We start from the raw sequence: 56,012 nt of genomic DNA, 5'->3' as shown, positions 1-56,012 counted from the left end.
CTGCGGAAGGACTCGGCCTGGCGGGCTGACCGCCAGGGAGGGCGATTTTCGTTTCGACGGGATGCTCCGTTAGACTCACCAACGCCGAAAGGCACGCCGCCTTAGCTCAGTCGGTAGAGCATTTCACTCGTAATGAAAAGGTCAAGAGTTCGATTCTCTTAGGCGGCTCCACCAGCAGGCCCCTGACATGCATCAGCGTGTCGGGGGCCTTTCTGTTGTTCGGTCCAGCTGTGAATCGACCTGTTCGCCGCGTCGGTCCTGCAAGATCAGTTCATGCGAAACAGCAGCACCCGCGGTGAACTGATGACAGCGATCGTCACCACCGGCACCGGTGGATACGACAAGCTCGTCGTGTCCGAGGTGCCCAGACCAGTGCCGGGTCCGGGTGAGGTGCTCGTTCGGGTGTTGGCGGCAGGGATGAACAACACCGAAATCAACACGCGCGTGGGCTGGTACCCCGACGGCGGGTGGAACGACACAACGCCGTTTCCGCTGATTCAGGGCACGGACTGCTGCGGGCTCGTGTGTGCGAGTCCAGGTATCGACGAATCCATCGTCGGTCGCCGGGTCCTGGTGCGATCGTGCATGCGCGTCGACGGCTTCTCGTCGAACGAGACGCGCTGGTTGGGTTCGGACATGGACGGCGCGTTCGCTCAGTTCGTCGTCGTTCCGGCGAGCGAGGTCTTCGTTGTCGATTGTGACTGGACCGACGCAGAGCTGGCGACGATCCCGTGTGCGTACGGCACGGCAGAGAACATGGTCGCTCGCGCGGGAGTGAGTCGAGGGTCGACGGTTCTCATCACCGGTGCCTCGGGTGGAGTCGGTTCTGCCGCAGTGCAACTCGCCGTTCGACGCGGCGCGCGCGTGATCGGCGTCGCGAGCCGAGCCAAACACGATCAGCTCCGCGAACTCGGCGTCGACGAGATCTACGGGCGCGACGCAGATCTGGTGGTCACCCTCGGCAAACACAGCGTCGATGTGGTGATCGACAACGTCGCAGGCGACGGTTTCGGTCCCCTGCTCGACCTCCTCGTTCGTGGAGGGACTTACGTGTCCTCGGGTGCAATCGCGGGACCCGTCGTCGAGCTGGACCTTCGCACGATGTACCTGAACGATCTGACGCTCCTCGGGTGCACGGCGTGGGACGAGGACGTGTTTCCGAACCTCGTGTCGTACATCGAGGCCGGTGAGATTCGTCCGTTGCTGGCCGAATCGTTTCCCCTCGAGCAGATCGCTGCGGCGCAGCAGCGCTTCCTGGAGAAGAACCACGTCGGAAAGTTCGTGCTCGTTCCGCCGGTCATCGTCGACCAGGTCTGACTGGCAGCCCGCGCGAAAGCGTCCGGTACCGACTCACCGACCGAGTTCGTTCTGCAAGCGGCGAGCGGCCGATTCGAGAGCCGGAACTCGACCACGCCGCGGCGCGCGTCGCGCGAACAGAACGAACGCCGAGGTGGCCCGGGCGGTGGGGACTGCGATCGCAGCGATGTCCGGATCGGCGAGTCCGTCGCTGCGGGCCAATCGATCTCGACGAATAGTCGGGAGCTCTCGCTGAAACTGCGCGGCTCCCTCCGGGTCGTCTCCACGTAGTCCGCTCAGGATCCTCTCCCGCACGGGCTCGTCGGCGCGGGCGAGCAGGAGACGTCCCGCAGCGGTACGCAAGGTGGGGCGGGGGCGGTGGTCGTCGGCCACTATCTGGATGTGGTCGGGTGCGCGCGGCCCTGCGTGGTCGAGGTAGTAGATCTCGTGCCCCACGAGAGCGGCGATACCGATCGGTGCCCTGGCCACCTCACTGAGGCGGACGAGCTCGGCATGATCGACCCACGATGCCGTCGCCGATCCGGCGATCATTCCGAGCATGTGCGGGCGGAGGCCGAGGGCATACCGCTTGCCGGTCATCGTCAGGTACCCGAGGACACACAATTCGCGGACGAGGTCCTGCGTCGAACTCACCGGTGCATCGATCGAACGCGCGAGCGCCGACAGGGTGGGTGGTTCGTCGCAGCGCGCGACGTAGTCGAGAATCCGGTCCGTGCGCATCAAGGTCCGATGCCCCTCACTACTCATTCGCCACATCTTACGGATATACGTACACATTCGACGAGGTCCTCGGTGTCGTTCATCGTGGAGTCATGACCCCATCGATTCCGGGCACGAGAACGATGGCGCGTCAACGACACTCGCCACTGAACCGCAACTTCGAGAGGGATGTCGAGCGATGACGAACACGAAAGACAATGCGAAAACCGGCCTCCTCGAAGGAATTCGAGTCGTCGAGTTCGCGAGCGTGATCATGGCACCGTACGCCGGACAACAACTGGGCGATCTCGGAGCCGACGTGATCAAGGTCGAACCGCCGGGCGGAGACATGACCCGATCGATGGGTTCCGCTCGCCACACCGGTATGGCCGGAGCGACTCTCAATCTCAACCGAAACAAGCGAAGCGTCGTCGTCGACGCCAAAGCCACTGGTGGCCGAGAGGCCATGCTGGCTTTGGTCGCCACCGCCGATGTGTTCATCACGAACGTCCGCCCGGACGCCATCGGCCGTCTCGGACTCACCTACGACGACCTTCGTGCCGTCAACCCGAGACTGATCTACGCACGCGGGCAGGGCTTTCGGAGTGACAGCAAGTACGGGAACCACGCAGCCTACGACGACATCGTGCAAGCCGCGTCCGGCCTGGTGGCCCTGAACGAGCAGGTCACGGGACAGCCCTACTTCGTTCCGACCGTGCTGGTCGACAAGATCTGCGGCATGCAGATCGTCTCGTCGGTGTTGGCGGCGTTGGTTTTTCGCGATCGCACCGGAGTGGGGCAGAACATCGAGATCCCGATGGCGGACACGATGCTGGCCTTCAACCTCGTCGAGCACCTCGCCGCAGCGACGTTGGATCCCGAAGCACCGTACGGCTACCGGCGTGCACTCAGTTCGTCCCGCCGGGCACAACGCACAGCCGACGGATCGATGTGCATCCTGCCCTATAACGACCGAAACTGGCGAGACTTCTTCACCTTCGTCGGCCGGACCGATCTCGTCGACGACCCCCGCTTCACTTCGATGTCCCGGCGCGCCGAGAACGCAGACGACCTGTACCGACTGGTCTCGGAACTGACACCGTCGCGAACCTCCGCCGAATGGCAGGAGTTCTGTGACCACGCCAGCATCCCCGCCGCACCGGTCCTCGACCTGAAATCGGCAAGCGAGAGCAACTACGCCGTCGCCGGCGGACTCGTGGTCGATGCCGAGCACCCCACCGAGGGAACCTATCGCCAGGTTGCCGTCCCCGTTCGGTACTCGGCGTACCCCGAGCCGACCATTCGGCCCTGCCCCACGATCGGCGAACACACCGACGAAGTATTCGCCGAAATCGGCTACCGACCACAGCATTCCGGCAGCACACCGGATCTCACCACCACGGGAGCGACATCATGACCACCACCATCGACCGCGAGCGAGACCTCGCGGTGGACGAGCTCGTCCGATTCCCCGACGTCGATCTGCCCGATTCCGCGGTCGACCTACGTCGCCAGGTCCGAGTATTCCTCGACGAGGAACGACGACGCGGAACGGTGATGGGCCGCCCCGACTCGTGGCTGTCGGGTTGGGACCGCGGCTTCAGCGAGCGGCTCGCGGGGCGAGGCTGGGTGGGCATGGCTCTACCCACGCGCTACGGCGGCAGTGGGGCCGGGCCGATCGCACGGTACGTCGTCATCGAGGAGCTGTTGGCGGCAGGCGCACCCGTCTCCGCCCACTGGGTGTCCGATCGTCAGGCGGGTATCTCGATCCTCGGCCACGGCACCGACGAACAGCGGGAGACCTTCCTCCCCGCCATCGCAGCGGGTAGATGCTTCTTCTCGATCGGAATGAGCGAAAGCGAGAGCGGGTCCGACCTCGCGTCGGTACAGACCCGAGCCGACGAAGTGGACGGCGGTTGGAAGATGAACGGCACCAAGATGTGGACCGGTGGTGCTCACCTCAACGATTACGCCATAGTTCTGGCCCGCACCTCCGACCACGAGAACCGGCACGACGGACTCACGCAGTTCCTGGTCGACCTGCGCGCTCCGGGAGTTCGAGTCGAGGGCATCGAGTTGCTGACCGGTGAGCACCGCTTCAATGCCGTGCACCTCGAGGACGTCTTCGTCCCCGACAACCGCGTCCTGGGCAACGAAGGAGACGGTTGGAAACAGGTGACCGGCGAGCTTGCGTTCGAGCGCAGCGGACCCGAACGATTCCTCTCGACCTTGCCGGTATTGGAATCACTGCTCGGTGTTCTTGCCGCGCAGTCCAACACGGATCACCAGCTGGCGGTGGTCGGAACTCTCACGGCTCGTCTGGTCGCATTGCGCGCACTCTCGCTCGGCGTCGCGTCGGCGTTGCAGGCGGGTGAGTCTCCGGACGTGCAAGCGGCGATGGTCAAAGACCTCGGCACCCGCTTCGAAGGCGATCTCGTCGAGCAGGTTCGCGAGATCTCCCCGGTGGCTCCTGCCATCTCGGCGACGATCGGTACCCACCCCGAACTGCTCGCCTTCGCCCTCCTCCACACACCCGGATACACCCTGCGCGGTGGAACGAACGAGATTCTGCGCGGGATCATCACGAAAGAGGTCACCGCACGATGAGCGCCACGACAATCATTGGAGACCGTGTTCGCAATGCCACCGAACCCCGTGCGCGAGACGTCGACGTAGTGTTCGCGGCCGGTTATTCCGCGACTGCCGCACCGATCGGTGAATCCGTCCTCGTGGTCGGACCGCTACTGCGCTCGGCCGGTCATGCAGTCGTAGAGGTTAATTCGACGATTGCTGTCGCAGATTCGACGTCCCTCGTGGTGCGTTACACCCATGCGAACGCCGAATCGACGGTAGGACCTCTCGGTGCGGAGGGCGTCGGCTCCGCGATCACCGTGACCGGCACGGTCGCCCGAGTTTCGTTCGCGAGCACCGCAGATGCGGTGGTGGTCCTGGTCGACACCCCGAGCGGTCCCGCCGTCTTCGTTGCTCCAGACGAGGTCCGCATACTCGACACCGAAACCGACCTGGCCGGAAATCCGTTGTCCACCCTCGTGTTCGACGGCGTGGAGATCGCGTCTCCGGTTCCGGTCTCGCGCGAGTTGGCCACCGACGTCCGGCTTCGTCTGGCGCTGGTGCACGCCGCGCTGATCGCCGGGGCGGCGCAACGGTGCGCGGAGATGACGGTGGCCCACACGTCGACCCGTAAGCAGTTCGGCCGCACGCTCGATCACTTCCAGGCAGTCAAGCAGAACGAAGCTCTCCTCCTTCAGGAGGTGGCATTGGTGCGTGGGGTGGTTCGAGTCGCCCTGCGGCATCTCGATGCTGCCGGGTCCGGGCCGTTGTCGGCGGCGGGCCGGACAGCCGTCACCGCCGCGGTGGTTCAAGCCGCTGTGTCGGCCGGAGAGATAGCCCGACTGTCGCATCAACTGCACGGCGCAATCGGGTTCACCGAGTTGAGCGACCTACATCTGTACACAACGCGGCTGTGGGCGTCACGCGACGCCATCGGCAGGGGTTGGGCTTCTCGACTGGGCACCTCGGCGATAGCCGCGGGTGCCGACGGTGTGTGGAACCTCGTCACCGCATCCACCGAAGGACTGAACCGATGAGTATCGACGGGATCCGGATCGGCACACGCGACCACGTTGGCTGGATCGAGCTCGATCGACCAGCGAAGAAGAACGCGTTCACTCCGGAGATGCTGCGCGAGTGGGGATCTGCATATCGCAGGTTCGAGGCCGACCCCGACGTCAGGGTCGTTGCCGTGACCGGAACCGGTGACGCGTTCTGCTCCGGAGCGGACCTGGGATCGCTGGCCCGGGGTACGTCGTCGCCTCTGGAAAGTCGGCGCATGATGACCGAGTACGTCCAGCCTGTGGCGCTGGCCGCCGACGATCTGACCAAGCCGCTGATCATCGGCCTCAACGGTGTTGCTGTCGGTGCCGGCCTCGACATGGCGCTGGCCGGTGACTACCGTTTGGCCGCCGACACCGCTCGGTTCTCCGAGGGCTACATTCGCGTCGGGTTGGTACCCGGTGACGGTGGGTGCCACTACCTCCCTCCGATCATCGGACGGTCGCGCGCGCTGCACATGCTGTGGACCGGCGAATTCATCGATGCTGCAACGGCTTCGAGTTGGGGCCTCGTGGACGAAGTGCATCCGTTCGAGAATCTACGGTCGGCCCTGGAGGCGACGGTGGCGCGGCTCGCCGCGCAGCCACCGGTGGCCGTTCAACTCATCAAACGCGCAGTACGCGCCGGCGCTCACGGCGACCTGCGCCTGTCGCTCGACCTGATCGCATCTCACCAGGCCGTCGTGCAGTCCACGAAGGATTCGGCCGAAGCGATGGCCGCGTTCACCGAGCATCGGAAGCCGCACTTCGAAGGTCGGTGAACGGCACGGTGTCCTGCCGCTAGCTCACGACCTGGAAGGTCGCGCGACCGTAACTCACACCGTTGATCTGGAGCTCGATCGCGTGTGGGCCGGGGTAGTACTTGCGTGTGGTCAATGTCCTGAAGGAATGTCGCCGACGAACGTCGAGGCTGGCACTGGGCGCGATCGTTGTCGTCTTCAGTTTGAACGTCTTTCCTTTCACCCCACCGTTGGCCTTCGTGTGGTGAACGATGTAGTCGATCACCACCTTTGCGGGTTCGAGGCCGAGGTTGCGGATCGATGCGCTGAATTCCACGCTGTCGCCTACGTGCACCTCCGCGACGTCGAGGGCCGGGCCTGTCACGTCCAGATCGGCCGGAGCGAACCCCAGGAGAGCAAGCGCTTCGGTGTTTCCGTTCTTGATCACCGTTCGCAACGCATGTCGTACGAGCCGGTCGGTGTTCGCATCCGGGGCTTCGAGCCACCGCGCAGCGGTTTGGACGACTATGTTCGGGACGTCCCGGCTGAAGTCGTTGAGGTGGTTGGCAACCGAACGCCGAACGTAGTCACTGTCGTCTCGGTAGAGCCGGTCCAGAATCGCCACCGTGACTCCTGGCCGCTCGAGAATCTCGGGGACTCGCACCGCCCACGGCAGGTACGGGCGGGTGCCTTCCGACGCCAGGCGTCGCACGTGTTCGTCCGATGACTGCGTCCATTCGAGCGCGATGGCGAGAGAGCGATCCAGATCGGCTCGGAGGAAAGTGCGGATGGCGAATTCCGAGCTGAGCCGGCCGGTGAGTTCGGCGAGCAACGACATCCCGTCGTCGAACGCGCCCTTGGTCTTCGCCTCGACGGCCTTCGATGCAACAGCACTCGTGACGGGCCAGATCAACCATCCTCGGAAGTCCGGATCCGGGGCTGCCCGTCGGATGGTGCGGGCGAACTCGACGTAGGTGCCCGGCAATCCCGTCAGAAGCGCATCGCACAGTAGATCGGCGCGCGCTCGAAGCGCGAGTGGCCCCAAGAGACCTGCCGCGGCATCGAGTAACGAGAGATCAGCGCTCGGTGCGGCGGTGCGAACGGTCCGAAACAGCGCGCGAGCGGTGTCCGGTCCGATGAGTTCGTCGGCAAAGGGCATGAGGAGTTCTTACCCGACACCCCTCGTCTCGACATCGCTGCCCTGATCAGCGAGTTGCCGATGCGCGTCGGGCCAGCAGTGTCACTCCTGTCAGGAGTATGAGCACGATGGCCGCAAGTCCGGTCATGGCCGTGGTGGCGGACATCGAGAGGGTGGCGATTCCGATTCCCACGGCTGGGATGCCGAGTCCCAGGTAGGAGATCAGGAACAGTCCGGCCAGGGCTGCGCTTCGTTCGGCCGGCGCTGCCATCCCGGCGACTGCTCCCACTGCGGCCTTGAACAGCACACCGGCACCGATTCCGGCAATCACTCCGCCGATCAGGAATGTCGGCAGGCTCAGCGTGTACATGCCGGTGACCAGTGCGATGAGGCCGAGGGCCTCGGCCGCGATGCCCAGCGCGAGCTTGGTCGAACCCGACATGCGGCTGGTCAGGGTCTGCGCCACGGCTGCTGTTCCGAACACCGCGAAGACGGTCGCACCGCTGAGTAGGCGAGACGGGTGATCGAGGGTCCCTGCAACGAATCCCGGTGCTACCGAAGTGAATACGCCGAACACCGCGAACGATGCGAAGCCCGCGGCAGCCGCGGCGAAGTAGCCCGCGCGTTCACCGTGATCGGCGCTGATCCTCTGTGGACGGTAAGCGGGCCGTGCCGTCGATTCGGCCACTGTCTCCGGGACCAGTGTGACTCCGACCACGGCGATGACGAGCAGGACCGCGAACACGGCGTACGAGGTGTGCAGCGGAGCAGCCACGAACTGGGCCAGGAACCCGGATACCAACGGCCCTACCCCGAGCCCGCCGATGTTCGCTGCTGTGGAGACCTTCTCGAACCGCTGGCCGGAGGCAGTCGGCCGGTGCGTCGAATGCAGCTCGTGCAGGTAGGCCGTGGCGGTCGCTGTGAGTGCTCCGACGCCGAGTCCGGTGATGAGCCGCGCAACGAGTAGTAAGGGGAGTGCTGTCCCGCTGAGGAACATCACAGCCGCCACCAGTTCGAGCAGCAACGCTGCGATCAGAACCTTCTTTCGGCCGACCCAATCCGAGACATGTCCGGCCAGAATCAAACTGACGATCACGCCGACGGCATAGGCAGCGAACACGATGGTGACCATGAATGTCGAGAAGCCGTCGCGCAGCTGATAGAGCGGATACAGCGGACTGGGCACGGTGGAGAAAGCCATGGCCGTGAGGAATGCCGCCGCAACCACCCAGAAACCGATGCCGTGGCGACGAGCCGAGGTTGCATCCGAGGTCTGCGTCTGCGGTGTGAGAGTCAGGGTGCCGTGGGACATGTCGTTCTCCGATGTCGGTGGTGATCGTTCGGATACGACTTTCCTCGGAACCTACGATCACGTCCAACGAGAAAAACAGCTCACAACTATCTGTATATGCGATTATCGACCGATGGAGCTCAGGCACCTCGAGTACTTCGTCGCGGTCAGCGAAGAGCAGAACTTCACGCGCGCGGCTGCACGCCTGCACATCGTGCAATCGGCAGTATCGGCGGCGATCAAATCGCTCGAACGTGAGCTGGGTGCCTCGCTCCTGGATCGCAACTCCAAACGGGTACTGCTCACCGAGGCCGGGCGCGCTCTGCTGCCACGCGCGCGGGTGGTTCTCGATGCCGCGCGAGATGCCCGTGATGTGGTCGACGAAGTGCGAGGAGGATTGCGCGGAACGGTGCGAATCGGGACGCTGACGGCTATCGGCCTGATCGATCTTCCTGGCCTGCTGGGGGAGTATCACCGCCGATTCCCCCACGTTCAATTGTTCACCGGCGCAGCATCATCGGGGACGCAAGGTCTGGTAGAATCCGTCGCCGACGGTCGGCTCGACCTTGCGTTCGTTTCCGATTCGGGCCGCAGTCCGGTGGGGGTCGACGTGCGCGAGCTCGCCTCGTCCGTCTTGGATCTCGCCCTTCCCCTCGATCATCCGTTGGCACGACGAAAGTCGTTGACGCTGGACGACATCGCCGAGTTCGACTTCATCGACTCGCCGGTGGGCTTCGGTAATCGGGCGGTGGCGGACCGCGCTTTCGCCGCAGCAGGCCTGCGACGCAGGGTGGCCATCGAGATCACCGATATTTCCACCGGCGTCGACTACGTGCGTAACGGGTTGGGAATCGCGCTCCTGCCCAGTTTCGTCCTCACCGGCACCGGCACCGGCACCGGCACCGGCACCGGCAGTGTGCGCGTGAAGACCATCGTGGGAGCCGACCTGAAGTGGCCCCTCGCCGTTGCCACTCCGACGGGCCGGACGCACAGTGCTGCGGTGCGAGCTCTGCTGGGTGTGATCGACGAATATTTGCTCTGAGCTGCGGTGATCGGGAAGGTTCTGGGGTCCCCTGACGTTGATACCAGTAATGAACGATCTTCTGTCTGCCCCCACCCGACTCTGGACGCCCTCTCGCGTCCTGGTCACGCGATCCGCGTCGGAACTTCCCCACACCGCGGAAATTCTTCGGCGATGCGAAGCGGCCGGAGTGACCGAGATCGACGTTCTGCCGGGGGATCGCCTGACCGGCCTGCGCGGTGAGACCGAACGCGAGACCTACGCACGAGCCAAGACGACGATGGCAGTGGTGGTAGCACCGCCGAGTGTGCTGAAGCCGCAACCGATTCCGCCGAGCGCCGATTGGCGGATCGATCTGGCCAAAGGGTGCCCGGCGCATTGTCAGTACTGCTATCTGGCAGGGTCGCTGTCCGGGCCACCGATCACTCGGGTGTTCGCCAACATCGACGACGTCCTGGCCGGTATCGGCACTCACGCCGGCCGCGGCACCATCACCTCGGGAACCGAGGAGCGTGGACACGAGGGCACCACTTTCGAACTGTCCTGCTACACAGATCCTCTGGGGATCGAGCATGTGACGGGATCGCTCGCCGAGGCCGTCCGCAGGGTGGGTGCAGGAACCTACGGCGATAATGTGTCGCTGCGTTTCACCACCAAGTTCGACGACGTCACCGAGTTGGTCACGATCGATCACCGGCGTCGCACCCGGGTTCGCTTATCGGTCAACGCCGATGACATTGCCCATCGATTCGAGGGCGGGACCGCGCGGATGCCTGCACGCATACAGGCGTTGCGGCAATTGGCGCTCGCCGGCTATCGAGTCGGTCTCACCATCGCACCGATCATGCCCATTCCGGACTGGCGCGAACAATATGGTCGACTGCTTGCGAACGTCGCCGACGCGGTGCGCGACGTCCCCGATCTCGACCTCACTGCCGAGATCATCACCCATCGATTCACGCCGTCCAGCAAGGACGTGCTGTTGAGCTGGTATCCGGGGACGAAACTCGAGATGGACGAAAGTGCCCGCACGGCAAAGAGAAACAAGTTCGGCGGGGTGAAGTATGTCTACCCCAAGGACGTCATGTCGGAGATGCGGACATGGTTCGTGGAAGAACTCGAGTCCGTGCTCCCTGACGCGCAGCTTCTCTACTGGACGTGAAGATGCCCGGCCTCCACCGTCGTGCGGTAGAGGTCGGGCTGCGAAAGGGGAAGATTTACTTCATCTTTCCGAACGTGGCGTCGATGTCTGCCATCTCCATTTCGGCGGTCTGCTGAATCAGCTTCATGAGGTCGGTATCGAGTCCGGGAGCGAACTCCTCGAGCCGTTCCGGTGAAATTTCCATCGGAACACCTTCGGGTGCCTGTTCGCTCGCATCGAGATCGGTGCCGTCCTTCGACGGGGACATGCCCTGGAAGATACGGCCGGCCTCGGATGCGCCGGTCAGATCGAAGCTGTACTGCTTGCTCTGCAACCCGAGTTCGACCAACTTCTGAACCTCCGGAAACTTCTCGGCGTTGGTCTTGGGGATCGGCAGCGTCTTCTTCCAGTCGACACCCAGCGTCTCGAGGGCCTTCGCGTAGCCGTTCTCGTGTGCCTGGTCGCGCACGATCAGATACGAAATGGTCGATCGCGCAGCCTTGTTGGCCGTCATCTCGTACATGCGGCACTTCTGCAGGCGGCCGGTCGACTCGAGCATCAGGTTGTACATCAGGTCGAGGACCAGGTTGCCGGAGTTGTAGACGTAGCTACCGCTCCACGGGTTGCCGACCGAGTCCACGGGTAGCGCGCCCTGAGCACCGACGAGGTAGTGGTGGATATTGCCCTGCGACAGTGCGAGATTCAGCGGGGTTGCTCCGCCGGCGCCGGGTGTGTCGAGAGGGTCGCTCAGCTTCCCCTGGTACTCCGGCGAGCCGTCGAGCAGACGAGAGATGGTGGTGCCGATGAGTTCGACGTGGCTGATCTCCTCGGTTCCGATTCCCTGGATGAGGTCCCGATACGGTTTCGCGGCCGCGCCGCGGAAGTTCATGGCCTGAAACAGATACTGCATCATCGTTCGCATCTCGCCGAACTGTCCTCCGAGCCCTTCCTGGAGGGCGTTCGCGGCGGCGGGATCGGGCTCGTCGGTGGCGATATCGTGAATGAGTGACTGAACGTGCAGGTACATAAGAACCTCCGAATCGCGACCAGCAGAGTTGCTGCGCTCACGTAGTGGGTGCCCTGTATGTCTGCACTCGAACCCTGGGCCCCCCTCTGCATAGCCGTCGACCAGGCGATCTACCGCTTGCTTCGGGCCCGGTACATCGAACCGACGGTCGGCCGGCGAGGTGTGGGACTGCAGCGCAGCACAATGCTGAGGCATTCACTCCGGGTGCCATCGTTCGTCGTCTCTGTCGTATTCGGTTGCATCATCGATGATGTGAACGGCATCGGGGTTCAGCCAATAGGTCTCGTCCGGACTCCAGCCGGCCAGCACCGAGGCGCTCTCGATGTGCCGAACCCGTACCGGTAGGGCCATTCCCGATGTTGTGAGGTATCCGATCACGCTCAGGTGCGCAGCGTCGTAGTCCTCGCCCACTGCGGACCAGTCCGGCATGTGCCAGTGACCGGCGCGCCCGGTCGTGCTGAACCAGTCATGCCTTTTCGATGCGCTGACGTCGAGCGGGTACTGCTCGACGAGTCGGGTCCAGTCCGCAGGTGAGTGGATTTCGTAGATGCGCGTGTGCGGTCTCGGCTGCGCTTGCCGCACACGCGCTCGCGTCGAACCGAGCGAGTCCTCGCGGAGGTCGAGTTCGACGGCCGGCAATTCGGCGACCATCCGGGTGGTGCTCGCGCACCCACTGTTCGCCGGACTCGACCACCAGCGACCGGTCACTGCGGCCGCTGGGTCGGCCGGGCGATCCCTCAGTGCACGGTGTTCTTCGGCGATCATCTGTCGACGCCACGACGGCCATATCGACGTCCCTCGATCGCCGAATCTTGCGTCCCAACCTCCGAGTGTTCCGTGATACCACTGAACGGCTCTCTGCGTGAGGAGTTCGGTAGCGCTCATCCACCAGGTGGCGTGTGGTGAATCCATGACTGCCCGTGCGATGCGTTCGAGCGTGTCGTCGAGTGCTGGTGCCCTGAGCGCTTCGTCGACCTCGTCGGGCGGTTGCCAGTAGCGCGCGCTGTTCACTGTTTGTTCGAGCGCGATCAGTAAGTCGGCGTGCGTCAGTGATACGAGCTTGGAGGAAGGGATCGCGTTCACGACGTGGATGAGCAGAGCGCGTTCTGCATGAACGTCTTTCGAGAAAGAGGCCGCCGTCATCAGCGCGTTCCATACCGAATCCGTCGCGTCGGCACACAGAGCGACCTCGGCGCAGAATCGTCTACCCCGTGGTGCCGCGACGAGACGAGCTGCGAGATCCATGTCCTTCACAGTGCCACGGACTCGCGCGAGAGCAACTTATTTTCTCCACTGGATCGGCAGCCATCGGTGCCGTCATAGGGCATCGAATCGAGCTCGTGCGCTGTCGATTTCGTCCATGTGTGCGGTTGCCCAGGCCAGCAGCACATCGACGGGATCTCGAAGCGTCTTGCCCAGCGGTGTAATTCGGTACTCCACCGCCACCGGGCGGGTGCTCAGAACCGTGCGTTCGATGATTCCGTTGCGTTCGAGTTTTCTCAGTGTTGCGGTCAGTGATTTCTGCGTCACCGTCGGAATCGAGCGGCGGAGGTCGTTGAACCGGCAGGGGCGCTCGCACAGTTCGTTCAGTACTTGCAGCGACCATTTGTCGAGCACCTGGTCCAGCAGCTCCCGATGTGGGGCAGCGATACTCGGTTCTGCATTGCCCTCGGCGGTATCGGTCATGAAACCTGGTTCCCTTGAAGTGTCCTCTGTGTACCAAGTATCAAGGTTATACCTGCAAATTGACCACGACGAAGGGACCTTCATGAGCGTCACTCGATTCACCCCGGCCGGATTGATGCAACCGACCCCGTATCACCACGTAGCGGTGGGGCAGGGATCCAGGCATATCCACGTCAGCGGTCAGATCGGACGCCACGAGGACGGATCGGCGATTGCGGCGAACGACCTCGCCGGACAGGTCGCCCAGGCGCTCCGCAATACCGCTATCGGATTGACCGGTGCCGGCGCGACATTCGATGACGTACTGCGGTTGACGTTCTATGTCACGCACTGGGCTCCCGAGCGGATCGGTGAGTTCATGGACGGCGTCACCCGCGTCGCCGACGAGATCGGGCTGCCCACACCGATGCCACCCGCATCGCTGATCGGCGTGGACTACTTGTTCGAACCCGACGTCCTCGTCGAGGTCGAGGCAACGGCCATTCTGGACTGAAACCGCGGATAGGCCGGTGACTTCTCGGCGGTGCAGAGGTCGACGTCGGTCGCAGTAGAGCCACCGGACTTGACGGAATCTCGGATCAGTTGTTCGGTGCGATCCTCTGAACCGGCAGGCACTGCCACCCCTTCCGGATTCCTCGACGTAGCGTTCGCTGCACCTGCGTCCACGTGAACTCACCTCCCGTGGTTCGCGAAAACGCACAACGGTTGGCGACCGTTGCGACTGATTGCTGATACGATACGGCACGTGCCGTATCGAAAGTCTCTCGACAACCACGAGGTCCCGGAGGGCCGCTCCGGTCGTCCGCGGGACGATCGGCGTGAGTCCGAAATCCTCCGGGTCGTCAACGCCCTACTGGGCGAGGTGGGGTACGACGGGGTCACTTTCGAGGGCGTGGCGCGCCGGGCAGGAGCCTCGAAATCGACGCTGTACCGACGCTGGAAAACCAAGCGGGAGATGGTGATTGCGGCTATCAAGGCTGGACCCGCCTCCCGCGGAGCTTCGGATGTCGTTGATACCGGCACTCTGCGCGGTGATGTGCTCGTTCTCTGCAGGCGTCTGGTGCGGACCATGGCGGACGCCGACGGGTCGATGCCTCTCCTGCTGTTGCAAGCAGGACTGGAGGATCCCGAACTGTGCGATGAGATCGAGAGGTCCGTGGGTCCGACCGGTGCCCGTCTTCCCGATGCTGTCATCGCAGCCGCCGTCGAGCGCGGCGAACTCCTCGAAGGAACCGATCCGTTCCCCTTCGACGAGGTCGTCGGTTCCGTCATCTTGCTTCGTCGGCTCAATGGATTGGACCTCGACGACTGCTATCTCGAAGCGCTGGTCGATTCGGTCGTCCTTCCGGCTCTGCGCGCAAGTGCCGTTCACACCGACGAACTACCGCCGGGGATATTCTCCGGACACCCAGACCGCTCGTCAGACCTCCCGGAAGTGAAGGAGCCACAATGAATTCGCTGACCATGGACGATTTCCGGTACCGGATGGTCCCGGTGGACGAGAACGTGGAGTTGAGCGTGGCTGTTGCCGGGGCCGGGCCGGCTCTGGTTCTGCTGCACGGCTTTCCGCAGACCCACTACATGTGGCGACACGTAGCGCGCGAGCTCGTGTCGCGGCACACCGTCATCGTGCCGGATCTCCGCGGGTACGGTGCGAGTGCGAAGCCGGCCGAACTTGATTCGGCAACGTACTCGAAGCGGACGATGGCGCGGGATATCGTGCGGGTTGCGGAGTCGCTCGGATTCGATCGTTTCGGGCTGGTGGGACATGATCGCGGTGCGCTCGTCGGAGTCCGAGCAGGACTCGATCATCCGTCTGCAGTGCTGTATCTCGGCATCCTGGATGTTCTCCCCACCGCAGACAGTTGGGATGTGCTGCGAGGGGTCGATGCAAAGGTGGCTTGGCACATGTACCTCATGGCTCAACCCTCGGGATTGCCGGAGAAGATGATCAAGGCTGTCGCTCCCGAGTTCTTCGGTTCGTTCCTCGACGCGTGGGACCCCAATGGTTCGACCTTTGCGCCTGCTGTTCGGCAGCACTACATCGAGAGCTCGGTCGACGCAGTGGATTCCATCGTCGCCGATTACAGGGCCACTGCGGGAACCGATCTCGCCATGGATCTACAGGACCGCGCCGACGGATCGCGACTGACCATGCCGGTGGGAGTGATCTCGCAGGACTGGGGTTCGCAACTGGGCTTCGACGCGGCGTCGCTGTGGGGTGCCTGGGCGTCGGATCTGACATACGAACCGATCGACGCCGGCCATTTCATGGCAGAGGAGAAGCCGACAGAGATCGCGGGCTTCGTCTCCCGATTGGCCGAGCGCGCCGGGGTTTCGTCGGCACAGCCGTAGCGCGCCGACCGGTACCGTAACGATGGCAATCTTGAACCGAACATCCCCGACATCGGGTCCGTCCGATGAATTACGCACTCCGGTCAGGTCGATACATACGACCGACTGACACAAGGAGTGACATGGCCATTCTGACCTACAACATGCACGTTTCTCTCGACGGCTTCATCGAGAATGCCGCAGGCAGTCTCGACTTCTCGATGCCCGACGAAGAGTCTCATCGATTCTCGAACCGGCAGACGGAGGCCACTGCTGCCTTTCTCTTCGGGCGTCGGCTGTACGACGCCATGGAGGAGTACTGGACCGACCCGGCACGCGCCGACGGCGACGAAGTGGAGGCCGAGTTCGCCGAGCTGTACAAGGCCACGCCGCGGATAGTTTTCTCCGATACGCTCGACTCCGTGGCCGATGGGTGTCGGCTGGTGCGCAGTTCCGATGCCGTCGCGGAGGTCCGACGTCTGAAGCGAGAGACCGAGGGCACGCTGGCCGTCGGAGGGGCCGCACTGGCCGAGTCGCTCGTCGACGAGATCGATCAGTTCGAGGTGATCCTCCTGCCGACCATTCTGGGTGGCGGAAAGCCATACTTCCCGGTTGGACACCACCTCGACCTGGCGCTCGAGGAACAACGTGTGTTCCAGGCTTCCGGCTGGGTCTACTTGCGCTACAGCGTCTCTCGTTGACTGTCGCCGAGTGCGTTCGCGTCGGGCGCACAATGAACACATGACCTCCGAAGATCGGCGTAGTTGGCTGACACTGCCCACGCATCAGTTGTGGCTCGACACCGAATCGTCTCGCCTTCTCGATTTCGGAACCACACTCGACCACCCCGCAGGTGGCGCGGTGTGGCTGGACGACCGCGGTAACCCTGACCTCGATCACCCGGCGCATACGTACATCACCGCTCGCATGGCACATGTGCACTTTCTCGCGTCGTTACTGGGTCGGCCGGGGTCCCGACGGCAGGCCGATCGGGTGTTCGACGGACTTCTGACGTCGTTGCGAGACAGTACGAACGGCGGTTGGTTCGAGTCCAGCTCCGACGCGACCTCGCCCGACGCTGTCAAGAACGCGTACACGCATGCGTTCGTGGTGCTGGCCGCTTCGGCTGCCGCCGCCGCGGGGCACCCCGATGGTCGCGGTCTTCTCGACGAAGCCCTCGACATCGTGGCCGCACGTTTTTGGGACGAGAACTACGGAATGTGTGCGGACACATGGACTGCCGACTGGACCGAAGTCGACGACTACCGCGGAATCAACGCCAACATGCACATGGTCGAAGCGCTGTTGGCTGCCGTCGATGCGGGTGCGCCCACGATCTGGTGTGAACGAGCAGTACGCATCTGCGACAACGTGTGCACGTGGGCTGCGGCCAACGACTGGCGCATTCCGGAACACTTCTCTGCAGAGTGGATCCCGCACCTCGAGTACAACAGCGACGACCCCGCCAACCAGTTCAAGCCCTATGGAGCCACCGTCGGCCACGGATTCGAGTGGGCACGACTTCTGTTGCAGGCGAGTCTCGTTGCGGCCAGACCGGACTACGTCGATGCCGCCAAGTCTCTCTACGACCGCGCTGCTGTCGACGGTTGGCAGCCCGGACCAACCCCCGGCTTCGTCTACACGACCGACTGGGCAGGGCAGCCGGTCGTCACGGGTCGTCTGCACTGGGTGCTGTGCGAGGCGATCGGCGCAGCCGCGACTCTCGCGCGCGTCACGGAAGAAGAGCGCTACGAGACCGACTATCGAACGTGGTGGGACGTTGCCGCCGAGTACTTCATCGACCGCGTCGACGGCTCCTGGCATCACGAACTCGATTCCGACAACGTGCCGGCCGCGACGGTGTGGAGCGGCAAACCCGATCTCTATCACGCCGTTCAAGCGACGTGGATCAGTCGATACGAGCTTTGCTTTAGTCTCCTGGCCTCATTCGGATAGCCTCTGGCCGCACGCGCTTGCGTCAGATCAGGGTGTTCCCGGATATTCGTCAGCGTCGTATCGGACCACTATGGAGTCATGGCTCGAATACTGCGTCCACCTGCCGCGCATCGCACGGTCGCGTACTTTCTGGCACTGTCGAGCGCCGTCTTTGCAGCCGTGCACGTAGCGTGGGCAGCCGGTTGGCGCGGCGGTGTTCCAGCGGAGATCGCGCCCATCGGCGAACGGCCGGTGTTCCTTGCCTACGACCTCGTCGCGACCGCGATCATTGCCATCGGAGCGGGGCTGTTCGCTTGGTTCGGAACCGGTATCGAATCGACCGTGTGGCATCGGCGTGTGACGTCGGCGATGTCGGTCGGATCGTGCTTGGCATTGGCTCGCGGTGTCCCCGCGTCGATGCTCGATGTCGTCACGCTCCTACGAGGTGATCAGGTGCAGGCAGTCGGGATCGTTGCCGACTTGTGGTTCTGTGTAGTCGGCGCCGGTGGATTCGTGATCGCCAGCTCAGCGCGCAGGCGGCGGTCGACGCGCAGTTAGAACGCGCTGTCGAGAAGTGCACCATCGCTACGTCTCGACCGAGAATGCATCAGCTGGACGTCCGGTGTTCAGATTTTGTTTTGTGGGCTCTATACCCTGGCGAGATCATCCCATCTCGAAGGGCAGATCATGGAGCTCCGGCATTTGACAGCGTTCATAGCCCTCTCCGAGGAACTGCATTTCGGACGCGCTGCTGCGCGCCTGCACCTCACCCAACCGTCGCTCAGCGCGCAACTGCAGAAGCTCGAGAAGTCGGTGGGGGTGACGTTGGTCGCAAGGACTTCTCACGAGGTGACGCTGACGCGGGCGGGGCGGGAATTCGAGAGTCAGGCGCGCCTCATCGTCCGGCAGATGGACACGGCGGCAAAGGTCACCAGGGCGATCGCGACGGGCGCAGAACGCTCGTTGAACGTCGGCTACAACCTGCCCGCAAGTCGGCACGTGTTACCCGACGCTCTGTCTCGGATGAGTCGTGATCACTCCGATGTCGTGGTGTCGTTGTGGGAGAAGCGAACCGGTCCTCAGCTCGCAGCTCTGAACGACGGCACCCTCGATGTCGCGTTCGTGTACGGCCGACCCGGCTCACCGGAGTTTCGACACCGTCGGGTGCTTCGGGGAGTGCCGCTCGTGGCCGTGGTCGGTCGGGCGCACAGCTGGGCCGGGCGCTCCGGAGTTCCATTCGCGGAGCTGGCAAGTCAATCCTGCGTCTTGTTCGACCGGGAGCAGTGCCCGGCGATGTACGACTCCATATTCGCGGCCGCAGCCGACAACCGCATCGGACTCCATGTAGCCCAGACCGCCGATGACCCAGGCGCGACGGCTCACGTGGTCTCGGTGAAGCCATTTGTCGGGTTCGCGTCGTGGTCACGGGCGACCTCGGCGGGAATGGGAGCAGTTGGAGCCAACACCGTGGCCGTCAAGCTGTTCGACCCCGTTCCGACAATCGATCTCTATCTCGTCTGGCGAGGAAACGAGTCGAACCCCGCAGTCGACGCGTTCGTGCGCTGTATCGAAGCGGCCTGATCATTTCAGGCCCGACCTGACGAACGCGTCGACTATGTGCCTCTGCAATACGACATAGAGCAGGAACACCGGCAGGCACGCCATTCCTGCGACCGCCATCATCGGTCCCCAGTCGGTGCCTTCGGTGCCCATGAAGCTACGCAAACCCAGTTGCAGGACGGCGTTGCTTCGCTGCAATACCACTGCAGGCCAGAAGTATTCGTTCCAGGAGTTGATGAACAGTAGGATCGACAGAGCTGCGAGCGCAGGCCTGAGGTTGGGGACCACCACCGTCCAGAGGATCGACCACGACGAACGCCCGTCCATCCGAGCTGCCGAGATCAGCTCCTTCGGGAAGCTTGCCATGTGTTGCCGAAGCAGCAGCACCGCCAACGCGGAGCAGAGCGTGGGTACGACGACGCCGGCAAGCGTGTTGATCAGCCCCAGCTGATACAGCAGAACGTAGTTCGGCAACATCGTCACCTGGAACGGAACAAGCCACGTGCCGACGAACGCGAGGTACAGCACCTTCTGGAACCTGAACGTGTACATCGCGAAGGCGTACGACGCCAGCAGAGCGATCAGCAACTGTGCCGTCGACGACGCGAGCGCGACGGCGAACGTGTTGCCCAGCAGCCCGAACAGATCCACCTTGTCGGCTGCGTCCGAGTAATTGGCCAGGGAGAGAGGCCATGGAACGGGAGACAGCGAGTAGACGTCCTCGGGTCGGCGCAACGACGTCGCGAACAACCAGTAGATCGGGAACGCGCACCCGAGCGCAGTGATGCCGAGTATCAGGTGCCCGCGTAGGCGACCGAGATCAATCGTCATGGAATGCAACCCTTTCCGACAGCCAGACGAGTCCACCGGCCAGCGCGCCGAATCCGAGGAACAGCACGATCCCCGCTGCGGCGCTCAATCCGGCGTCGAACGTACGGAAGCCGTAGTCCCACAGCAGGTAGTAGATGTTGGTCGTCGACCGTGACGGACCACCCTGGGTCAGGGTGTCGATGAGTGGAAATGTCCACTGCGCACTGAGCAGAACCGTCATCAGGGTGAGGAATACCAACGTCGGAGACAGCAACGGCAGTACGATCCACCTATCAATCTGCCACTTCGACGCGCCGTCCATCTCCGCTGCCTCCTGATAGGAGGTGTCCACACCGGCCATCCCGGCCGACACTACGAGGACCGCGAAGCCCAGGAAATGCCAACCGGTGATCACGATGATGACGAACGGCGCGGTGTCGGCGTCCTGAATCCAATTTCGATCGGATCCGATGATGCGGTTGACGATGCCGGCACCGGGATCGAGCAACCATTGCCAGACGGCAGCGCCGGCGACGGGTGCGATGAGGAACGGCGCGAAGACGATGCTTTGGTACACCACCCGGGCGCGGCCGTTCACGTGTCGGGTGGCGAACGCGATGACAACCGGTAGGACGATCGAGAAGGGTAGCAGTCCGACGATCAGAATGACTGTGCGCCAGAGGGAATCGCCGACCTCGGGCAGTTCGAGCAACCGTCGATAGTTGTCGGTACCGACCGGCACCATCGGGGTGGTCGGTAGCAGATTCCACGAATACGTCGACAGCTGCGCCGCCTGCACCAGTGGCCGGTACGTCCACACGATCAACAGGGCCACGGCGGGCGTCAGATACAGATACGGTTGCGTCGACCGCGCCACACGCCGCCATCGACCGGGCAGGTTTTGCTGCTCCGTATCCGCGTCGACCACGAGCTCGCGCGGTCGATCCTCGACGGTGACGAACACTTTCGTCACCCGGCCCGGCGCGAGAGATCCGCCAGCTTGGCGAGTACCGACTGCCGTGACTCGTCGTAGACCACGGCAGCAGGTGTCGCCTCGACAGCGGTTGCGGTGAAGCCCGATTCGAGAAGATCGATCCTGGTGAAGCCGAAACCGGCAAGGCCACGGTGCCGCCCCAGTGGAGGAGCGGGGTCGACGCGATACGACATCGCGGGACCGACCCACACCGGAACGCCGCCGATGGACCCCGCGCCGGTGTGGTGCGCGTGGCCGCAGAGAACCATCTGCACATCCGAGCCTGAAATCGCGCGCTCGAGGTCATCAGGGTTTTGCAGCCTCAGATAGTCGACCGTCGTCACCGGCGACGAGATCGGCGGATGATGCAGCACCAGAATCGTGCCACGGGGAGATGGAGTTGCCAATACCTCAGCAAGCCAGCGCAGTTGGGGTGTCTCTATCCGGCCGTCATGTCGTCCCGGTGTCGAGCTGTCGAGGACGACGATGCGTACGCCGGAGACGAGACGAACCGAGTCGAATGTGCGATCCGAATCCGAACCCCCGTCGGCGAGCAACTCACGACCGAACGCTGCCCGATCGTCGTGATTGCCCATCGCGTACATCGTTGCTGCACCGAGTGATTCGGCTACCGGTTCGACAGCGTCGCGCAGTCGGCGATACGCGGCGGGATCACCGTCGTCCGCAAGGTCGCCCGAGAAGACGAGCGCGTCGACCCGTTGCCCGGAGGCGACGAGCAGGTCGAGAACCGACGTCAGATTCGCGAAGGTGTCGACACTTCCGTGTACCGACTCGCCCTCGGCACGCAGGTGGGTGTCGGTGAGCTGCACCAACGTGAAGTGCCCGTCGATCGGTCGTTCCTCCGTCATGACGCGGGGAGAAGGGTCGTGGCCTGCTCACGGGCGGCAGTCAATGTCGCAGCCGGGTCCGCGCCCTGGTAGACGATCGATTCGACGGCGTCCATCATGCCGTCTCTGATCTGTAGATAGTCGTTGCCGGGCATCGATATCCACGGCTCCATCGTCGCCAGCTGCGTCAGGTTGGGGCCGATCAACGGGCTGGATTCGGCCCAGTCCTTCAACCCATCGGGATCGTCGATGAGGCCCGTGCGCAAGGGCAGGTAGCCGATTCCCTTCGAGATCGCTGTGTAGGACTCCTCACTGGTGAGGAACTCGATCAGCTCCCACGATGCACGTTGCTTCGCGGGGTCGGCGGCGAAGGTGAACAGCGATGCCCCGGAGTTGGTCGGTACCACTGGCTTGGAACCGAACGACGGCATCGTGGTGGCGCGCAGGTCCCACTTGTCCGTTGCGCCTTTGACGAACGTGCCTTGAATTGCGCTGGTTTCCAGGATCATTCCCATGTCGCCGCGTGCAAAAGCCTCGTAGCCCTGTTGTTGGCTGAGCTTCGGGGTAGCTCCGGAATCGACAAGGCTGCGAGCCATCGTGGTCGCTTCGACGGCGTCCTCTCCGTCGAACTCGAGCGTCGACCGGTCCTGTGAGATCACCCGGCCGCCGTTGGATCGAACGAGGCTCTGGAAGCACCAGTCCTTGGCCGACTTGGTGAGGCAATCCAGGTACACCCCGCCCTTGCCGGTCTTCGACGCGATGGCCGACGCCGCGGACGCCACCTCGTCCCAGGTGGTGGGCGGATCGGCTGGATCGAGGCCGGCCTGCTCGAACAATGTTGCGTTGTAATAGAAGACAGGAGTCGAGAAGACAAACGGCACTCCGTAGGTCTCGCCGTCCCAGTCGGCGAGGACGCGCGCGGTAGGAGCGTAGGGGTGGCGCGCGCCGTCGAAGTTGCGCTGTACCTCCTCCCTGCCGACGAGATCGTCGAGCGACTTCGCCCCCAACTGGTCGATGGTGAAGTCGAGGTCGCTGAAGCCGAGCTGAGCCACGTCAGGAGCGGCGCCGGCGACCATCTGGCTCTGGATGCTCGACACCGTGTCGGTGGCCGGATTGGGGCTGTTGCCCTGCGGCTTCTGGGCGGTGACGGTGATGTTGGGATGTTGCTTCTCGAACTCGGCGATCAGGGCGTCGAAGGTGTCCGTCCACGCACCGGCCAGTCCGTAGTTGTAGCTCTCGAAGACGATGGATACCGATTGATCCGGTGCGAGTTCCGGGATCGGCGTCGATCCTGCGGTCGAGGTGGATGCGGTGGTGCTGCCCAGCCCGCCACATGCGGTCGACAGCAGAGCGCTCACGACGAGTGCTCCCGATCCCATGAGTATGCGTTTCACTGTCGGTACTCCATTCGATAGCGGGGGATGGTCGGTCAGGCGACGTACAGGGGTGTACCGGTGCGGGCGGGTGCCTCCTCGGGCGACCACCTCAAGCGTGGACCGCTGTCGCGGTCGAACAGATGCACGTCCGCAGGATTCACGCGGATTGAGATCGGCGCGCCCGCGCGGGCAGTGGATGGCCGAGGCACTCTGATGGACAACGGGTTTGCACCGGCACGAACGTGGACCAGCTCTTCGCTGCCGAGGTTCTCGACGGTGGCGATGACGGCCTCCACGTGAGCCTGCGTGTCGACGATCTGCATTTTCTCCGGCCGAATTCCGGCCACGACCGGGTGTTCGCTGTGTGAGTCGGCCTCGATTCCGAGAGGGATGTCGATGCCGGGAGCGACGGCGTGCAGCTCGCCCCGGCATCCGGTGACGATGGCGTCGAACAGGTTCATGGGCGGGGCACCGAGGAATCCGGCGACGAAGGTCGATCGTGGGGTGTCGTAGAGCTCGGCCGGTGTGCCGATCTGCTCGATGTGGCCGTTGTCCATCAGTGCTATTCGGGTCGCCATGGTCATGGCCTCGACCTGATCATGTGTGACGTAGAGGAAGGTGGTGCCGATCCGCCGATGCAGCTCGATCAACTCGCTGCGTGTTGCGCTGCGGAGCTTGGCGTCGAGATTGGACAGGGGTTCGTCCATCAGAAATGCACCCGGGTCTCGAACCATCGCTCGCGCCAGTGCAACTCGCTGTCGTTGTCCGCCGGAGAGTTCGGCCGGTCGGCGGTCGAGTAATTCGCTCAAATCGAGGGTCGAGGCGACCGCTGCCACCGAGTTCGCGATCACCGTGCGGGAGAACTTGCGAGATCGAAGCGGAAAGCCGATGTTCTTGGCGACGCTCAAGTGTGGATAGAGAGCATAGCTCTGAAACACCATCGCAAGATCTCTGTTACGTGGCGGGGTAGCGGTGATGTCTTTGTCGTCGAGTAGGATTCGGCCGCTGGACGGCTGAATCAGTCCGGCCACCAAGCGCAACAAGGTTGACTTCCCGCAACCGCTCGGTCCCAGGAGAACCAGGAACTCCCCGTCGGCGATATCGAGATCCACGTCCTTGAGTGCGTGTGTTTTGCCGTACTTCTTGGACACGGACTCGAGCTGTATGCGGCCCACCGCAACCCCTCACCTGGTGCTGTCGAATCGATGGCCATATGCCAACACCCGGTGATGTATCGGAGATGAACGGTGTGAGGTGGTTGCGGCTGGTCGGTGGCCCCGCAATACCCATGAGCTGGAACGATAGGTTCTCGCACTCGTCCGATCGGCGGCGCGAAAGCGCGAGAACCTCCCGCTGGGTCTGTATTGTCGTTCGGTGCCCAGAGGTAGAAGACAGGACTTCATCGTCGACGTATCCGTCATCGTCACGGTCGTAGCCCTCGGGGTCGTCGCGTCCGGCCTGCTTCGATCGCCAGAGTCGGCTGTGGCCGAGAGTGATTCCCTCGTTGTGTCCGAGCCGATCGAGTATCCGGTCGATATCCCGGGCTGTTCTGAGGTCGAGCCGCCACCTTCCGATGACGGCGAGCTGGTCATGTCCTCGTCCATCGGAGGCGAGACCCCGTCGTACGACAACCCCGACTATCCGTGGCTCACCTCGGGCAAAGCCGGTGCCATGTCGGCTGCCGTTCTGGCCGCGCTGCCAGCGGATGTCACCGTCGAACTGGCCGCCCCATCCCAGTCGCTGACCTTCCAACCGGTCGACGACCTCGGCGGTGCTGCACCGGAGGGCTTCGAGCCCAGCACCAGCGCGACGGGAACGTTGGCTCGGGCCGATTCCTCGGCCTACGCAAGCGTCGACGTTCGGCCGTCCGAGACCGGCGTACCCGCCTGTGTCGCAGGCGCTCTCGATGCGCGAACCAGCAACTCCGACGGCACCGTCGTCGACACCAACGACAATTGGTACGAGTACGGCGGCAAGCGAACTCACTTCCGCACGGCCACCGCCTACCACCCGGACGGGACGCAGGTGACCGCGAACCTTACCGCCACCGAGTCGGCGGAATTTCCGCTGGAAGCACAGGAGTTGGCTCGAATTGCGACCGTGCAGGATCTGCGTGTCACGATGCCTGCCCCGGCGGGAAGTGCTGCGCCACGGCAGGATTGCTACGTCTCGTCGGGCGAATTCATGTCGGATGAGACCGGAACGGTTGCTGACATTCAGCCCGAATCCTTAGCCGCGGCGAATGACGCGTTGACGGCAGCGTGGCAGGCGATTTCGAACGCTCCGGCAGTGGATCGACCGATCGGGTCACTCGTTCCCGGTTCGTACGGTTCCGGGGTATGCACCGATCTGCAGGTGATCGGAACTCGCGTGGGGCTGAACATCTCGGTATCCGGGGGCGCGGAACTTCCGGTGCCGCTCGATCCCTACGATCCAGAGTCCGCGTACGGACCCGTCATCGAAACACGAACGCTGCCCGACGGTTCGGTGGTCGAAAGCTATGACACTGATATCTCGAACAGCTTCGTCTCCGAGGACGGCACCACACAGCTCACGCGTTCGGTGACGGTGACACGACCGTCCGGGGTGCAGGTGTCGGTGCGATCGACGGTTGATCTCGACCCCACCCAGTACGCACCGCTGGTGTTGCCGGAACCACTGTCTTTCGAGGTGCTCGATGCTGTGGCGCAGGCTCCGATTGCGCAGTGGCCATGACCGATTCGCAGAAGCGGTCCACTGTCCGTGCCGGAGTGGCGGTTGCTGTCGCCGCCGTATCCGTCGTCGCTGCAGTCGTCGTGGTGTCGATGCAGGACGTTCCCGCCGAACAGCCGTTGGACGTCCAGGCTATGACACCGACGTTCTCGGAGGAGACGACGACCACGCAGGCTCCGTCCGGTCCCATCCTCGACCCGACGTGGCAAATCGACGCCGAGACTGTCTATGGACGTCAGTTCGCCGCATTCCGTTCTCCTGCAGCAGATTTGCAGTACGACTCGAGTGTCACCGGGGTGATCGACGCCGGTGATGTTCTCGTCACAGCCGTTGGCTTGCCGAATCCACGCTCGTACTCCGTGGATTCGATCGAGTTCGTGGCCATCGATGCCGAGGGCGGCGATGTGCGCTGGAAGAAGTCACCCGGCAGCGTCGACGAGTGCGCGAGCGTGCCCGTTCAGGGCGACATCGTCTGTCTGGATTCGTATTCCGACGTCCCATCGATCGTGAGCATCGGCGTGGACGGCGGGGAGACACGGAGAACGCCGATCCCCGAAGCCTGGTTCCCGTACGCGATCGAGAGCGACGGGACATCTGTGTACCTGCTCGAAGGCAACCCCGAGGACGGGGAGTCGGTGTTGCACGGGGGTTCGATCGATTCCCTCGACCGGATGTGGTCGCGCCCGATCGCGTCGCTTGCGGGCTGGGATGGCGTCGAGGGCCCGCTGATTCACGTGTCCGACGGACGAGGGCTTGTCACCCTCGGCGGCGAGGCCACATTCTTCGATCCGCAGACCGGTGCGCCGATCGAGGGTCTCGAATTGACCTCCGATTCAACCGTTGTCGACGCAGGGGGTGCGGACGTGTGGACGCTGCGAGATCCGTACGCGTCCGAGACGACCGTCGGCAACACCGCATATTCGTTCGAGGAGAACGCGCTCGTAGCCACCACAGAATCGGACGACGTGCGGTGGCGATGGCCACTGCCCGAGAGGTCCGACGGATTCACGGAGTCGGGTTCGTTCGTCGACACCCGCTCGGGGGTGTTCTTCCTCGGAACCGATTCGATGGTTCGTCTCGAATCGGTTCCGAGCTGATCCGTCTCGTCCGCAGGTCTGGGGAGCCGAACTGTTACTCGCGATGCGGTGTTCGCTCGCCGGTACTGGGGTCGACGTCGAACAGTTCGTCGGTGTGGTCCGGCGCGTAAACGACCTGCGTGGACTCGCTGGATCGACGACGAGCGCCCTCGCGTACGGCCAGATATCCGCCGGCGAACAGCGCGATCACGGCGATGCCCGCAACGATCGCCCAACCCTCGAAGCCGCCGGCCAATGCGGCGATCAGGCCGCCGATTGCGGCAATTCCGGCAAAGATCAGTACGACGGCCAACATGTTGACGACAGCTCTGGACATGCTTGATACGGGAGGCCTTTTCTCGACCATGGGAGTAATTCCTTTCGATCAGTTCGATCGTGGAATACCCGAAAGCCGATCGACTAAGCCCCGCGGTCCTACTGGGCCTTGCGCGCTCGATACGCGGCAACGGCCGCGCGGTTGCCGCAGGTCGTGCTGCAGAAGCGACGTGACCTGTTGCGCGAGAGATCGAGGACAAGCCCGTTGCAGTCCGGATCGGCGCAGACGTCGAAGCGGGACAGCTCGTCGGCGCGGATGACGTCGATCATCGCCATTGCGGTTTCGACGACGATGCGGGTCGCGAGCGGGCTGTCGTCGGCGACGGCATGGACGTGCCAGTCGAGATCGCCGTGCCTCACCAGTCGCGGTAGGGCCGAGGACTCGGCCAGCAATCGGTTGACCTCGACCACCGCGTCGTCGCGGCTGCTGGTGAGCAGTGATCGCAAGGTCGGCCGGAGTGCCCTGACTGCCTCGAGCTCGGCGTCGTCGCCGTCGAAGCGGCCGGAGTAGCCCTGTTCGGAGATGAACTCGGCCAACTGCTCGCGCGTGGTCAGCGTGTCCGGCTCCTCGGCGGAATTGACCAAGGCCACGGCGGACAGCAACGACAATTCCGCGTCATGAGCAAAAAGCATGTTGACACCTTACCAAGTGACTCCCTACTGTCACGTGTCATGACGGCTTACACTCATGACGCGCAGGTGGATCGCGCGTCTGCACACGACGCTGCCGCGCGGTCGCGTCGACTTTCTGGGCTCGGCTTCGCACTGCTCTCGGCGGCGTCCTTCGGGCTTTCCGGCTCACTCGCCACGGGCTTGCTCGACGCGGGCTGGACGGCCGGGGCCGCGGTGACCGCCCGGATTCTGTTGGCGGCGGCCGTCCTGCTGATTCCGTCGATCCTCGCGTTGCGCGGGCGGTGGGGCCTGCTGGCGAAGAACTGGAAGCTGCTCCTCGCGTACGGGGCTTTTGCGGTGGCCGGCTGCCAGCTCGCCTTCTTCAACGCCGTCGGACGTATGGAGGTGGGCGTGGCGCTGCTGATCGAGTTCACCTCGCCTGTGGCCGTCATCGGCTGGATGTGGTTCCGACACCAGCAGCGTCCGGGCCGCCTGACCGTGGTGGGTGCGCTGCTGGCCGCGATGGGCCTGGTGCTGGTGCTCGACCTGATCTCCGGTGCCGACGTCGACACCGTCGGCGTGCTGTGGGCACTGGGCTCGATGGCCGGTGCAGCCGTCTACTGGGTGTTGTCGGCGGACGAGAGCAACGGACTTCCGCCGATCGTGCTCGCCGGGGCAGGCCTGCTCACGGGTGGGCTCATCCTGCTGGTCGCCGGACTCGTCGGCATCGTCCCGTTCGCTGCCCCGCTCACCGATGTCGTCTTCGTCGATGCGGTTGTGCCGTGGTGGGTTCCGATCGTCGGGCTCGGAGTGGTGACGGCAGCGCTTGCCTACGTCCTCGGGATCGCCGCGGGCCGACGCCTCGGGTCGCGGTTGGCGTCGTTCATGGGATTGATGGAAGTCGTTGCCGCACTTGTCTTCGCGTGGCTGCTGCTCGGGCAGGCTCCGGCTCCGATCCAATTGGCCGGTGGCGCACTGGTTCTGCTCGGCGTGGTCGTCGTCAAGTCCGGCGAGAGGGCCACTGCGGAGGAGCCGGTGGAGCCGCTGCAGAGCAGGGCTTGAAAACTCACTAGCCGTCGACGCGGCCGAACACCACTGCGGCCAGAATGGTGTGGGCGCTGGCGATCACCGAGTCCAACGGTTCGCGTTCGGGGGAGAGCAGCCACTGTTGGGCGATGGTGAGGACCGCGCCCACCAGTCCCATGGCCAGTGTTCGACGGTTGGGCCCGGCGAGCCCGCGGCTGGAACCGACGGTCTCGGCCACCTGTAGCACCGTCGCGGAGAACGAGGTGGTGGTCTTGCGGTACAGCGCGTCGACGGTAGGCGAAACGCCGAGGATTTCCACGAAGGCGATGCGTGCAGACTTGGGCTGTTCGGCGACGAACGTGAAGAAGCCGGTGAGGGCTCCGCGGAGCACCTGCTCGCTGGAGTTCGTCTCTGCGGCAGCTCCGGCGAGAATGCTCTCGCGCATGGCGTCGGTGGCGCGGGCATAGGTCGCCATCAGCAGGTCCTCGCTGTTGGTGAACGACTCGTAGAAGTAGCGCTTGGTCAGGCCCGCCTCGCTGCACACCTTCTCCACGGTTGCGGTCCGGTAGCCGGTGGTGCCGAAGACCTCGACGGCGGCGTCGAGCAGGCGGATTCGACGCTCCTGCTGCCGCTGCTGCGGGTCGGCACCTCGGTAGGCGCGGCCGACTTCACTGTGATGCGTGGTCACACACAGATCTTGACACCGCTCGGTATCAGATGCAAAGTGTTCGCAGACAAGCATTCCGATCGAGGGGGAGCACATGGCGGCGTCGACGCTACGCAACAAGGTCGTTCTGATCACCGGAGCAGCACGGGGAATCGGTGCCGCAACGGCACGGGCGCTGGCCGGACGTGGTGCTCAGCTGATACTCGTCGACGTCGACGAGGCCCCGCTGCGAGAGCTGGCGACGCAGCTGAAGGCCGAGGCGTTCGTGGCAGACGTCCGAAATCTGGACGACATGCAGCGCGCAGTCGACGGCGGCATTGCGGCCTACGGAGGTATCGATCTGGTGCTCGCCAACGCCGGTATCGCCAGCTACGGATCGATCATGCAGGTCGACCCGGCCACATTCCAACGCGTCATGGACATCAACGTGATGGGCGTGTTCAACACCGTCCGCGCCGCCCTGCCGTCGCTGATCGAACGCAACGGCTACATCCTCGTCGTCTCCTCGCTCGCGGCATTCACCCCCTGCCCCGGCTTGGCGGCCTACAACGCGAGCAAGGCTGCGGCCGAACACTTCGCGAATGCGCTTCGGCTGGAAGTGAACTACCGAGGAGTGGACGTCGGCTCGGCTCATATGGCGTGGATCGACACCCCGATGGTGCAGGACGCCAAATCCGATCTCACGGCATTCCAGGATTTGCTTGCGGTACTGCCCGGCCCGCTCGGCAAGACCATGACCGTCGAGCAATGCGTCGACGCGTTCGTCGACGGCCTGGCCAAGCGCAAGCGTCGCGTGTACGTACCGCGCTGGGTGGGTGCAGCGTCCTGGTTCAAGGCCGTCATCACCTCGCGCGTCGGCGATCGCAGCATGCTGGCGCACGTGCCGACCATCCTGCCCAAGATGGACGAAGAAGTAGCTCGCCTCGGTAGGTCCGAGAGCGCTCGTAACAAGACCAGCTGACCCCCCACCGAAGGAATCGTTGCTGATATGACTGCCGTACTGACCACCCCCGAGGTCGATGTCCTCATCATCGGTGCCGGCCTGTCCGGCATCGGGGCCGCGCGTCATCTCGGGCACGATCTGCCCGGGAAGACGTACACCATTCTCGAGAGCCGCGACGCGATCGGTGGCACGTGGGATCTGTTCCGCTACCCCGGTATTCGCTCCGATTCCGACATGTACACCCTCGGGTACAGCTTCAAGCCGTGGATGGGCGAGAAGTCCATCGCCGACGGCACCGACATTCGCAACTACATCGTCGAAACCGCCCGAGAAGCAGGGGTCGACAAGCACATTCGGTTCCACCACAAGGTGATTGCCCTCGAATGGTCGTCCGAACAGCAGTTCTGGACCGTGACCGCGCTTCGTAGCGACACCGACGAAACAGTCACGATCACCGCGTCGTTCGTGTTCTCCTGCAGCGGCTATTACAACTACGACAAGGGGTTCACCCCCGAGTTCGCCGGCCAGGAGAATTTCGGCGGGCAGGTGATCCACCCGCAGCACTGGCCCGAGGATCTGGACTATGCGGGCAAGAAGATCGTCGTCATCGGCAGTGGCGCCACGGCGATCACATTGGCCCCCAATCTTGCCCGTGATGCCGAGCATGTCACGCTGCTGCAGCGCTCGCCGAGCTATATCCTCTCTCTGCCGTCGAAGGACCCGATTGCGCAGACACTCCGCAAGAGGTTGCCGAAGAAGTGGGCGTACAGCGTCACTCGGCTCAAGAACGTGTCGATGGCGATGCTGATCTACACACTGAGCCAGAAGTACCCGGAATTCATGAAGAAGCGGATCCGCACGTTGCAGGAGGGGTGGCTGCCGAAGGGATACGATCTCGACACCCACTTCACCCCGTCGTACAACCCGTGGGATCAGCGTCTGTGTCTGGTGCCCGACAACGATCTGTTCCGTTCGATCCGCAAGGACGAGGTCTCGATCGTCACCGATCACATCGAGCGCTTCACCGAAACCGGCCTGCAGCTGAAGTCCGGCCAGCATCTCGATGCCGATATCGTCGTCACCGCAACGGGATTGAATCTCTCAGCGCTCGGTGGTGCGACGTTCCGCGTCGACGGCGAGGACGTGGACCTGCCCAGCACCATGGCCTACAAGGGCATGATGCTCACCGGTATCCCCAACTTCGCTTTCGTCGTCGGCTACACCAACGCCTCGTGGACGCTGAAGGCCGACATGGTGTCCAACTACGTCATGCGACTGCTCGCGCACATGGACGAGAAGGGATACAGCACGGTCGAACTCGAGCGCGACCCGTCGATCGACGAAGAACCGTTCCTCGACTTCGCAGCGGGTTACGTGTTGCGTGCCGTCGACAACTTCCCGAGGCAGGGAAGCGAGACCCCGTGGAAGCTGCGGATGAACTACTTCCGCGACCTGCCGGTTCTGCGCTACGGCAAGCTCGTCGACAACGCCATGAAGTTCGGTCGACCGCGGTCGAAAGTCTCGATCGGATCCTGACGGGAATTGTTTCGGGTCGGGCGTGTTGGTTCGAGTATGAAAATTGGAATCATCGGTAGTGGACTGATCGGCGGCACCCTCGTTCGGAGGTGGGCGGCGCTGGGTCACGAGGTTCGATTCTCGAATTCACGCGACCCGGAGACCCTGGCAGATCTGGCGGCAGAGACCGGAGCGACGGCAGTCTGGGCGGCTGACGCCGCGCAGGATGCGGACCTCGTGCTTCTGAGCATTCCGCAGAAGAACGTGCCGGATCTGGCTCCGGGTATCGCCAGTGCCCGCAAGCCTGGTGCCCCGATCATCGAGACCAACAACTACTACCCGCAGCAGCGGGACGGTTTGATCGAGGACATCGAGGGTGGCACGCCCGAAAGTGTGTGGGTGTCACAGCAGCTCGGTGAGCCGGTGATCAAGGCGTTCAACGGAATTTGGTACAAGCATTTGCTCGAGAAGGGCGTGCCGGCCGGGGCCAGCGGTCGAATTGCGCTGCCGATCGCAGGTGACGACGACGATGCCAAGAAGCTTGTGTTCTCGGTGATCGACGAGCTCGGTTTCGACCCCGTCGACGGTGGAACCCTCGCCCAGTCGTGGCGTCAGCATCCGGGTACGCCCTCGTACGGCAAGGACTTCGGAGTCGACGCACTCGTCGAGGCGCTGGGGCAGGCTACCGAAGAACGCAGCGAGGAGTGGAAGGCCTGACTTACAGGTCTGAACTACCTGACGCGACCCTCGCGGAGTGTGCGCTCCGCGAGGTCGCGTAGCGGCCCGGTCAGGTTCGAATCGCCCACCCGGCACGAGTGCTCGCCCACTGACACACTCCAGACGAATGTGTCGCGGGCATTCGACTCGGCCGCGTCGGCGGATTGCTGATCGGCAATGTACGGCTGGGCAGCCTCGACCAACGACTGCCATTCCGGCTCGTCGGTCTCGACGACGCCGCGCTTGGACATTCCGGCGACACCGCCGGTTCGTAGTACCTCGATGCGCAGGCTCATCTGCCCTCGATCACACCCGATCGTCGCTCGGCTTCCATGTTGTCTGAACTCCCACGGTAGACCAACCCGTGGCCACGGCCTCGGAAACGTCGGACCCGGCTCCGAATCGCTTGTTCGCCGCCGCGAGTGTTCCGGCGGCAAAGCCGGCGAAGTCGACCGTCGGCGACAGTCCGCCGACCGTCATCGTGTCGAACCACACCTGCCCGACGCGATCCCAGGCCGGACCGCCGAGCGTGGTGGCGGCAACGGCGAAGGCTCGGTTGGGGATACCCGAATTGATGTGCACGCCGCCGTCGTCCTCGGTGGTGACCACAAAATCGTCCATGCTGGCCGGCTGCGGATCTTTGCCGAGTACGTCGTCGTCGTACGCGGTGCCGGGTTCGAGCAGCGAACGCAATGCCTTGCCCTGCACCGCGGGCAGGAAAAGCCCTTCACCGATGAGCCACGACGCGTCCTCGGCGTTCTGCTTGGCGGTGTACTGCTCGACGAGTGCGCCGAAGACGTCGGAGATCGACTCGTTCAGTGCGCCGGCCTGGTCCTTGTATTCGAGCGGGGTGGTGTACTGCGTGAACCCGTGCGCGAGCTCGTGCGCGATGACGCCGAGCGAGACGGTGAATCGAGCGAACACCTCACCGTCACCGTCGCCGAACACCATGCGCGAGCCGTCCCAGAACGCGTTGTCGTAGTCCTGTCCGTAGTGCACCGTTGCATCGAGGGGCAGGCCGCTGCCGTCGAGACTCGAGTAGCCGTAGACCTCGTCGAAGAATGCGTAGGTCGCGCCGAGACCGTCGTACGCCTCGTCGGTCGCCTCATCGCCGGTGGGATCCTCACCCTCGGCTCGTACCTGCTGGCCGGGAAGATCGCGAGTGGACTTCGCATCGGAGATCGTGCGCTCCAGCGTGCCGCCGGTGCGCGGAGCAATGGCGGTGCGAGCCTGGACCACCTCGCGGCCTGCACGCATCTCACGGTCGGCGAGCAGCGTGGCGCGGGCACCAGCTCCCTGCAGCCGCTCGAGCAGGAACGGTGGAACTACAGATCGAAACGTCATATGCGGTGACCCCCTAGGTCCGTGGCATGTGCGGTGATGGTTCCCAGTGTGCACGACACCACCGACACATTCCGGCGGGCACGGACGAAGTGGGTCAGCCGCGCATCGCCGACAGGTCGATGCCGTCCACCTCGCTCGGCGGGCGGATCGCCGTCAACGTCGCCCAGTTCGCGGCCAGCAGTGAGGCGTCGGAATCGTCGTCCTCGGCTTGGATCTCGTCGAAGCGTACGGTGACGAAATCTTCTCCGCGATCGCCTATTTCGGCTTGCACCGCACCGTAGCGGGCCAGCGACGCCGGTGTGATGCCTGCGAACTCCTGCAGGGGAACGTCGGGAATGTTGACGTTGACCACTGCGTCGATCTCGCGGTGCGCCATCATCCACGTCACCGCGATACGGGTCACGTGCTCGGCTGTCTCCCAATGGGCAGGCTCGGTGGCGATCGACGACAATGCCATGGCAGGAACTCCATGGGTCAGTGCCGTCAGCGCCGCGCCGACGGTGCCCGAATGCAGTACGGCAGCACCGGTATTGGGGCCGTGATTGATCCCGGAGAGCACCAGATCCGGAGGGTCGCCGAATGCGCCGCGGGTGGCGACGAACGCGATGAGGGCGGGCGAGGCCTGCACCGCATACGCCGATACGCCCGGCAGACTTTCGAGCTTCACCGCTTCGATGCCGAGGTGATCGTCGACGCCCATGCCGGTCAACGCCGCGCTGGCCCCGCTGCGCTCCTCGTGCGGCGCTGCCACGACGACGTCGAGACCGGCCTGCGCGGCCACTCGTGCGAGCAGGGCGATACCCGCGCTGTGCACGCCGTCGTCGTTGGTGATCAGAGCTCTCATTTCTTGCCTGCCTTCGCGTACGGCCGAACCTCCACCGACTCGGTGAGGCCGAGAACCAAGTCGCGTCGCCCGCTACCCAGGCCGCGCCGCGTGACGTTCGCCGTGCCCGCTCCGCCGCCGAGTCGTAACGCCTCCGGGACCGACAGTCCCTGAGCCAGCCCCGCGGCGATGCCTGCACTCATCGAATCTCCTGCTCCGTGGTGATCGACCATGCGCAGACCCGGCGTGACTATTTCGAGCACGTCTCCGTCCACCAGTGCGAGAGCTGGATCTCCTGCCCGTGAGATCACCACGATCTCCGCACCGTCGTCATGCATCTGCCGCATCGAGTCGATGAGGTGCGCCGGGTCCTCGGACTCGGCCCGGCCGTCGGCGATGAGGTCCTCGTGGCTGACTTTGAGCACCGTGAGGCCGCCGGCGAGCGCAGCGATCATGGTCGGCCCCGATAGGTCGGCCACCACCGTCTTACCCAGGGCGGTGAGATCCGCGCACAGCCTCTCGTACACCTCGGGCGGAACGATGTCTTCGGCGTGTGGCCCACCGAGAATCGCCACATCGCTGCGGGCACCGGCGGCAAGGGCCGCGCCGAACAGATCGTCGAGCGCGTGCCTGGCCAGCGGCGGCGGATCCACTGTGGCCAGTACCTCACGCTCCCCGCTGCGGCGATCGTGGACGTAGGAGCCACTTTCCTGGCCGATATCGACGGAGACGACGGAGATGCCCTCACTCTCGACGATGCCGCGCAACACGGCACCGATCTCGCCGCCGAAGACCCCGGCGAGTGTGACATCGAGACCGAGCACCGACGCCATCCGAGCGATCCAGTGGCCCTGACCGCCCGCGTGCACATGCAGTTCGGTGGAGCCGTTGGGGGCAGCGTCGAGGGTCACCGTCAACAACGGAGACGGTGCGAAGACGAGGGCGCTGAATGTTCGAGAGGAAGGAGGCATCGAGAGTGAATGCCCGAAATGTCAGGTCCGAAACGACAAGCACATCAGAATCGACGACGCAGGCGCATCCCGATGGGGCGGCCGTCGGGATCGACGAACAACCGATAGGCGAGTGCTGCGAGTCGCTGCTGCCAGACGGGCGGCACCGAGATCTCGTGCCTGCGCAGTCGGCCGACGGGCCGGGACTTGGCGGACGGTTTGCGATGCCAGTTGTCGAGAGCGGTCGCGCTGGCCGAGACCACGTCGAAGAACTGCTGCGGGTCGACGAGGTCTGCGTCGTCGCCGTCGGCCCGCCCCAGGTGCTCGCGAATCAGCTCCAGGCGCAGGTTGCGGGCATGGGTGCGGGCACCGTCGCCCAGTCCGGCTGGGTCGAGTGGTTCGCGGTTGTCGCGCTCCTCGTCGACGATGGCCGCAGTCAGCTCCGAATCATGGGTCCAGGAGCGGCGATTGAAGTTGTCCGATCCCACCGCGGTCCACACGTCGTCGATGATGCAGACCTTCGAGTGCACGTATACCGGTATGCCACGGTCGTTTTCGATGTCGAGTACCAGAACGCGGTCACCGCCGGCCGCGCGGATGACTCCGAGTGCCGCCGAGTGTCCCAGCAGCGCAGAAGGAATGGTCAAGTTGCTGTCGTCGTCGAGGTGCTTGGGGACCACCACCACCAGCTTGAGGTTCGGTTTCCGTCTCAGCGCAGCGGCGAAGACGCGTGCGACATCCACCGACCACAGGTACTGATCCTCGATGTAGATCAACTCGGCGGCCCTGTCGAGGGCTTTGGCGTACGCGCGGGCCGCGCTGCGCTCGCCCTTCGTTGCGAAGGGGTAGGCGGGGCGTCGGCGGGGATAGGTGCGCAACAGCTGCACCGAGCACGTGCCCTGCGGCTCCGGGGCCTCGGCCGCAGGAGGGAGTTCCGACGGTTCGCGCGTCACTCCGCGCAGCAGGTCGGGTATTGCGTGCCACGGCAAACGGGAGAGAGCCGCGGGATCCTCCCAGCGTTCGCGGAAGACGTCTTCGACGTCTCGTACCGCCGGGCCTTCGATCTGCACCTGCACGTCGTGCCACGCTGGGATCTCGCCGTACTCGGGCGGGAAGGGACGCGAGACCGGATCGCCGAAATGATCGGCATCATCGCGTCGAGCACGGGCCAGGTCGATGCCACCGACGAATGCGATGTCGGGCAGATCTTTCCTGCCGTACCGTACGACCACGAACTTCTGATGGTGGCTTCCGGTCACCAGCACGCGCTGGTCGAGGATGACCTCGCCGCCCGCGTCCTCCAGCCGCAGCGCGAGCTTGCGGTTCTTCGGGCCGGTGAAACCAAGGGTCTCCATGTGGGAGCGCCACACCATGCCCTTGACGATGCCACCGCGGTGCGCGACGGCGGCCAGGGCATCTTCGACAGTCACGCCGTCGTCGGTGAGCAGCTGCTCCGGGTCGCCGCGCCAATCGGTGAAGAGCACCAGATCGTCGCGCTCGGTCTGCTCCAGGGCTCGTGCGAGTGCAGCGAAGTAGGTCTTGCCGTGCACCAGATTCTCGACGCGGTTGCCCTCGGTCCACGCCGAAATTCGGGTGTCGTCGTTGCCCCGCTCGGGGGCAGTGAGAAACCACGGGTGCGCGGGGTCGAAGTGGCGCTCGGGGGCAATCAGAGCGGACGTGGACCGGCCGAATTTCTCGGCAACCCCGTCGACGACGCGCCGGATGCGCTGCACTATCACGCTCGCATCATCCCACCCGGTTTGAAGGCAACGGTGGGCGGGCACCCGAGCGATATGACTCAGGTACCCAACGTCACGCTCAGAAACGGCAAGCAGATTCCCCAGCTCGGCTTCGGCGTGTTCCAGATCGATCCCGAGGAGACCGCGAAGGCCGTCGAAACGGCGCTCGAGATCGGCTACCGACACATCGACACCGCCGAGATGTACGGCAACGAGAAGCAGGTCGGCGAGGGCATCCGTAACTCCGGAATCGATCGCGAATCGGTCTTCGTAACCAGCAAGCTCAACAACGGTTTTCATCGGCCCGACGACGCGCGTAAGGCGTTCGACGCGACGCTCAGCGACCTCGGAACCGACTACGTGGACCTCTTCCTCATCCACTGGCCCTTGCCCACTCGCTACGACGGTGACTTCGTCTCCACGTGGAAGACATTGGAGGAGTTCGCAGCCGACGGCCGTGCCCGCAACATCGGCGTCTCCAACTTTCAGCCGGCCCACCTCGACCGGTTGGCGGAAGAGACCGAGACGGTCCCCGCGGTGAACCAGATCGAGGTACACCCGTACTTCGCCAACAAAGACGTGTGGGCATACGGCCGTGAGCACGCCATCCCCACCGAGGCGTGGTCACCGATCGCCCAGGGCAACGTTCTCGACGACGCGGAACTGAAGCGAATCGCCGACGCGGCAGGCAAATCCGTCGCACAGGTGGTGCTCCGCTGGCACATTCAGCGCGGCAACATCATCTTCCCGAAGTCGGTGACGCCGGAGCGGGTGAAGGCCAACTTCGAGATCTTCGACTTCGAGCTCAGCTCCGCCGATCTGGACGCCATCACGGCTCTGGACAAGGGTGAGCAGGGTCGGACCGGACCGAATCCGGATACGTTCGACATGATTCCGGACTAGTACGTAACACTGTGGGCCCGTACGTCTTCGGACGTACGGGCCCACAGTCGTTCGTTCAGTGCTTCAGAGTCGATCCGGTTGCGGCGGTGACTTGATCGGCAGTCACGCCCGGTGCCAGTTCCACCAGCTCGAGCGTGCCGTCGCCTACCACGTCGATCACAGCCAGGTTGGTGATGATGCGATCGACGACGCCCTGGCCGGTGAGCGGCAGGGTGCAGGCGTCGAGGATCTTCGGGTTGCCGTCGCGGTCGGTGTGTTCCATGACGACGATGACGCGTCGGGCACCGTGTACGAGGTCCATCGCGCCGCCCATGCCCTTGACCATCTTGCCGGGCACCATCCAGTTGGCGAGGTCGCCGGTGCGGGAGACCTGCATGCCGCCGAGCACTGCGGTGTCGATGTGACCGCCGCGAATCATGCCGAAGCTCAGTGACGAATCGAAGTACGCGGCACCGGGATTGACGGTGACGGTTTCCTTGCCCGCGTTGATGAGGTTGGCGTCGACCTTGTCCTCGGTGGGGTACGGCCCGGTGCCCAGGATGCCGTTCTCCGAATGCAGCGTGACCTTGACGTCGTCGGTCAGATATCCCGGGATCAGTGTCGGCAGGCCGATGCCGAGGTTGACGTATTCCCCGTCGACCATCTCTGCTGCGGCGCGTTCGGCCATCCGATCGCGCGTCCATCCTGCGCTCATGCTCGAACTCCTGAACTGACGGTGCGCTTTTCGATGCGCTTGTCCTGTGGCCCGGTGTGTACGACGCGTTGGACGAACACGCCGGGAAGATGTACGTGGGCCGGATCGATCTCACCCGGCTCCACGAGGTTCTCGACCTGCGCGATGGTGATCTTGCCGGCCATCGCGGCGAGGGGGTTGAAGTTCATCGCGGTCTTGTCGAATACGAGATTGCCTGCTGTATCACCTGTTTCGGCGTGCACCAGCGCGAAGTCGGCATTGATCGACTCTTCGAGGACGTACCGCTTGTCGCCGAACACACGGGTTTCCTTGGGCGGGGATGCGATGGAAACCGAGCCGTCGGCGTTGTAGCGCCACGGCATTCCGCCGTCGGCGATGGGGCTGCCGACCCCGGCGGGGGTGAAGAATGCGGGAACGCCGTTGCCGCCGGCGCGGAGTCGTTCGGCGAGCGTGCCCTGAGGGGTCAGCTCGACTTCGAGTTCGCCCGCGAGGTACTGCCGGGCGAATTCCTTGTTCTCGCCGACGTAGGAGGCGGTGACGCGGCGAATGCGTCCGGCAGCCAGCAGGATTCCGAGTCCGTAGCCGTCGACGCCGCAGTTGTTGGAGAACACTTCGAGCTCGTCGGCGTCGGTGTTCGCGATGGCGTCGATGAGAGCGTCCGGAATGCCGCACAGCCCGAAGCCGCCGACCGCGATGGTCGCCCCACGGCCGATGTCCGCGACCGCGTCGACGGCGGACGCGTAGGTCTTTCCTGTCACAAGAACTCCTGATGTGTTCGTTGAGCAAACGATGTAGCCAGTGAACCTGAGCTGTGTATATCGGTGAAGTGAATGCCCGAAATTGCTCGTTCGGTGAACGGATGCGGGTTTGGCGTCCACTGAGTGGACGTACTATGACCAGGTGACCTCAGCGGATACCAACGCAAGTGTGATCGGAAAGATCTGTTCGTTGCTGCGCGCGGCGGGAAGCGAGGAACCGTCGGGTGCGTCGACGAGTGCCCTCGCGCGGGCGTCCGGTATCGCGCGACCCACCACCCATCGATTGCTGTCGACGCTTGCCGAACAGGGATTCGTCGACCGTGACGCCGCGACCGGTCGCTGGTCGCTCGGTCCCGAGATCTACCTGCTGGGATCGATGGCGGCACTGCGGTACGACATCACCGATCAAGCGCGAAAAGTAGTGCAGGCGTTGGCTACCGAGAGCGGAGAGAGTGCCTTCCTGTCGGTCCGCAGGGGTTCGGAGACGGTGTGCCTGCTTCGAGTAGAGGGGAGTTTTCCGCTGCGCTCGCACGTGCTGTACGAGGGAATTCGGCTGCCGCTCGGAGTGGCGTCCGCAGGGTTGGCCATCCTCGCGCATCTACCCGATCGGGAGGTCGACGAATACCTGAGTGGCGTTGATCTGGTGCCCGAGTGGGGAGACAGTCACTCCGACGACGAGATTCGACGGCGGATAGTGCTCACCCGGACAACAGGATTCGCCGTCAACCCTGCGTTGTTGGTCGAGGGGAGCTGGGGTCTGGGTGCTGCGGTGTTCGATCGCGCCGAAAAGCCGGCGTGGGCGCTGAGCTTGACGGGTGTCGAGACGCGATTCCGCGACGATCGACGACGTGAGTTGGGCAAGATGCTCCTCGACGCTGCGCATCGACTCACGATGCAACTGGGGGAGCGGCCCAGCCCCGGCTAGCTGTCGAGCTCGTCCAGAATGTCTGCGGCGTCCTGGCTGCCTGCGGCCGCCAGTCTCTGCAGCTCGACGCGATCACCGCGTTCACCGGCAAGTTCGACCAGGATGTCGACGGCATCGGTACTGCCCGCGTCGGCAAGAGAGCGCAGCTCGTCGAGGTCGTTGCGAGAGCCTGCGAGTTCGACCAACTGGTCGATGGCGTCCTCATCACCCTCGTGTGCCCGAGCTCGCAACTCGACCATCTCGGACGCCGTGAAATCGGGATCGCTCATGGAGTGGAGTGTAGAGCTGTTCGGCGGATAGCGGCAGGTCAGAGGGGCCGTCTGCGGGAGTCCCGTTTCTTGTCGGTGGCCTCGGTTACTGTTCTTCTTGTTCGAACAGGCGTTCTTGTTTCGGGTCACCGGGGGGTGAAAAATGGGTGCGATACCGACCGTGTCACTGGAGGCTTTGACCGCTGCCGCACAGGCAGAGAATCGTCTTGCGGCTCGTAAGATTTCTGCCTGCTACGACGTCCACCGAAGCTGGATCACGCTCGACACCAAGCACAAGCACTACAGCCGGTACGGGCGCACCGAGATGGCACTGGCGTTGGGTTGTTCGGCGACGGTCGCCGAATCGTACGTCTCGGTCGGCGTCGCTCTGCATACCCGACTGCCACTGCTGCGGGCAGCATTCGAGACCGGGGAGATCGACCTCCCCCGAGTACGGACGGCCTGCCGCATTCTCGACAACCTCTCCGACGAGATCGTCAGGTTGGTCGAGAACGAAGTGGTCGAAGCAGCCCGCCGATCGTCACCGGGTCCGCTGGAGAAGGAGATCTGGGACATCCTGCTGCGGGTCGCGCCGGAGGAAGCAGCAGCACTTCGGGAATTTGCGAAGAAATTCCGCACCGTCACCTACAGCCCGGCCGGTGAACTGGCGCGGATCCGAGCCGAGCTGACCGCACCCGAAGCCGCCGCCGCATGGCAGCTCCTCGAGGAAATGGCCGACACCCTCTGCCCGAAAGACCCTCGCGGCAAGAAAGATCGCCTGTGCGATGCGTTCATGGCCCGCATGCACGGCGAACCCCGCCTGACATGCCTGTGCCAACGCCCAAATTGCCCGAAAAAGGATGCGGCGTTGCCGGATCGTCGGGTGCCGTTGACGATGATCACCGTCGATATCGCCACCCTCATCGGACTGCTCGCGAACCCGGCGTATCTGGCCGGGCACGGATCCATCGACCCCGACCTCGCGCGGGAACTCGCACGCAACAGTCACTGGCAGATCCTGCTCACCGAAGCAGTCACCCTCGCCGAGAAGTTGGGCCTCGCTGTGCAGAACCCGGAGACCGGGGAATGGGAACGACGCCCAGACAGTGAGAAGGCATGGGCAGCATCAGAACCTGAGACGGAAGACGGCGTAGACACAGATGCCGGCACGGGTACCGATGCCGCTTCGGCTGCTGATGGTGTTGGGCGAATGGGGCCAGCCGCGGATTCGGGGGCGGATGCCGATTCCTCGACCGCCCCGCCTTCGGCCAGTACACCAGCACCAGCACCAGCACCTGCAAACACCCCGGCACCGGAACCAGCAGCACCGGCAGATGAGGTCGACCAGACCGCAGATGCCGACGAGACCGAGCCGAACGGCGAGTCAGAGCTGAACGACCAGTCCACACTCGCACCTGCGGCCGACCAGTCGCCAGTTCTTGAACCAGCGGCGGCCACTGTGTCATCGCCCGCTCCGAAGCCGTCATCGACCACTCCGAAGCCGTCGGCCGAGCAGGGTTCGTTACCGGATCCAGTCCCAGCAGAGACTGGACCGACCGACCCGGCACCGGGTGACGATCGACCTCAGCGTCGTCTGCAGTCGCTGACCTCCACTGCAGCCCTGTTCTGTACCCATACGCCCGTCGGCAGGGGCACACGGCACAGCTCTGCCCTCGATCTGTCCGGCGTGGCTCTCGGGGGTGGCACGCTTGTTGGCCGTGAACTCGAAGTCCTCACAAGTCTTGCCTCACAGGGCATCTACCTCGGCAACGCATCCCTGGCTGCTGCTCTCGAAGCTGCGATCGCCGCCGACCCCACCCTCGGCACATCCGTCGCCCGCGGCCCACTGACCGACCGAGCCCTGATTTACCGACCCGACACCCTCACCACCGCAGCAGTTCGCCTACGTGACCGACACTGCCGCTTCCCCGGCTGCCACCGCCCCGCCGACCGCTGCCAACTCGACCACATCATTGCCTTCGACCACAGCAACCCCCTCGGCGGCGGCTGGACCACCGTCGACAACCTCCAATGCCTGTGCGAGTACCACCACACCGGCAAAACCGCCGGCTACTGGAAAGCCGTCATGCTCTCCGGCGGCGCGATTCTGTGGACATCCGCCTCGAAGACCACTCGAATCACCCTGCCCGCCAACGGAACAGCCGTCCCCATCATCGGCAACGACCTCAGACCGCACATCCCCACCAAACCGAGACGATCCGGCATCGTCGCTTACCGCCACCCACCCGACAACCAACAGCCCGAGACAGACGACACGGCAGCACCGCCGTTCTGAGCGATGCTGCCGTGAATACCTGCGCCCGCTCCGTCAGACCAAGTGCTGAATGTGGTCGCGCGTGAATTCGACGCGCTCGTCCACGCGGCCGTCGCCCACCTTGTTCACCCACTCCGGATCGGACAGCAACGCGCGCCCGACGGCCACCAGATCGAACTCGCCGTCCTCGAATTGACCGACGAGCGCGTCCAATCCGGTTACACCCGACGCGGCATCCTCAGACCATGCCGACGTGAACACCGAGTCGAGGCCGACCGATCCGACGGTGATGGTCGGAACTCCGGTGAGCTTGCGGGTCCACCCGGCCAGGCCCAGCTTTCCGTCGTTTCCGTCCAGCTCGGGGAACGCGGCATCCCAATGGCGGCGCGTCGAGGCGTGCAGAATGTCCACTCCGGCGTCGACCAGGGGCGTCAATACGCGTGCGAGTTCCTCGGGGTTCTGCGCGATCCGTGCGTCGAAGTGATTGCTCTTCCACTGCGAGAAGCGGTACACGATGGCGAAGTCCTCGCCGACTGCCGCTCGAATCGCCGCGACGACCTGCGCCGGGAAGCGGGTCCGGGCTTCGAGCGAACCACCGAACTCATCGTCGCGCACATTGGTTGTGGCCCAGAGGAACTCGTCGAGCAGGTAGCCGTGAGCACCATGCAATTCGAGACCGTCGAAGCCGGTGTTCTTCGCGTTGACCGCAGCCTGTACCCACTGCGAGGTGAGTTCGTCCAGGTCGGCGTCGGTGAAAGCTCGACCGACCGCGGAACCGTCGAGTGCAATGCCTGACGGGCTGACGGTGGTGACGTCGGGAAACAGGCGTGGTTCGGTGCCGCGCTCGACTCCGAGATGCCACAGCTGCGGGATGATTGCGCTGCCCTCGGCGTGCACGGCGTCGACGACGCCCTTCCAGCCCTCGAGGCTGGAGTCGCCGTAGATCCGTGGAACCCGGGTGTGGGGGCCTGCGGCCGGATCGGGGATGTAGGTGCCCTCGGTGATGATGAGGCCGGTGCCGCCCGCAGCGCGCTTGCGGTAGTACTCGGCCACATCCGGACCGGGAACACCGTCGGGCGAGAACGCGCGCGTCATCGGGGCCATGGCGAAGCGGTTGCGCAGCTTCAGCGACTTGACCTCGAACGGCTCGAAGAGTCCGGCGGTGGACAGATGCTGTGTTGTGGATGCAGTTTCGGTCACGCCTGCGGACAACCTGCACCGACACCGAGCTATTCCCCGCGCGGGACTGTTAGCGTCGAAGCCTTATGAGCCCCTCGCCGCTGATTTCTGCCGCCGAACTGCACGATCTCTTCGAGATGGGCCGGGCCCCGGTCGTCCTCGACATCCGGTTCACACTGCAGACCGGTAGCGACAGAGCAGGTTACGAGGCGGGGCACATCCCGACCGCGCAGTTCGTGGACCTCGATGCCGATTTGGCCGCTCCGCCGGACCATGGGAGTGGAGCCAGCAGGAACGACCCGAATCACCGCGGCCGTCACCCATTGCCCGACGCCGAGACGTTCGTCGCAGCAATGCGTAGTGCTGGGGTGAGCGACGACTCTTCGGTGGTGGTCTACGACGCAGGCCCCGCGACCGCGGCTGCGCGCGCGTGGTGGTTACTCCGCTACTACGGCCATGCAGACGTGCGTGTCCTCGACGGCGGGCTGAATCAGTGGATCGCCGAGGGATTTGCCCTCGGCACAGAACCATCGATCGTCGCGGCCGGATCGTTCACCGCCAGGTCATCGCTCGCACGAGTCCTCGACGTCGACGACGTGCTCGAGTTCGCGCAGAACAACATCTTGCTCGACGCCCGGGCACCCGAACGATTTCGAGGGGAAGTGGAGCCGGTGGATCCTGTGGCCGGTCACATCCCCGGTGCGGTCAATCGGCCGACCACCGAGAACGTCGATGCGGACGGGCGGTTCTTGGCTCCCGAGGTACTCGATGGCACATTCGGTGGACTTGTGCCCGAGGGGAAGGACGTCGCCGTCTATTGCGGATCCGGGGTGACCGCGGCTCATCAGATTCTCGCGCTCGAGTTGGCGGGCATCGATGCGGCGCTGTATCCGGGATCGTGGTCGGGATGGATCACCGATCCGGCGCGCCCACGGGCGTAGGACACGGGCCCTGACCAGCGAGTTCATGACACCTGGGTTGAACTTGAATCTGACTTCAACTATACCTGGGGCATGAAGGTAGAAGGCAAAGTTGCCATCGTCACCGGCGGTGGCGGCGGAATCGGCGGGGCCATCGCCGCTCGACTCTCCGAGCACGGCGCCCGCGTCGTCGTCTCCGACCTGGACGAGGCCACGGCCCGAACAGTGGTCGACGCCATCGAACGAGACCGGCCGGGAACGGCCGTCGCGGCTGCGGCGGACGCGTCGAACACAGAGGACATTCAGCGGCTGATCGCGCTGGCCGAGGACTCGTTCGGACCGGTCGACCTCTATTTCGCCAACGCAGGTATCAGCGGCGCCCCCGGACTCGACGCCACCGAACAGGACTGGGACCTCTCGTTCGACGTCAACGTGCGCGCGCACATTCGCGCTGCGCAACTGTTGGTGCCGGGTTGGCTCGGACGCGGCGAGGGCTACTTCGTCAGCACGGCCTCCGCGGCCGGTCTGCTCACTCAGATCGGTTCGGCGACATACGCAACCACCAAGCACGCTGCTGTCGGATTCGCCGAGTGGCTCAACGTCACCTACGGCAACCGGGGTGTTCGCGTCAGCTGCCTGTGCCCCATGGGCGTCAACACCAAACTTCTCTACGAGGGACGTGAATCCGGAGATGCATTGGGAGCGGCGGCAACTGCGGCAGTACTCAGCGCCGGTGCCGTGCTCGAGCCTCTCGACGTCGCCGATGTGGTGCTCGACGCCATGGACCGCGAGCAGTTCCTGATCCTGCCGCACGAGAACGTACTGGACATGTACCGCAACAAGGGTGCCGATTACGACCGGTGGTTGCGCGGCATGCGTCGCTACCAGGACAGCTTGCTCGACAACAACCGTTAGGGGCCCACCGTGGCATTTTTCGAGACCAGCGACCGCGCGAAGAAGTACGAGTCGGATCTGTTGGAGTTCATGGACTCTCACATCTACCCGGCCGAGGCAGTGTACGAGCAGCAGATGCTCGAATCCGGTGACCCGCACTTTCAGCCGCCTGTCATCGAGGACCTGAAGAAGGAAGCGCGCTCACGTGGACTGTGGAATCTGTTCCACCCGCACCCCGAGTGGGGTCCCGGTCTGACCAACCTCGAGTACGCCCCGCTGGCCGAGATCATGGGCCGCAGCCTGCTCGCCCCCGAGGCGTGCAACTGCAACGCACCCGATACCGGCAACATGGAGGTGTTCACGCTCTTCGGCACCGACGAGCACCAAGAGAAGTACTTGAAGCCGTTGTTGGACGGCACAATTCGCTCTGCCTTCGCGATGACCGAACCTGATGTGGCAAGCTCCGACGCCACCAACATCGCGATGAAGATGGACCGCGACGGTGACGACTTCATCCTGAACGGACGCAAGTGGTGGACGTCCAATGCGATGCACAAGAACTGCAAGGTGCTCATCGTGATGGGCAAGACCGATCCCGAAGCTGCCACGCACCGTCAACAGTCGATGCTGGTGGTGCCCATCGATGCGCCCGGTGTCACCGTCCTGCGCAACCTGCCGGTATTCGGCTACATCGATCGCGAAGGCCACGCCGAGGTGCTCTTCGAGGACGTGCGAGTGCCGGCGAAGGACGTGCTGAAGGGGCCGGGTGAGGGCTTCGCCATCAGCCAGGCTCGCTTGGGCCCAGGCCGTATCCATCACGCCATGCGCACCATCGGCGTGGCGGAACGCGCACTCGAATTGCTCTGTCGCCGAGCGGTATCGCGAGTGACGTTCGGCAAGCCGGTGGCGATGCGGTCGAACATCCAGGACTGGGTCGCCGAGGCACGCATCGAGATCGAGAAGACCCGACTGCTCACGTTCAAAGCCGCGTACCTGATGGACACCGTCGGGAACAAGGAAGCGCGTACCGAGATCGCGGCCATCAAGGTTGCGGCACCGGAGATGGCGCTGAAGATCATCGACCGTGCCATTCAGGTGCACGGCGGAGGAGGCGTGTCCAACGACTTCCCCCTCGCGATGATGTACGCACACATCCGCACCCTGCGGCTCGCCGACGGTCCCGACGAGGTGCACAAGATGTCGATCGCGAAGATGGAGCTGAAGAAATACCTCTGAACGTAGCCCACCGCAGCAAGGTGAGCCTGTGCTAACTTCTGCGGATGAAACGGACATTCCTGGGGTGTGTGCTCGCTCTGACAACCGCGTCGGCGCTGGTCGCGTGCAGTAGCGGGGCGGCTGACGATTCGGTGTCCGAGTCCCGAACCATCACCGTGGACACCATCGCCGGACCCACCGAGGTGACGGGTACACCCAGCCGGATCGTCGCGTTCGGTCAGCAGTGGGTCGACGCCCTGCTCGAGTTCGACGTGCAACCCGTCGGATACGTCTCTGCCGGGTCCAACGGAAACGAGCGGGGCCTCTACCCCTGGCAGACCGAGGTAGCGGACGATTCCGTCATGCTCGACGCCTCGGCCGTCGACCAGGTGGGTGGGGCGGTTCCGACGGAGGAGATCGCGGCACTGCAGCCCGATCTGATTCTGGTGTCGGGCATCCCGTCGATCGATCCGTACCGCGGGCTTTCGGACATCGCACCGACTATCTTCCCGAAGGCGGAGAAGGTCGAGACGTGGGAGTCGCAGATCGAGACCCTCGGACGAGTTCTGGACCGGGAAGACGATGCGAGCCGAATCATCGAGGAGGGTCGCGAATTCACCGACGGAATCGTCGCCGATCTTCCCGGGCTGAACGGTAAGACCGCTGTGCTCTCGCAGTTCATCTTCAGCACGCAGCAGCTGGCCGTCGTCGCCGATCCGGAGGACGGTGCGGCTCAGATCTTCGACAGCATCGGGCTCAGTGTGCCCGAGGGCCTGGTGAACTCACCCGACATCTCGCACGGACGCATCGTGCTCAGTCCCGAGCGTCTCGACGTTTTGACGGCCGATTTGGTGGTGATGCTCCCCAACGGCGGGACCCGCGACGATCTCGAGAAGCTGCCCGGGTTCACCAGGCTTCCGGCGGCCACCGGAGGGGGGCTGGCCGTTGTCGATTACGCGACGGTCGTCGGGATCAACTTGCCGTCGAAAGCGTCGGTCGAGTTCTCGTTGAACAAGATTCGGCCGCAACTCGAGGTGGTAGCAAGTTAGCTCCGGGATGTCCAGGCCGGGTCCCGGCCGATGAAGGCCATCAGCTTGTCCTGCGGGGACGCGTCGTCGGCGACGGGAACCGCGGGCCCGTACTGTCCGCTGTCCCTCAGCATCTGCTCCATCGGTCGCATGGCGTCGAGGGCCGCTGCGCAGCGCTCCTGGCCCAGGTCGGGTTCGCGGCCGAGGGCTTTCGCCAGGTCCCAGGAGTGCATCCAGATGTCTGCGGTGTAGAACATGGCGATCGCTTTGTCCACCGGCATGTCTCCGGTGTGCGGGTTGCTCAACACGCGGCCGGACGGGTCGTCGAGAATGGCTTGGATGTCGGCGACGTGACGTTGCCATGCAGCTTTCGGGTCGGCATCGATATCCAGAGTCTGGAATTCGATTCCTGCGCCGCCGGCGAGAAAGCCGCGAGACCACTCGATCAGGTGCTTCACGACATCGATTGCAGCCCAGCCTGATACCGGGCTCGGGCGTGACCAGTCCTCGGGCGACGCGGACAGGACGAGCGCGGTGAAGGCTGCCGCGTCCTGCAGGTGCTGCCGAGCCGGCCCCGTTTGTTGCGTGAGTAGCTCGTCGAGTTTGTCGTAGCCCTCTTTCACTCCGACATCCATTCCGCTGGACAGCATGCCGTCGCGAGTGGCGAAGTCCGACATCACACTGAGTACGTTCAGTAGCGTGCCCCCGCCCTCGCGTCCCTCGAACGTGAGGGTCTCGAGGGCAACCGAATCGGGCTGACCCTCGTAGGTGAACGTCCACACGATCCGCTCGTTGTCCCTGACCTCGTGGAAACTGCCGAAGAAGGATGCGATCTCCTCCCCGTCCCGATCGTTGGCGAACGCCCACGCACCTCCGGTGTGCGCCTCCCACTTGAGGATTCGCGTGGTCAACGACCTGGGTCCCACCCACTTCCTGTACAGCTCGGGGTCGATATGAGCGCGGAACACCTGCTCCGGCGTCGCGTCGAACTCTCGAACGATCTCGATCGTGGGTACTTTCTCGTCTGCGTGGATCTCGGTTTCGTGCACTGTCATGACACCTCTTTCGTCTCGGTGGTCTTGTCGTCCGCAATGCTCTCCAGCAGGGCGTCGAGGCGGCGATAACGCTGTTCGGCTTCCTGTCGATAACGCTCGATCCACTTCGCCATCAGGCCGAACACCTCCGCATCCAGGTGCACCGGACGACGCTGGGCATCTTTGCTTCGAGTGACCAGGCCGGCGTCCTCGAGTACTTTCACGTGCTTTGATACGGCCTGCAGGCTCATGTCGTACGGCTCGGCCAGTTCGCTGACGTTCGCATCGGCACCTGCGAGACGGGCGACCATGTCACGCCGAGTGGGATCGGCCAGGGCTGCGAACGTCTTGTTGAGTTGCTCCGTGTGGTCGTCCATGGGCTCCTAGCTTTCTCGCTGGTGTCGAGATTAAGCCCCGCGACCGGTGTAGTCAACCACTTGGTTGAGTAAACCCGTCATGGCCTACCCTCGGCGCATGAGCGTCGGTGATGACATGGTGCGGGACGTGCTGGCCCGGAATTCGGCGCATCCGCTGCGGGTGGCGATCGACGGTGTGACGGCCTCGGGTAAGTCCACGTGCGCACGATGGTTGGTGAATGCCATTGCGGCGAAGGGTCGTCCGGCAGTGCACGTGACGATGGACGGTTTCCATCACCGGCGCGCCCACCGTTATCGGCAGGGTCGGGCGTCGGCCCTCGGCTACTACCGGGATGCCTACGACTTCGACGCGCTGCGTGAGCACGTTCTGATTCCTCTGGGGCCGAACGGAAGTGGTGCCATCCGTCGTCGCGTCATCGATCTGGCGTCCGATGAGCCGGTGGACGATCCGCTCGAAGCGGTACCTGCCGACGCGGTCGTCGTCGTGGACGGAACATTCCTACATCGGCCGCCGCTGCCCGACTACTGGGACTACACGGTCTTCGTCGACACCCCCATGGACGTCGCTCGGGCTCGCGGTACGGCCAGGGATGCGGATGCGCTCGGGGGTGAAGTGGCCGCGGGCATGGCCTTCGACCAGCGCTATCATGCGGCGTGCCGGATCTATCTGGATGAGGTGGATCCACGCGAGCGGGCCACTCGGGTGCTGCCAGGTATTGACAGCCTGCTGTCAATGGAGTGATGATTGACAGCATCCTGTCAATCGACGTGAGGACGTTCCGATGACCACCATTGCGCTCTATGCCACCGACACCATGGCCGACTGGGAGTACGGATACCTCACCGCCGGACTTGCCATGGCTCGTGAACAAGACCCGGACGCCAACCGATTGATCGTCGCCTCGGAGACGGGGCAGGCCGTCACGACGATGGGAGGATTGCGTATCACTCCGGACGTCGGCTTGGCCGATCTGCCGACACTCGACGCGTTGATTCTGCCGGGAGCGGACAGTTGGGAATCCGGGCACGACACGGTACTGAAGCTCGCCGCCGAACTGGTTGCGGCAGGGACTCCGGTCGCAGCAATCTGCGGGGCAACATTCGGTTTGGCCCGAACGGGACTTCTCGACGACCGGCCGCATACCTCGAATGCCGCGGAGTTCCTCACGGCGGCAACCGAATACCGTGGTGCGGAGCACTATCGAGACGAGAAGGCGGTGTCCGACGGCACCGTGATCACCGCAGGCGGGGTGAACCCGCTCGAGTTCGCGAAGCTGGTGTTCGAGCGGCTGAACGCGTTTCCGCAACCCGTCATCGATGCCTGGTACGGCCTGTACACGACAGGTGAACGCAAGTACTACGAGCAACTTGCCGGCGCATGAAACAACGTACGCCGCAGGGTGATGCACTGACGGCATTGGTGTTGCCCGTCTTCGAGCTCAACGGCGAATTCCTGGCTGCCGCACACGACATCACCGAGCCGACGGGTCTGACTCCGGCGTGGTGGCAGGTCCTCGGAGCCACCCTGGACGAGCCTCTCTCGGTCGCTGACATCGCGCGACGCGTCGGGCTGGGGTTGGCACGACAGAGCGTCCAACGGACGGCAAATCTGTTGGTGGCCAAAGGCTGGGCCGTATACGTCGACAACCCGAACCACAAGCGCGCGAAGTTGTTGGAACCCACCCCCAAGGGGCGCGATACCGTTGCAGAGCTGCGGGACGCGCAACATGCGTGGTCCGACGCCGTGGGAGCAGCGGTGGGGCAGGATGAACTGCGGGCCTTCGCGGCGACCCTGGAGAAGATCCTCGCGGCATCCCGGGACTATCGCAGCGGCAGTGCATAATTCGGGCATGATTGCGCTCGGGGTACTTCTGACCGGATTGCTTGCAGGATTGTCGATGCAATCCGACAGCACCGACATTTTCGGCAACACCAGCTTCGGCGGGGTGCAGTTCTCCAGTGGCGGCGGAGGAGTCGCGGTCGCAGTGATTCTGGCGTCGGGTCTGGCGATGGTCGTGCGTCGGCGCAGCATCCTGGCAGGTCTGTCCATCGCCTCGGCTGTCGTCACCGGGGTCTCGGTACTGCTGTTCCCCTCCGACCTCATCCGCGTACTCGCAGGTGGTGTGTTGCTGGGTTGTGCTGCAGTGCAAGCGAACAGTCGCCGAATTCTGCAGGCTCTACTGACCGGGTCGTTCCTCCTCGGACTACTCGGTGCGGGCGCAGTCGAGGCGCTGCAATACCCGGGCATTCCGCGGGGCTATGCCGACTACCTCACCGAATCCGATCTGGGCACACCGTTGTTCGTTCCGGTGCTGTGCGCCCTCGTGGTGCTGACAGCGGCGTGGGCAGCCCCAGTCGACCTGAGCCGACAGGGTCCGCCATCCGATCGCCGTATCCGCACGGTCGGAGCGATACTGCTGATCGCTGTCGGCGGTCTACTGATCGATATGGTGTTCGCGTACGACCTCTTCGGGAACGTCGACAGCGTCACCGGAAGCTGGTACTTCGGAATCCTCGTCCTGCCCGTGTTGTTCGCGGCGGCCGGCCTGTTGCCTGGTCGCGGTGGCGTGATGGTTCTCGCCGGGACGGCTGTGCTGCTCACCTCGACCACCACGTCCGGAGTGGGTATCGACGTGTCGGACGGAGTCTGGGTACTCGTCGTCGTCGCCGTCACGGCAGTTGCCGTGGCAGCCGGTACCGCATCCGGATTGCGATGGGGGCATCCGCTGATCGGTATCGCACTACTCGCGTTGGTGTGCGTGACCGCACTGTTCGACAGTCCGCCGCTGGACAACGTGAACTACGTGGCAAGTCTTGTGGCCTTTCCGGCCGCCGCGGCTTATCTCTACGTGTCGTGCAGTCGTACCGGCCCGACGGCATCGGCACTCGGCCTCGCGGTACCGCTGGCGATCACGGTGCCGATGGTGGTCACCTACGGATGGACGGCATACACGCCGCTGACGTCTGCCATCACAAGCACGTCCTGGTCCGACCTGTGGCTCTCGGCAGGTGCTGCATTCGCACCGGTCGTCCTCTGCGGCGTCGGGATATGGGCTCTGAATCACTACTGGCCGTCGGAAGAGACGACATGAAGGAACCTGATCCGAAAGTCATCGGAGTACCGTTTTCTTCATGGCTTACAGATACCTCGGAAACAGCGGACTGAAGATTTCGGAGATCACTTACGGCAACTGGTTGACGCACGGATCGCAGGTGGAGAACGACATCGCCACCCAGTGCGTACGCGCGGCCCTCGATGCGGGCATCACCACGTTCGACACCGCCGATGTCTACGCCAACGGCGCTGCCGAGACCGTCCTGGGCGACGCACTCAAAGGGGAGCGTCGGGAATCGCTGGAAATCTTCACCAAGGTCTACTTCCCCGTCGGTCCCAAGGGCCCCAACGACACCGGGCTCTCACGCAAGCACATCCTCGAAGGCATCGACGCGTCGCTGCGTCGGCTCGGTACCGACTACGTGGACCTCTACCAGGCGCATCGCTACGACGTCGAGACCCCGCTCGAGGAGACCATCGCGGCGTTCGGTGACGTCGTCCGCCAGGGCAAAGCGCTCTACATCGGCGTCTCGGAATGGACCGCCGACCAGCTCCGCGCCGGTCAGGAACTCGCTCGCCAGAACGGGTTCTCGATCATCTCGAACCAGCCGCAGTATTCGGCGCTGTGGCGCGTGATCGAGGACCAGGTGATCCCCACTTCGAAGGAACTGGGCATCTCTCAGATCGTCTGGTCTCCCATCGCCCAGGGCGTGCTCACCGGAAAGTACCTCCCCGGACAACCTCTGCCCGACGGCTCTCGCGCCAAGGACGACAAGGGCGGCGACAAGATGATCGCGCGCTACCTCGACGATCAGACGCTCACCCGGGTACAGCAGTTGAAGCCCATCGCCGATGATCTGGGAATCACCATGGCGCAGTTGGCTGTTGCGTGGGTGTTGGCGAACGACAACATCGCGGCAGCTCTCGTCGGGGCCTCGCGCCCCGAGCAGATCGCCGAGAACATCAAGGCCTCCGAGGTCACCCTCGACGCCGATGTACTCGCCAAGATCGACGACGCACTCGGCGATTCCGTGGAGCGCGACCCGGGCAAGACGGGTTCGCCCGAGACACGTCTGGTCTGACCGCCTGAAGGCGTCGGTCCGATCCGAACAGGGTAGTAATGAGGTATGGACACGATCACTGTCGATACACCTCAGGGCCAGGTTCGCGGTCGGACCGGCGAAGGCATCATTTCGTTTCTCGGAGTGCCGTACGCCGAGGCCCCGTTCGGGCCCCGTCGATTCCAAGCACCGTCGCCGCCCCCGACCTGGGACGGAGTGCGGGACGCACTCGAGCTCGGGGCCACCGTTCCCAAGGTGGGTTACCGCCCCCCGACGAGCGAGATTCTGAGCGAGCCGGTGGTACCCGGCGAGGACTGCCTCAATGTCAATGTCTTCACCCCCGATGTCGGCGGCTCGGCACCGGTGTTCGTCTGGATCCACGGCGGCGCATTCGTCAACGGCAGCAACGCCATTCCCACGTACGACGGTTCGGCCTTCGCGCGGGACGGCGTCGTGACAGTGGTGATCAATTACCGACTCGGCGTCGACGGGTTCGCACTGATCGATGGAGCCCCGGCCAACCGCGGGATGCTCGATCAGGTCGCGGCCCTCGAATGGGTACGCGACCACATCTCTGCCTACGGCGGCGACCCGGCCCGGGTGACCATCGCGGGGGAGTCGGCCGGCGCGATGAGTGTCGGCACCCTGATGTCGATGCCCCGTGCCGAGGGGTTGTTCTCGCGAGCGATTCTGCAGAGCGGTGCCGGGCACCACGTCATCACTGCCGAGACTGCCGCGAAAGTCTCCGCGGCGCTGGCGGCCTCGCTCGGCGTCGAGGCCACGGTGGACGGCCTGGGTTCGGTGGCAGTAGACGCGTTGGTCGATGCGCAACGCGATCTGTCCGATCGGATCACGGCCGAGGCTCCGACCGGAGCGTGGGGTGAGCTGGCCCTGAACGTGATGGCATTCGAACCGTACATCGACGGTGATGTCGTTCCTGCGCTGCCGTTTTCGCGCATCATCAGCGACGGCGCGAGCGCACAGGTGGACGTGCTGATCGGAACCACCAGCGAGGAACATGCGTTCTTCATCGTTCCGGCGGGGCTGGTGCCGCACATCACCGAGGATTACGTGAAGATGGTCCTCGCCGGGTACCGGGCCGACCCGTCGGCGCTGGAGAAGTACCGCGAACAGCTGCCCGACGCCTCGCCCGGCGAGCTGATGATCGCCGTCATGACCGACTGGTTCTTTCGTATCCCGGCCACACGCCTGGTCGAGGCCCGCTCCGGTAACGCATTCGTCTACGAATTCACTTGGCGCTCATCGTTGTTCGACGGCGCGCTCGGGGCCTGTCACGCGCTGGAGATCCCGTTCGTGTTCGACATGCTGCACAAGCCCGAGACCGCACGAATCACGGGCCCGAACCCGCCGCAGCAGGTGGCCGACGAGATGCACCGCGCCTGGGTCGAATTCGTGCGCGACGGCTCTCCCGGATGGGACTCGTACGGCAGCGACCGTGCGGTGATGATGTTCGGCGAC

At 64.1% G+C, this 56,012-nt stretch carries 59 protein-coding genes and 1 tRNA gene (2 of these 60 only partly in view); 35 read left to right on the top strand and 25 right to left on the bottom strand.

Annotated features, from left to right (window positions below):
- From CH275_RS11235 to CH275_RS11225, 3 genes are all read left to right on the top strand, one after another.
- Positions 1-29, top strand: partial view of an SDR family oxidoreductase gene (locus CH275_RS11235; protein WP_094678078.1) — the final stretch only. It extends 667 nt beyond the left edge of the window; the window shows 29 of its 696 coding nt (coding positions 668-696); its start codon lies off the left edge, out of view; its stop codon occupies positions 27-29.
- Positions 30-95: 66 nt separating this feature from the next.
- Positions 96-171, top strand: a tRNA-Thr gene (locus tag CH275_RS11230).
- 102 nt (positions 172-273) lie between these two features.
- Positions 274-1,317 (top strand): alcohol dehydrogenase family protein, encoded by a 1,044-nt coding sequence (locus CH275_RS11225; RefSeq protein ID WP_218828777.1) that lies wholly within the window; start codon positions 274-276, stop codon positions 1,315-1,317.
- A 33-nt stretch (positions 1,318-1,350) separates the two neighbouring features.
- Here CH275_RS11225 and CH275_RS11220 read toward each other — a convergent pair whose 3' ends face one another.
- The gene (locus tag CH275_RS11220; RefSeq protein ID WP_094678076.1) at positions 1,351-2,064 is read right to left on the bottom strand and encodes a helix-turn-helix domain-containing protein; all 714 of its coding nucleotides are present in this window, start codon (positions 2,062-2,064) and stop codon (positions 1,351-1,353) included.
- A 151-nt stretch (positions 2,065-2,215) separates the two neighbouring features.
- Between CH275_RS11220 and CH275_RS11215 the strand changes: the two genes are divergently transcribed.
- From CH275_RS11215 to CH275_RS11200, 4 genes are read left to right on the top strand one after another with little or no spacing between them, the layout of a single operon-like run.
- A complete protein-coding gene (locus tag CH275_RS11215) occupies positions 2,216-3,433 on the top strand; it encodes a CaiB/BaiF CoA transferase family protein (RefSeq protein WP_094678074.1) in 1,218 nt (405 codons plus the stop codon).
- Positions 3,430-4,623 (top strand): acyl-CoA dehydrogenase family protein, encoded by a 1,194-nt coding sequence (locus tag CH275_RS11210; RefSeq protein ID WP_094678072.1) that lies wholly within the window; start codon positions 3,430-3,432, stop codon positions 4,621-4,623. Before CH275_RS11215 ends, CH275_RS11210 begins: the two co-directional genes overlap by 4 nt.
- Complete coding sequence (locus tag CH275_RS11205; RefSeq protein WP_094678070.1) at positions 4,620-5,624, top strand: acyl-CoA dehydrogenase family protein; 1,005 nt, start codon at positions 4,620-4,622, stop codon at positions 5,622-5,624. Before CH275_RS11210 ends, CH275_RS11205 begins: the two co-directional genes overlap by 4 nt.
- Positions 5,621-6,409: an enoyl-CoA hydratase/isomerase family protein gene (locus CH275_RS11200; protein WP_094678068.1), complete on the top strand. Its 789-nt coding sequence runs from the start codon at positions 5,621-5,623 to the stop codon at positions 6,407-6,409. Before CH275_RS11205 ends, CH275_RS11200 begins: the two co-directional genes overlap by 4 nt.
- A gap of 19 nt (positions 6,410-6,428) precedes the next feature.
- On the opposite strand, the gene CH275_RS11195 is transcribed toward CH275_RS11200, so the two are convergent.
- Positions 6,429-7,526 carry a DNA alkylation repair protein gene (locus tag CH275_RS11195; RefSeq protein ID WP_094678066.1) on the bottom strand — a complete coding sequence of 366 codons (1,098 nt, stop codon included), beginning with the start codon at positions 7,524-7,526 and terminating at the stop codon, positions 6,429-6,431.
- 46 nt (positions 7,527-7,572) lie between these two features.
- Positions 7,573-8,817, bottom strand: a complete 1,245-nt coding sequence (locus tag CH275_RS11190) for an MFS transporter (protein WP_094678064.1) — start codon at positions 8,815-8,817, stop codon at positions 7,573-7,575.
- A gap of 112 nt (positions 8,818-8,929) precedes the next feature.
- Between CH275_RS11190 and CH275_RS11185 the strand changes: the two genes are divergently transcribed.
- Complete coding sequence (locus CH275_RS11185) at positions 8,930-9,838, top strand: LysR family transcriptional regulator (RefSeq protein ID WP_094678062.1); 909 nt, start codon at positions 8,930-8,932, stop codon at positions 9,836-9,838.
- 49 nt (positions 9,839-9,887) lie between these two features.
- Positions 9,888-10,979, top strand: coding sequence for a spore photoproduct lyase family protein (locus tag CH275_RS11180; RefSeq protein WP_094678060.1), 1,092 nt, complete (start codon positions 9,888-9,890; stop codon positions 10,977-10,979).
- Between the two features lie 55 nt (positions 10,980-11,034).
- Here the strand turns inward: CH275_RS11180 and CH275_RS11175 are convergent, their stop codons facing one another.
- The 3 genes from CH275_RS11175 to CH275_RS11165 all read right to left on the bottom strand — a co-directional run bounded on the left by CH275_RS11175 (position 11,035) and on the right by CH275_RS11165 (position 13,671).
- Positions 11,035-11,985, bottom strand: a complete 951-nt coding sequence (locus CH275_RS11175; RefSeq protein WP_094678058.1) for a manganese catalase family protein — start codon at positions 11,983-11,985, stop codon at positions 11,035-11,037.
- Between the two features lie 195 nt (positions 11,986-12,180).
- Complete coding sequence (locus CH275_RS11170; RefSeq protein ID WP_094678056.1) at positions 12,181-13,230, bottom strand: hypothetical protein; 1,050 nt, start codon at positions 13,228-13,230, stop codon at positions 12,181-12,183.
- A gap of 72 nt (positions 13,231-13,302) precedes the next feature.
- Entirely contained in the window at positions 13,303-13,671 is a 369-nt protein-coding gene (locus CH275_RS11165) for a winged helix-turn-helix transcriptional regulator (RefSeq protein ID WP_094678054.1), read from the bottom strand.
- A gap of 82 nt (positions 13,672-13,753) precedes the next feature.
- Here CH275_RS11165 and CH275_RS11160 point away from each other — a divergent pair, with 82 nt between their 5' ends.
- The 7 genes from CH275_RS11160 to CH275_RS11130 all read left to right on the top strand — a co-directional run bounded on the left by CH275_RS11160 (position 13,754) and on the right by CH275_RS11130 (position 19,521).
- A complete protein-coding gene (locus CH275_RS11160) occupies positions 13,754-14,164 on the top strand; it encodes a RidA family protein (protein WP_094678052.1) in 411 nt (136 codons plus the stop codon).
- Positions 14,165-14,416: 252 nt separating this feature from the next.
- On the top strand, positions 14,417-15,124 hold the full coding sequence (locus tag CH275_RS11155) for a TetR/AcrR family transcriptional regulator (RefSeq protein ID WP_094678050.1): 708 nt from the start codon (positions 14,417-14,419) through the stop codon (positions 15,122-15,124).
- Positions 15,121-16,026: an alpha/beta fold hydrolase gene (locus CH275_RS11150; protein WP_094678048.1), complete on the top strand. Its 906-nt coding sequence runs from the start codon at positions 15,121-15,123 to the stop codon at positions 16,024-16,026. Before CH275_RS11155 ends, CH275_RS11150 begins: the two co-directional genes overlap by 4 nt.
- A 122-nt stretch (positions 16,027-16,148) precedes the next feature.
- Positions 16,149-16,706, top strand: a complete 558-nt coding sequence (locus tag CH275_RS11145) for a dihydrofolate reductase family protein (protein WP_094678046.1) — start codon at positions 16,149-16,151, stop codon at positions 16,704-16,706.
- 40 nt (positions 16,707-16,746) lie between these two features.
- On the top strand, positions 16,747-17,961 hold the full coding sequence (locus tag CH275_RS11140; protein WP_094678044.1) for an AGE family epimerase/isomerase: 1,215 nt from the start codon (positions 16,747-16,749) through the stop codon (positions 17,959-17,961).
- 78 nt (positions 17,962-18,039) lie between these two features.
- Entirely contained in the window at positions 18,040-18,498 is a 459-nt protein-coding gene (locus tag CH275_RS11135; protein WP_094678042.1) for a hypothetical protein, read from the top strand.
- A gap of 129 nt (positions 18,499-18,627) precedes the next feature.
- On the top strand, positions 18,628-19,521 hold the full coding sequence (locus CH275_RS11130) for a LysR family transcriptional regulator (RefSeq protein WP_094678040.1): 894 nt from the start codon (positions 18,628-18,630) through the stop codon (positions 19,519-19,521).
- Here CH275_RS11130 and CH275_RS11125 read toward each other — a convergent pair whose 3' ends face one another.
- The 5 genes from CH275_RS11125 to CH275_RS11105 form a co-directional block, all read right to left on the bottom strand.
- Positions 19,522-20,331, bottom strand: coding sequence for a carbohydrate ABC transporter permease (locus CH275_RS11125; protein ID WP_094678038.1), 810 nt, complete (start codon positions 20,329-20,331; stop codon positions 19,522-19,524).
- On the bottom strand, positions 20,321-21,208 hold the full coding sequence (locus CH275_RS11120; RefSeq protein ID WP_094678672.1) for a carbohydrate ABC transporter permease: 888 nt from the start codon (positions 21,206-21,208) through the stop codon (positions 20,321-20,323). Before CH275_RS11120 ends, CH275_RS11125 begins: the two co-directional genes overlap by 11 nt.
- A 71-nt stretch (positions 21,209-21,279) precedes the next feature.
- Positions 21,280-22,152 carry a metallophosphoesterase gene (locus tag CH275_RS11115; RefSeq protein WP_094678036.1) on the bottom strand — a complete coding sequence of 291 codons (873 nt, stop codon included), beginning with the start codon at positions 22,150-22,152 and terminating at the stop codon, positions 21,280-21,282.
- A complete protein-coding gene (locus tag CH275_RS11110; RefSeq protein WP_094678034.1) occupies positions 22,149-23,510 on the bottom strand; it encodes an ABC transporter substrate-binding protein in 1,362 nt (453 codons plus the stop codon). The genes CH275_RS11115 and CH275_RS11110 overlap by 4 nt, the downstream gene beginning before the upstream one ends.
- Before the next feature lie 50 nt (positions 23,511-23,560).
- Positions 23,561-24,682, bottom strand: coding sequence for an ABC transporter ATP-binding protein (locus tag CH275_RS11105; protein WP_094678032.1), 1,122 nt, complete (start codon positions 24,680-24,682; stop codon positions 23,561-23,563).
- 199 nt (positions 24,683-24,881) lie between these two features.
- Between CH275_RS11105 and CH275_RS11100 the strand changes: the two genes are divergently transcribed.
- Together CH275_RS11100 and CH275_RS11095 are read left to right on the top strand one after the other, a co-directional pair.
- Complete coding sequence (locus CH275_RS11100) at positions 24,882-26,222, top strand: hypothetical protein (protein WP_094678029.1); 1,341 nt, start codon at positions 24,882-24,884, stop codon at positions 26,220-26,222.
- On the top strand, positions 26,219-27,316 hold the full coding sequence (locus CH275_RS11095; RefSeq protein ID WP_094678670.1) for a hypothetical protein: 1,098 nt from the start codon (positions 26,219-26,221) through the stop codon (positions 27,314-27,316). The genes CH275_RS11100 and CH275_RS11095 overlap by 4 nt, the downstream gene beginning before the upstream one ends.
- 34 nt (positions 27,317-27,350) lie before the next feature.
- On the opposite strand, the gene CH275_RS11090 is transcribed toward CH275_RS11095, so the two are convergent.
- Together CH275_RS11090 and CH275_RS11085 are read right to left on the bottom strand one after the other, a co-directional pair.
- Complete coding sequence (locus CH275_RS11090; protein WP_094678027.1) at positions 27,351-27,632, bottom strand: hypothetical protein; 282 nt, start codon at positions 27,630-27,632, stop codon at positions 27,351-27,353.
- A 98-nt stretch (positions 27,633-27,730) separates the two neighbouring features.
- Positions 27,731-28,264, bottom strand: a complete 534-nt coding sequence (locus tag CH275_RS11085; RefSeq protein ID WP_094678025.1) for a CGNR zinc finger domain-containing protein — start codon at positions 28,262-28,264, stop codon at positions 27,731-27,733.
- A gap of 39 nt (positions 28,265-28,303) precedes the next feature.
- Between CH275_RS11085 and CH275_RS11080 the strand changes: the two genes are divergently transcribed.
- Positions 28,304-29,305, top strand: a complete 1,002-nt coding sequence (locus CH275_RS11080) for an EamA family transporter (protein ID WP_094678023.1) — start codon at positions 28,304-28,306, stop codon at positions 29,303-29,305.
- Between the two features lie 7 nt (positions 29,306-29,312).
- Here CH275_RS11080 and CH275_RS11075 read toward each other — a convergent pair whose 3' ends face one another.
- Positions 29,313-29,957, bottom strand: a complete 645-nt coding sequence (locus tag CH275_RS11075; protein WP_094678021.1) for a TetR/AcrR family transcriptional regulator — start codon at positions 29,955-29,957, stop codon at positions 29,313-29,315.
- Positions 29,958-30,030: 73 nt separating this feature from the next.
- On the opposite strand from CH275_RS11075, the gene CH275_RS11070 reads away from it, so the two are divergent.
- The 3 genes from CH275_RS11070 to CH275_RS11060 are packed head-to-tail and all read left to right on the top strand — an operon-like array spanning position 30,031 to position 33,111.
- Positions 30,031-30,897: an SDR family oxidoreductase gene (locus CH275_RS11070; protein WP_094678019.1), complete on the top strand. Its 867-nt coding sequence runs from the start codon at positions 30,031-30,033 to the stop codon at positions 30,895-30,897.
- A gap of 27 nt (positions 30,898-30,924) precedes the next feature.
- Positions 30,925-32,415, top strand: coding sequence for a flavin-containing monooxygenase (locus CH275_RS11065; protein ID WP_094678017.1), 1,491 nt, complete (start codon positions 30,925-30,927; stop codon positions 32,413-32,415).
- 36 nt (positions 32,416-32,451) lie between these two features.
- Positions 32,452-33,111, top strand: a complete 660-nt coding sequence (locus CH275_RS11060) for an NADPH-dependent F420 reductase (RefSeq protein WP_094678015.1) — start codon at positions 32,452-32,454, stop codon at positions 33,109-33,111.
- Between the two features lie 14 nt (positions 33,112-33,125).
- Here the strand turns inward: CH275_RS11060 and CH275_RS11055 are convergent, their stop codons facing one another.
- From CH275_RS11055 to CH275_RS11035, 5 genes are all read right to left on the bottom strand, one after another.
- Complete coding sequence (locus CH275_RS11055; protein WP_094678013.1) at positions 33,126-33,407, bottom strand: protealysin inhibitor emfourin; 282 nt, start codon at positions 33,405-33,407, stop codon at positions 33,126-33,128.
- Positions 33,408-33,417: 10 nt separating this feature from the next.
- Positions 33,418-34,455 carry a M4 family metallopeptidase gene (locus tag CH275_RS11050; RefSeq protein ID WP_094678011.1) on the bottom strand — a complete coding sequence of 346 codons (1,038 nt, stop codon included), beginning with the start codon at positions 34,453-34,455 and terminating at the stop codon, positions 33,418-33,420.
- Between the two features lie 94 nt (positions 34,456-34,549).
- Positions 34,550-35,299: a 5'/3'-nucleotidase SurE gene (gene surE, locus CH275_RS11045; RefSeq protein ID WP_094678009.1), complete on the bottom strand. Its 750-nt coding sequence runs from the start codon at positions 35,297-35,299 to the stop codon at positions 34,550-34,552.
- Positions 35,296-36,249, bottom strand: coding sequence for a PfkB family carbohydrate kinase (locus tag CH275_RS11040; RefSeq protein ID WP_094678007.1), 954 nt, complete (start codon positions 36,247-36,249; stop codon positions 35,296-35,298). Before CH275_RS11040 ends, surE begins: the two co-directional genes overlap by 4 nt.
- A gap of 44 nt (positions 36,250-36,293) precedes the next feature.
- Positions 36,294-37,967: a phospholipase D family protein gene (locus tag CH275_RS11035; protein WP_094678005.1), complete on the bottom strand. Its 1,674-nt coding sequence runs from the start codon at positions 37,965-37,967 to the stop codon at positions 36,294-36,296.
- 54 nt (positions 37,968-38,021) lie between these two features.
- Between CH275_RS11035 and CH275_RS11030 the strand changes: the two genes are divergently transcribed.
- On the top strand, positions 38,022-38,870 hold the full coding sequence (locus CH275_RS11030) for an aldo/keto reductase (protein ID WP_094678003.1): 849 nt from the start codon (positions 38,022-38,024) through the stop codon (positions 38,868-38,870).
- A gap of 55 nt (positions 38,871-38,925) precedes the next feature.
- Here the strand turns inward: CH275_RS11030 and CH275_RS11025 are convergent, their stop codons facing one another.
- Positions 38,926-39,564 carry a 3-oxoacid CoA-transferase subunit B gene (locus CH275_RS11025; RefSeq protein ID WP_094678001.1) on the bottom strand — a complete coding sequence of 213 codons (639 nt, stop codon included), beginning with the start codon at positions 39,562-39,564 and terminating at the stop codon, positions 38,926-38,928.
- Entirely contained in the window at positions 39,561-40,322 is a 762-nt protein-coding gene (locus CH275_RS11020) for a CoA transferase subunit A (protein ID WP_094677999.1), read from the bottom strand. The genes CH275_RS11025 and CH275_RS11020 overlap by 4 nt, the downstream gene beginning before the upstream one ends.
- A gap of 169 nt (positions 40,323-40,491) precedes the next feature.
- Between CH275_RS11020 and CH275_RS11015 the strand changes: the two genes are divergently transcribed.
- Complete coding sequence (locus CH275_RS11015) at positions 40,492-41,247, top strand: IclR family transcriptional regulator (RefSeq protein WP_094678668.1); 756 nt, start codon at positions 40,492-40,494, stop codon at positions 41,245-41,247.
- Here the strand turns inward: CH275_RS11015 and CH275_RS11010 are convergent.
- Positions 41,244-41,516, bottom strand: a complete 273-nt coding sequence (locus tag CH275_RS11010; RefSeq protein ID WP_179276107.1) for a hypothetical protein — start codon at positions 41,514-41,516, stop codon at positions 41,244-41,246. The genes CH275_RS11015 and CH275_RS11010 overlap by 4 nt on opposite strands.
- 160 nt (positions 41,517-41,676) lie before the next feature.
- On the opposite strand from CH275_RS11010, the gene CH275_RS11005 reads away from it, so the two are divergent.
- Positions 41,677-43,791, top strand: coding sequence for a DUF222 domain-containing protein (locus tag CH275_RS11005; protein WP_179276106.1), 2,115 nt, complete (start codon positions 41,677-41,679; stop codon positions 43,789-43,791).
- 33 nt (positions 43,792-43,824) lie between these two features.
- On the opposite strand, the gene CH275_RS11000 is transcribed toward CH275_RS11005, so the two are convergent.
- On the bottom strand, positions 43,825-44,970 hold the full coding sequence (locus tag CH275_RS11000; protein ID WP_179276105.1) for an NADH:flavin oxidoreductase: 1,146 nt from the start codon (positions 44,968-44,970) through the stop codon (positions 43,825-43,827).
- Between the two features lie 65 nt (positions 44,971-45,035).
- Here CH275_RS11000 and CH275_RS10995 point away from each other — a divergent pair, with 65 nt between their 5' ends.
- From CH275_RS10995 to CH275_RS10980, 4 genes are all read left to right on the top strand, one after another.
- On the top strand, positions 45,036-45,890 hold the full coding sequence (locus tag CH275_RS10995; RefSeq protein ID WP_094677995.1) for a sulfurtransferase: 855 nt from the start codon (positions 45,036-45,038) through the stop codon (positions 45,888-45,890).
- A 72-nt stretch (positions 45,891-45,962) separates the two neighbouring features.
- The gene (locus tag CH275_RS10990) at positions 45,963-46,784 is read left to right on the top strand and encodes an SDR family oxidoreductase (RefSeq protein WP_094677993.1); all 822 of its coding nucleotides are present in this window, start codon (positions 45,963-45,965) and stop codon (positions 46,782-46,784) included.
- 69 nt (positions 46,785-46,853) lie between these two features.
- The gene (locus CH275_RS10985) at positions 46,854-47,999 is read left to right on the top strand and encodes an acyl-CoA dehydrogenase family protein (protein WP_373453704.1); all 1,146 of its coding nucleotides are present in this window, start codon (positions 46,854-46,856) and stop codon (positions 47,997-47,999) included.
- A gap of 44 nt (positions 48,000-48,043) precedes the next feature.
- Positions 48,044-49,027, top strand: coding sequence for an ABC transporter substrate-binding protein (locus tag CH275_RS10980; RefSeq protein ID WP_256990974.1), 984 nt, complete (start codon positions 48,044-48,046; stop codon positions 49,025-49,027).
- On the opposite strand, the gene CH275_RS30275 is transcribed toward CH275_RS10980, so the two are convergent.
- Both CH275_RS30275 and CH275_RS10970 read right to left on the bottom strand, forming a co-directional pair.
- Positions 49,024-50,061, bottom strand: coding sequence for a TIGR03086 family metal-binding protein (locus CH275_RS30275; protein WP_094677989.1), 1,038 nt, complete (start codon positions 50,059-50,061; stop codon positions 49,024-49,026). The genes CH275_RS10980 and CH275_RS30275 overlap by 4 nt on opposite strands.
- On the bottom strand, positions 50,058-50,417 hold the full coding sequence (locus CH275_RS10970) for an ArsR/SmtB family transcription factor (protein ID WP_094677987.1): 360 nt from the start codon (positions 50,415-50,417) through the stop codon (positions 50,058-50,060). The genes CH275_RS30275 and CH275_RS10970 overlap by 4 nt, the downstream gene beginning before the upstream one ends.
- Positions 50,418-50,514: 97 nt before the next feature.
- Here CH275_RS10970 and CH275_RS10965 point away from each other — a divergent pair, with 97 nt between their 5' ends.
- The 6 genes in view from CH275_RS10965 to CH275_RS10940 are tightly spaced (at most 45 nt apart) and all read left to right on the top strand, a layout consistent with a single transcriptional unit that may run on beyond the window.
- On the top strand, positions 50,515-51,159 hold the full coding sequence (locus CH275_RS10965; RefSeq protein ID WP_218828776.1) for a hypothetical protein: 645 nt from the start codon (positions 50,515-50,517) through the stop codon (positions 51,157-51,159).
- A 40-nt stretch (positions 51,160-51,199) separates the two neighbouring features.
- On the top strand, positions 51,200-51,799 hold the full coding sequence (locus CH275_RS10960) for a DJ-1/PfpI family protein (RefSeq protein WP_094677985.1): 600 nt from the start codon (positions 51,200-51,202) through the stop codon (positions 51,797-51,799).
- Positions 51,796-52,260 (top strand): MarR family winged helix-turn-helix transcriptional regulator, encoded by a 465-nt coding sequence (locus CH275_RS10955; protein WP_094677983.1) that lies wholly within the window; start codon positions 51,796-51,798, stop codon positions 52,258-52,260. Before CH275_RS10960 ends, CH275_RS10955 begins: the two co-directional genes overlap by 4 nt.
- Positions 52,261-52,267: 7 nt before the next feature.
- Entirely contained in the window at positions 52,268-53,509 is a 1,242-nt protein-coding gene (locus CH275_RS10950; protein WP_094677981.1) for a hypothetical protein, read from the top strand.
- Between the two features lie 40 nt (positions 53,510-53,549).
- Positions 53,550-54,554 (top strand): aldo/keto reductase family protein, encoded by a 1,005-nt coding sequence (locus CH275_RS10945; protein ID WP_094677979.1) that lies wholly within the window; start codon positions 53,550-53,552, stop codon positions 54,552-54,554.
- 45 nt (positions 54,555-54,599) lie between these two features.
- A protein-coding gene (locus CH275_RS10940) for a carboxylesterase/lipase family protein (protein ID WP_094677977.1) crosses the window boundary here: on the top strand, positions 54,600-56,012 show its 5' portion. Its footprint extends 63 nt past the window's final position; only the first 1,413 of its 1,476 coding nucleotides appear in the window; its start codon is at positions 54,600-54,602; its stop codon lies off the right edge, out of view.

This window comes from Rhodococcus sp. 06-235-1A (assembly GCF_002258785.1).
Taxonomy (GTDB): Bacteria; Actinomycetota; Actinomycetes; order Mycobacteriales; family Mycobacteriaceae; genus Rhodococcoides.
This window is presented reverse-complemented; position numbering and strand designations above follow the sequence as displayed.

Bases quoted from the DNA above. Each gene is read 5' to 3' on its own strand.
- CH275_RS11225 (WP_218828777.1), top strand. From the start codon at position 274: ATGCGAAACAGCAGCACCCGCGGTGAACTGATGACAGCGATCGTCACC.
- CH275_RS11220 (WP_094678076.1), bottom strand. From the start codon at position 2,064: ATGAGTAGTGAGGGGCATCGGACCTTGATGCGCACGGACCGGATTCTC.
- CH275_RS11215 (WP_094678074.1), top strand. From the start codon at position 2,216: ATGACGAACACGAAAGACAATGCGAAAACCGGCCTCCTCGAAGGAATT.
- CH275_RS11210 (WP_094678072.1), top strand. From the start codon at position 3,430: ATGACCACCACCATCGACCGCGAGCGAGACCTCGCGGTGGACGAGCTC.
- CH275_RS11205 (WP_094678070.1), top strand. From the start codon at position 4,620: ATGAGCGCCACGACAATCATTGGAGACCGTGTTCGCAATGCCACCGAA.
- CH275_RS11200 (WP_094678068.1), top strand. From the start codon at position 5,621: ATGAGTATCGACGGGATCCGGATCGGCACACGCGACCACGTTGGCTGG.
- CH275_RS11195 (WP_094678066.1), bottom strand. From the start codon at position 7,526: ATGCCCTTTGCCGACGAACTCATCGGACCGGACACCGCTCGCGCGCTG.
- CH275_RS11190 (WP_094678064.1), bottom strand. From the start codon at position 8,817: ATGTCCCACGGCACCCTGACTCTCACACCGCAGACGCAGACCTCGGAT.
- CH275_RS11185 (WP_094678062.1), top strand. From the start codon at position 8,930: ATGGAGCTCAGGCACCTCGAGTACTTCGTCGCGGTCAGCGAAGAGCAG.
- CH275_RS11180 (WP_094678060.1), top strand. From the start codon at position 9,888: ATGAACGATCTTCTGTCTGCCCCCACCCGACTCTGGACGCCCTCTCGC.
- CH275_RS11175 (WP_094678058.1), bottom strand. From the start codon at position 11,985: ATGTACCTGCACGTTCAGTCACTCATTCACGATATCGCCACCGACGAG.
- CH275_RS11170 (WP_094678056.1), bottom strand. From the start codon at position 13,230: ATGGATCTCGCAGCTCGTCTCGTCGCGGCACCACGGGGTAGACGATTC.
- CH275_RS11165 (WP_094678054.1), bottom strand. From the start codon at position 13,671: ATGACCGATACCGCCGAGGGCAATGCAGAACCGAGTATCGCTGCCCCA.
- CH275_RS11160 (WP_094678052.1), top strand. From the start codon at position 13,754: ATGAGCGTCACTCGATTCACCCCGGCCGGATTGATGCAACCGACCCCG.
- CH275_RS11150 (WP_094678048.1), top strand. From the start codon at position 15,121: ATGAATTCGCTGACCATGGACGATTTCCGGTACCGGATGGTCCCGGTG.
- CH275_RS11145 (WP_094678046.1), top strand. From the start codon at position 16,149: ATGGCCATTCTGACCTACAACATGCACGTTTCTCTCGACGGCTTCATC.
- CH275_RS11140 (WP_094678044.1), top strand. From the start codon at position 16,747: ATGACCTCCGAAGATCGGCGTAGTTGGCTGACACTGCCCACGCATCAG.
- CH275_RS11135 (WP_094678042.1), top strand. From the start codon at position 18,040: ATGGCTCGAATACTGCGTCCACCTGCCGCGCATCGCACGGTCGCGTAC.
- CH275_RS11130 (WP_094678040.1), top strand. From the start codon at position 18,628: ATGGAGCTCCGGCATTTGACAGCGTTCATAGCCCTCTCCGAGGAACTG.
- CH275_RS11125 (WP_094678038.1), bottom strand. From the start codon at position 20,331: ATGACGATTGATCTCGGTCGCCTACGCGGGCACCTGATACTCGGCATC.
- CH275_RS11115 (WP_094678036.1), bottom strand. From the start codon at position 22,152: ATGACGGAGGAACGACCGATCGACGGGCACTTCACGTTGGTGCAGCTC.
- CH275_RS11110 (WP_094678034.1), bottom strand. From the start codon at position 23,510: ATGGGATCGGGAGCACTCGTCGTGAGCGCTCTGCTGTCGACCGCATGT.
- CH275_RS11095 (WP_094678670.1), top strand. From the start codon at position 26,219: ATGACCGATTCGCAGAAGCGGTCCACTGTCCGTGCCGGAGTGGCGGTT.
- CH275_RS11090 (WP_094678027.1), bottom strand. From the start codon at position 27,632: ATGTCCAGAGCTGTCGTCAACATGTTGGCCGTCGTACTGATCTTTGCC.
- CH275_RS11085 (WP_094678025.1), bottom strand. From the start codon at position 28,264: ATGCTTTTTGCTCATGACGCGGAATTGTCGTTGCTGTCCGCCGTGGCC.
- CH275_RS11080 (WP_094678023.1), top strand. From the start codon at position 28,304: ATGACGGCTTACACTCATGACGCGCAGGTGGATCGCGCGTCTGCACAC.
- CH275_RS11070 (WP_094678019.1), top strand. From the start codon at position 30,031: ATGGCGGCGTCGACGCTACGCAACAAGGTCGTTCTGATCACCGGAGCA.
- CH275_RS11065 (WP_094678017.1), top strand. From the start codon at position 30,925: ATGACTGCCGTACTGACCACCCCCGAGGTCGATGTCCTCATCATCGGT.
- CH275_RS11060 (WP_094678015.1), top strand. From the start codon at position 32,452: ATGAAAATTGGAATCATCGGTAGTGGACTGATCGGCGGCACCCTCGTT.
- CH275_RS11055 (WP_094678013.1), bottom strand. From the start codon at position 33,407: ATGAGCCTGCGCATCGAGGTACTACGAACCGGCGGTGTCGCCGGAATG.
- CH275_RS11050 (WP_094678011.1), bottom strand. From the start codon at position 34,455: ATGACGTTTCGATCTGTAGTTCCACCGTTCCTGCTCGAGCGGCTGCAG.
- surE (WP_094678009.1), bottom strand. From the start codon at position 35,299: ATGAGAGCTCTGATCACCAACGACGACGGCGTGCACAGCGCGGGTATC.
- CH275_RS11040 (WP_094678007.1), bottom strand. From the start codon at position 36,249: ATGCCTCCTTCCTCTCGAACATTCAGCGCCCTCGTCTTCGCACCGTCT.
- CH275_RS11030 (WP_094678003.1), top strand. From the start codon at position 38,022: ATGACTCAGGTACCCAACGTCACGCTCAGAAACGGCAAGCAGATTCCC.
- CH275_RS11025 (WP_094678001.1), bottom strand. From the start codon at position 39,564: ATGAGCGCAGGATGGACGCGCGATCGGATGGCCGAACGCGCCGCAGCA.
- CH275_RS11010 (WP_179276107.1), bottom strand. From the start codon at position 41,516: ATGAGCGATCCCGATTTCACGGCGTCCGAGATGGTCGAGTTGCGAGCT.
- CH275_RS10995 (WP_094677995.1), top strand. From the start codon at position 45,036: ATGAGCCCCTCGCCGCTGATTTCTGCCGCCGAACTGCACGATCTCTTC.
- CH275_RS10990 (WP_094677993.1), top strand. From the start codon at position 45,963: ATGAAGGTAGAAGGCAAAGTTGCCATCGTCACCGGCGGTGGCGGCGGA.
- CH275_RS10985 (WP_373453704.1), top strand. From the start codon at position 46,854: ATGGACTCTCACATCTACCCGGCCGAGGCAGTGTACGAGCAGCAGATG.
- CH275_RS10980 (WP_256990974.1), top strand. From the start codon at position 48,044: ATGAAACGGACATTCCTGGGGTGTGTGCTCGCTCTGACAACCGCGTCG.
- CH275_RS30275 (WP_094677989.1), bottom strand. From the start codon at position 50,061: ATGACAGTGCACGAAACCGAGATCCACGCAGACGAGAAAGTACCCACG.
- CH275_RS10970 (WP_094677987.1), bottom strand. From the start codon at position 50,417: ATGGACGACCACACGGAGCAACTCAACAAGACGTTCGCAGCCCTGGCC.
- CH275_RS10965 (WP_218828776.1), top strand. From the start codon at position 50,515: ATGAGCGTCGGTGATGACATGGTGCGGGACGTGCTGGCCCGGAATTCG.
- CH275_RS10960 (WP_094677985.1), top strand. From the start codon at position 51,200: ATGACCACCATTGCGCTCTATGCCACCGACACCATGGCCGACTGGGAG.
- CH275_RS10955 (WP_094677983.1), top strand. From the start codon at position 51,796: ATGAAACAACGTACGCCGCAGGGTGATGCACTGACGGCATTGGTGTTG.
- CH275_RS10950 (WP_094677981.1), top strand. From the start codon at position 52,268: ATGATTGCGCTCGGGGTACTTCTGACCGGATTGCTTGCAGGATTGTCG.
- CH275_RS10945 (WP_094677979.1), top strand. From the start codon at position 53,550: ATGGCTTACAGATACCTCGGAAACAGCGGACTGAAGATTTCGGAGATC.